At 53.0% G+C, this 57,671-nt stretch carries 53 protein-coding genes, 1 tRNA gene and 1 pseudogene (1 of these 55 running past the window's edge); 8 read left to right on the top strand and 47 right to left on the bottom strand.

Going from position 1 to position 57,671, the window contains the following annotated elements:
- Positions 1-69, top strand: the end of a protein-coding gene (locus HBA93_RS11660; protein ID WP_121994162.1) for a heparinase II/III family protein. Its footprint begins 1,659 nt before the window's first position; 69 of the gene's 1,728 nt are visible here — the last part of the coding sequence; the start codon falls outside the window, past its left edge; it ends in the stop codon at positions 67-69.
- Positions 70-217: 148 nt separating this feature from the next.
- Positions 218-1,831 (top strand): bifunctional phosphoribosylaminoimidazolecarboxamide formyltransferase/IMP cyclohydrolase, encoded by a 1,614-nt coding sequence (purH, locus tag HBA93_RS11655; RefSeq protein ID WP_221723382.1) that lies wholly within the window; start codon positions 218-220, stop codon positions 1,829-1,831.
- 46 nt (positions 1,832-1,877) lie between these two features.
- On the opposite strand, the gene HBA93_RS11650 is transcribed toward purH, so the two are convergent.
- From HBA93_RS11650 to ffh, 8 genes are all read right to left on the bottom strand, one after another.
- Entirely contained in the window at positions 1,878-3,197 is a 1,320-nt protein-coding gene (locus HBA93_RS11650; protein WP_221723438.1) for an MFS transporter, read from the bottom strand.
- Between the two features lie 221 nt (positions 3,198-3,418).
- Positions 3,419-8,227, bottom strand: a complete 4,809-nt coding sequence (locus HBA93_RS11645) for an NAD-glutamate dehydrogenase (RefSeq protein WP_502910096.1) — start codon at positions 8,225-8,227, stop codon at positions 3,419-3,421.
- Positions 8,228-8,425: 198 nt separating this feature from the next.
- Entirely contained in the window at positions 8,426-9,073 is a 648-nt protein-coding gene (locus HBA93_RS11640; protein WP_221723380.1) for a TPM domain-containing protein, read from the bottom strand.
- A gap of 12 nt (positions 9,074-9,085) precedes the next feature.
- Positions 9,086-9,952 (bottom strand): TPM domain-containing protein, encoded by an 867-nt coding sequence (locus HBA93_RS11635; RefSeq protein WP_221723379.1) that lies wholly within the window; start codon positions 9,950-9,952, stop codon positions 9,086-9,088.
- Positions 9,953-10,028: 76 nt separating this feature from the next.
- Complete coding sequence (locus HBA93_RS11630; RefSeq protein WP_122092665.1) at positions 10,029-10,658, bottom strand: LemA family protein; 630 nt, start codon at positions 10,656-10,658, stop codon at positions 10,029-10,031.
- A gap of 208 nt (positions 10,659-10,866) precedes the next feature.
- Positions 10,867-11,286 carry a 30S ribosomal protein S16 gene (gene rpsP, locus HBA93_RS11625; RefSeq protein WP_221723378.1) on the bottom strand — a complete coding sequence of 140 codons (420 nt, stop codon included), beginning with the start codon at positions 11,284-11,286 and terminating at the stop codon, positions 10,867-10,869.
- A gap of 103 nt (positions 11,287-11,389) precedes the next feature.
- Positions 11,390-11,707: a chorismate mutase gene (locus HBA93_RS11620; protein WP_221723377.1), complete on the bottom strand. Its 318-nt coding sequence runs from the start codon at positions 11,705-11,707 to the stop codon at positions 11,390-11,392.
- Positions 11,704-13,263 carry a signal recognition particle protein gene (ffh, locus tag HBA93_RS11615; RefSeq protein ID WP_122092691.1) on the bottom strand — a complete coding sequence of 520 codons (1,560 nt, stop codon included), beginning with the start codon at positions 13,261-13,263 and terminating at the stop codon, positions 11,704-11,706. The genes HBA93_RS11620 and ffh overlap by 4 nt, the downstream gene beginning before the upstream one ends.
- A gap of 521 nt (positions 13,264-13,784) precedes the next feature.
- On the opposite strand from ffh, the gene HBA93_RS11610 reads away from it, so the two are divergent.
- Positions 13,785-14,624 (top strand): lytic murein transglycosylase, encoded by an 840-nt coding sequence (locus HBA93_RS11610; RefSeq protein WP_121994170.1) that lies wholly within the window; start codon positions 13,785-13,787, stop codon positions 14,622-14,624.
- 62 nt (positions 14,625-14,686) lie between these two features.
- Here the strand turns inward: HBA93_RS11610 and HBA93_RS11605 are convergent, their stop codons facing one another.
- The 6 genes from HBA93_RS11605 to HBA93_RS11580 form a co-directional block, all read right to left on the bottom strand.
- Entirely contained in the window at positions 14,687-15,409 is a 723-nt protein-coding gene (locus tag HBA93_RS11605) for a DNA helicase (protein WP_121994171.1), read from the bottom strand.
- 225 nt (positions 15,410-15,634) lie between these two features.
- On the bottom strand, positions 15,635-16,321 hold the full coding sequence (locus HBA93_RS11600; RefSeq protein WP_221723376.1) for a carbonic anhydrase: 687 nt from the start codon (positions 16,319-16,321) through the stop codon (positions 15,635-15,637).
- 264 nt (positions 16,322-16,585) lie between these two features.
- Positions 16,586-17,473 (bottom strand): pyridoxal kinase PdxY, encoded by an 888-nt coding sequence (gene pdxY, locus HBA93_RS11595; RefSeq protein WP_221723375.1) that lies wholly within the window; start codon positions 17,471-17,473, stop codon positions 16,586-16,588.
- 109 nt (positions 17,474-17,582) lie between these two features.
- The gene (locus HBA93_RS11590) at positions 17,583-18,368 is read right to left on the bottom strand and encodes a DUF6065 family protein (RefSeq protein ID WP_221723374.1); all 786 of its coding nucleotides are present in this window, start codon (positions 18,366-18,368) and stop codon (positions 17,583-17,585) included.
- 152 nt (positions 18,369-18,520) lie between these two features.
- Positions 18,521-19,540, bottom strand: coding sequence for an NADPH-dependent curcumin/dihydrocurcumin reductase (gene curA, locus HBA93_RS11585; protein WP_221723373.1), 1,020 nt, complete (start codon positions 19,538-19,540; stop codon positions 18,521-18,523).
- Between the two features lie 346 nt (positions 19,541-19,886).
- Positions 19,887-21,383, bottom strand: coding sequence for a CoA-acylating methylmalonate-semialdehyde dehydrogenase (locus HBA93_RS11580; RefSeq protein ID WP_221723437.1), 1,497 nt, complete (start codon positions 21,381-21,383; stop codon positions 19,887-19,889).
- A gap of 112 nt (positions 21,384-21,495) precedes the next feature.
- On the opposite strand from HBA93_RS11580, the gene HBA93_RS11575 reads away from it, so the two are divergent.
- Positions 21,496-22,377 carry a LysR family transcriptional regulator gene (locus tag HBA93_RS11575; RefSeq protein ID WP_221723372.1) on the top strand — a complete coding sequence of 294 codons (882 nt, stop codon included), beginning with the start codon at positions 21,496-21,498 and terminating at the stop codon, positions 22,375-22,377.
- Positions 22,378-22,386: 9 nt separating this feature from the next.
- Here the strand turns inward: HBA93_RS11575 and HBA93_RS11570 are convergent, their stop codons facing one another.
- Both HBA93_RS11570 and HBA93_RS11565 read right to left on the bottom strand, forming a co-directional pair.
- Positions 22,387-23,046: a YoaK family protein gene (locus HBA93_RS11570; RefSeq protein ID WP_221723371.1), complete on the bottom strand. Its 660-nt coding sequence runs from the start codon at positions 23,044-23,046 to the stop codon at positions 22,387-22,389.
- Positions 23,047-23,130: 84 nt separating this feature from the next.
- A complete protein-coding gene (locus tag HBA93_RS11565; RefSeq protein ID WP_022709794.1) occupies positions 23,131-23,385 on the bottom strand; it encodes a GlsB/YeaQ/YmgE family stress response membrane protein in 255 nt (84 codons plus the stop codon).
- Between the two features lie 338 nt (positions 23,386-23,723).
- On the opposite strand from HBA93_RS11565, the gene HBA93_RS11560 reads away from it, so the two are divergent.
- Complete coding sequence (locus HBA93_RS11560) at positions 23,724-25,634, top strand: sensor histidine kinase (RefSeq protein WP_221723370.1); 1,911 nt, start codon at positions 23,724-23,726, stop codon at positions 25,632-25,634.
- A gap of 99 nt (positions 25,635-25,733) precedes the next feature.
- Here HBA93_RS11560 and HBA93_RS11555 read toward each other — a convergent pair whose 3' ends face one another.
- From HBA93_RS11555 to rplU, 12 genes and pseudogenes are all read right to left on the bottom strand, one after another.
- Positions 25,734-26,246 carry an RNA pyrophosphohydrolase gene (locus HBA93_RS11555; protein WP_286201893.1) on the bottom strand — a complete coding sequence of 171 codons (513 nt, stop codon included), beginning with the start codon at positions 26,244-26,246 and terminating at the stop codon, positions 25,734-25,736.
- A gap of 76 nt (positions 26,247-26,322) precedes the next feature.
- Entirely contained in the window at positions 26,323-27,660 is a 1,338-nt protein-coding gene (locus HBA93_RS11550) for a S41 family peptidase (RefSeq protein ID WP_121994180.1), read from the bottom strand.
- Complete coding sequence (locus HBA93_RS11545; protein ID WP_221723368.1) at positions 27,650-29,020, bottom strand: murein hydrolase activator EnvC family protein; 1,371 nt, start codon at positions 29,018-29,020, stop codon at positions 27,650-27,652. Before HBA93_RS11545 ends, HBA93_RS11550 begins: the two co-directional genes overlap by 11 nt.
- A 202-nt stretch (positions 29,021-29,222) precedes the next feature.
- The gene (gene rlmH / locus HBA93_RS11540; protein ID WP_121994225.1) at positions 29,223-29,705 is read right to left on the bottom strand and encodes a 23S rRNA (pseudouridine(1915)-N(3))-methyltransferase RlmH; all 483 of its coding nucleotides are present in this window, start codon (positions 29,703-29,705) and stop codon (positions 29,223-29,225) included.
- A gap of 95 nt (positions 29,706-29,800) precedes the next feature.
- Positions 29,801-30,226 carry a ribosome silencing factor gene (rsfS, locus tag HBA93_RS11535; RefSeq protein ID WP_286201891.1) on the bottom strand — a complete coding sequence of 142 codons (426 nt, stop codon included), beginning with the start codon at positions 30,224-30,226 and terminating at the stop codon, positions 29,801-29,803.
- Positions 30,227-30,364: 138 nt separating this feature from the next.
- A complete protein-coding gene (locus HBA93_RS11530; protein WP_286201898.1) occupies positions 30,365-30,955 on the bottom strand; it encodes a nicotinate-nucleotide adenylyltransferase in 591 nt (196 codons plus the stop codon).
- A 90-nt stretch (positions 30,956-31,045) separates the two neighbouring features.
- Positions 31,046-32,326 (bottom strand): annotated as a pseudogene (locus tag HBA93_RS11525) (glutamate-5-semialdehyde dehydrogenase).
- Positions 32,316-33,485: a glutamate 5-kinase gene (gene proB / locus HBA93_RS11520; RefSeq protein WP_221723366.1), complete on the bottom strand. Its 1,170-nt coding sequence runs from the start codon at positions 33,483-33,485 to the stop codon at positions 32,316-32,318. The pseudogene HBA93_RS11525 and the gene proB overlap by 11 nt, the downstream one beginning before the upstream one ends.
- A gap of 7 nt (positions 33,486-33,492) precedes the next feature.
- A complete protein-coding gene (gene obgE, locus HBA93_RS11515; RefSeq protein ID WP_122092678.1) occupies positions 33,493-34,551 on the bottom strand; it encodes a GTPase ObgE in 1,059 nt (352 codons plus the stop codon).
- A gap of 358 nt (positions 34,552-34,909) precedes the next feature.
- Positions 34,910-35,581, bottom strand: a complete 672-nt coding sequence (locus HBA93_RS11510; RefSeq protein ID WP_121994187.1) for a GNAT family N-acetyltransferase — start codon at positions 35,579-35,581, stop codon at positions 34,910-34,912.
- Between the two features lie 142 nt (positions 35,582-35,723).
- A complete protein-coding gene (gene rpmA / locus HBA93_RS11505; RefSeq protein WP_022712235.1) occupies positions 35,724-35,993 on the bottom strand; it encodes a 50S ribosomal protein L27 in 270 nt (89 codons plus the stop codon).
- 24 nt (positions 35,994-36,017) lie between these two features.
- On the bottom strand, positions 36,018-36,401 hold the full coding sequence (gene rplU, locus HBA93_RS11500; RefSeq protein WP_022712234.1) for a 50S ribosomal protein L21: 384 nt from the start codon (positions 36,399-36,401) through the stop codon (positions 36,018-36,020).
- A 364-nt stretch (positions 36,402-36,765) separates the two neighbouring features.
- On the opposite strand from rplU, the gene HBA93_RS11495 reads away from it, so the two are divergent.
- Positions 36,766-36,855, top strand: a tRNA-Ser gene (locus HBA93_RS11495).
- A gap of 95 nt (positions 36,856-36,950) precedes the next feature.
- Here the strand turns inward: HBA93_RS11495 and HBA93_RS24520 are convergent.
- The 11 genes from HBA93_RS24520 to HBA93_RS11440 form a co-directional block, all read right to left on the bottom strand.
- A complete protein-coding gene (locus HBA93_RS24520) occupies positions 36,951-37,673 on the bottom strand; it encodes a M48 family metallopeptidase (RefSeq protein WP_221723365.1) in 723 nt (240 codons plus the stop codon).
- Positions 37,670-40,873, bottom strand: a complete 3,204-nt coding sequence (locus HBA93_RS11485; RefSeq protein WP_221723364.1) for a type I restriction endonuclease subunit R — start codon at positions 40,871-40,873, stop codon at positions 37,670-37,672. The genes HBA93_RS24520 and HBA93_RS11485 overlap by 4 nt, the downstream gene beginning before the upstream one ends.
- Positions 40,870-42,525, bottom strand: a complete 1,656-nt coding sequence (locus HBA93_RS11480; protein WP_221723363.1) for a DUF6119 family protein — start codon at positions 42,523-42,525, stop codon at positions 40,870-40,872. Before HBA93_RS11480 ends, HBA93_RS11485 begins: the two co-directional genes overlap by 4 nt.
- Positions 42,522-43,841: a restriction endonuclease subunit S gene (locus HBA93_RS11475; RefSeq protein WP_221723362.1), complete on the bottom strand. Its 1,320-nt coding sequence runs from the start codon at positions 43,839-43,841 to the stop codon at positions 42,522-42,524. The genes HBA93_RS11480 and HBA93_RS11475 overlap by 4 nt, the downstream gene beginning before the upstream one ends.
- A complete protein-coding gene (locus HBA93_RS11470; RefSeq protein WP_221723361.1) occupies positions 43,838-44,800 on the bottom strand; it encodes a DUF4357 domain-containing protein in 963 nt (320 codons plus the stop codon). The genes HBA93_RS11475 and HBA93_RS11470 overlap by 4 nt, the downstream gene beginning before the upstream one ends.
- Positions 44,793-46,361: a type I restriction-modification system subunit M gene (locus tag HBA93_RS11465; protein WP_221723360.1), complete on the bottom strand. Its 1,569-nt coding sequence runs from the start codon at positions 46,359-46,361 to the stop codon at positions 44,793-44,795. The genes HBA93_RS11470 and HBA93_RS11465 overlap by 8 nt, the downstream gene beginning before the upstream one ends.
- Entirely contained in the window at positions 46,358-46,873 is a 516-nt protein-coding gene (locus HBA93_RS11460) for a restriction endonuclease subunit S (protein ID WP_221723359.1), read from the bottom strand. The genes HBA93_RS11465 and HBA93_RS11460 overlap by 4 nt, the downstream gene beginning before the upstream one ends.
- A gap of 310 nt (positions 46,874-47,183) precedes the next feature.
- Positions 47,184-48,167 carry a metallophosphoesterase gene (locus tag HBA93_RS11455; protein ID WP_221723358.1) on the bottom strand — a complete coding sequence of 328 codons (984 nt, stop codon included), beginning with the start codon at positions 48,165-48,167 and terminating at the stop codon, positions 47,184-47,186.
- Positions 48,168-48,173: 6 nt separating this feature from the next.
- On the bottom strand, positions 48,174-48,728 hold the full coding sequence (locus HBA93_RS11450) for a metallophosphoesterase (RefSeq protein WP_221723357.1): 555 nt from the start codon (positions 48,726-48,728) through the stop codon (positions 48,174-48,176).
- A gap of 55 nt (positions 48,729-48,783) precedes the next feature.
- Positions 48,784-49,731, bottom strand: coding sequence for a hypothetical protein (locus tag HBA93_RS11445; RefSeq protein ID WP_221723356.1), 948 nt, complete (start codon positions 49,729-49,731; stop codon positions 48,784-48,786).
- 20 nt (positions 49,732-49,751) lie between these two features.
- The gene (locus HBA93_RS11440; protein WP_221723355.1) at positions 49,752-50,024 is read right to left on the bottom strand and encodes a hypothetical protein; all 273 of its coding nucleotides are present in this window, start codon (positions 50,022-50,024) and stop codon (positions 49,752-49,754) included.
- Positions 50,025-50,131: 107 nt separating this feature from the next.
- Here HBA93_RS11440 and HBA93_RS11435 point away from each other — a divergent pair, with 107 nt between their 5' ends.
- A complete protein-coding gene (locus HBA93_RS11435) occupies positions 50,132-50,380 on the top strand; it encodes a helix-turn-helix domain-containing protein (RefSeq protein ID WP_286201890.1) in 249 nt (82 codons plus the stop codon).
- A 115-nt stretch (positions 50,381-50,495) separates the two neighbouring features.
- Here HBA93_RS11435 and HBA93_RS11430 read toward each other — a convergent pair whose 3' ends face one another.
- The 3 genes from HBA93_RS11430 to HBA93_RS24165 all read right to left on the bottom strand — a co-directional run bounded on the left by HBA93_RS11430 (position 50,496) and on the right by HBA93_RS24165 (position 51,748).
- The gene (locus HBA93_RS11430; protein ID WP_221723354.1) at positions 50,496-50,663 is read right to left on the bottom strand and encodes a hypothetical protein; all 168 of its coding nucleotides are present in this window, start codon (positions 50,661-50,663) and stop codon (positions 50,496-50,498) included.
- A gap of 152 nt (positions 50,664-50,815) precedes the next feature.
- Entirely contained in the window at positions 50,816-51,181 is a 366-nt protein-coding gene (locus tag HBA93_RS24170; RefSeq protein WP_286201889.1) for a hypothetical protein, read from the bottom strand.
- 60 nt (positions 51,182-51,241) lie between these two features.
- Positions 51,242-51,748, bottom strand: coding sequence for a hypothetical protein (locus HBA93_RS24165; protein ID WP_286201888.1), 507 nt, complete (start codon positions 51,746-51,748; stop codon positions 51,242-51,244).
- On the opposite strand from HBA93_RS24165, the gene HBA93_RS24755 reads away from it, so the two are divergent.
- The gene (locus tag HBA93_RS24755; RefSeq protein ID WP_286201887.1) at positions 51,747-52,094 is read left to right on the top strand and encodes a hypothetical protein; all 348 of its coding nucleotides are present in this window, start codon (positions 51,747-51,749) and stop codon (positions 52,092-52,094) included. The genes HBA93_RS24165 and HBA93_RS24755 overlap by 2 nt on opposite strands.
- A 401-nt stretch (positions 52,095-52,495) precedes the next feature.
- On the opposite strand, the gene HBA93_RS24750 is transcribed toward HBA93_RS24755, so the two are convergent.
- The 5 genes from HBA93_RS24750 to HBA93_RS11400 form a co-directional block, all read right to left on the bottom strand.
- Positions 52,496-53,017, bottom strand: a complete 522-nt coding sequence (locus HBA93_RS24750; RefSeq protein WP_221723352.1) for a plasmid mobilization protein — start codon at positions 53,015-53,017, stop codon at positions 52,496-52,498.
- 58 nt (positions 53,018-53,075) lie between these two features.
- Positions 53,076-53,897: a hypothetical protein gene (locus HBA93_RS11415; RefSeq protein WP_221723448.1), complete on the bottom strand. Its 822-nt coding sequence runs from the start codon at positions 53,895-53,897 to the stop codon at positions 53,076-53,078.
- Positions 53,839-53,997, bottom strand: coding sequence for a helix-turn-helix transcriptional regulator (locus tag HBA93_RS11410; protein WP_286201897.1), 159 nt, complete (start codon positions 53,995-53,997; stop codon positions 53,839-53,841). Before HBA93_RS11410 ends, HBA93_RS11415 begins: the two co-directional genes overlap by 59 nt.
- Before the next feature lie 788 nt (positions 53,998-54,785).
- Positions 54,786-56,060: a tyrosine-type recombinase/integrase gene (locus tag HBA93_RS11405; RefSeq protein ID WP_221723351.1), complete on the bottom strand. Its 1,275-nt coding sequence runs from the start codon at positions 56,058-56,060 to the stop codon at positions 54,786-54,788.
- Positions 56,061-56,371: 311 nt separating this feature from the next.
- Complete coding sequence (locus HBA93_RS11400; protein WP_286201896.1) at positions 56,372-57,565, bottom strand: pyridoxal phosphate-dependent decarboxylase family protein; 1,194 nt, start codon at positions 57,563-57,565, stop codon at positions 56,372-56,374.
- Positions 57,566-57,671 lie beyond the last annotated feature (106 nt).

Raw genomic sequence — 57,671 nt, 5'->3', positions numbered from 1 at the left:
TTCTCTGCCATGGAAGCAGATCATATCAGCTGGCGCTTTACCCGCACCGGCCTTGGTCAATATGTGTGACAGGCGTTCAAATCCGCTGTTTTAGAGTAGGATTCCAATAGAAGCTGTGATACGCCCCAATCGTCCCACTTTACCGGATTGATGTATGTGACGGGTAATCAGATCCGTCCTGATGCATTGTCCCGACATAAAGCACAAAGAGACCGTCATGGCTGTCAGCTCCAAACATATTCCCGCTCCTGATCTTTTCCCTGTGCGCCGCGCACTGCTCTCCGTATCGGATAAAACCGGTCTGGTAGACTTTGCCCGCGCATTGCACGCAAAGGGCGTTGAGCTTCTGTCCACCGGCGGTACCGCCAAATCCATCGCAGCAGCGGGTATTCCTGTGCGCGACGTTTCGGAAATCACCAATTTCCCTGAAATCATGGATGGCCGCGTCAAGACATTGCATCCGAGCGTTCACGGCGGCCTGCTCGCTGTGCGTAATGATCCGGAACATGTGGCAGCGATGGAAGCCCACAATATTACCGGCATTGATCTGGTTGTGATCAATCTCTATCCGTTTGAAGAAGTGCGCTATCAGGGCGGTGACTACGATACCACCGTTGAGAATATCGATATCGGCGGCCCTGCAATGATCCGCGCTTCGGCCAAAAACCATGCTTATGTGACCATCGTCACCGATCCTAACGATTATGACAGCGTAGTTGCCGAGCTGGAAACCGGCAATGGTTCCCTGCCTTATGCTTTTCGTCAGCGCATGGCCGGTAAAGCCTTTGCCCGTACCGCTGCTTATGATGCCGCAATTTCCGGCTGGTTTGCTGAAACCACAAAGGAAGAAGCACCACTGCACCGCGCACTGGCCGGTAAACTGCATTCCGTGATGCGCTATGGTGAAAACCCGCATCAGCAGGCCGGTTTCTACCTGACCGGTGAAACCCGCGCCGGTGTGGCCACCGCCACCCAGCTTCAGGGCAAGCAGCTGTCCTACAACAACATCAATGATACAGATGCAGCTTATGAATTGGTGGCAGAATTTGATCCGGCGAAGGTCGCAGCCGTTGCCATCATCAAACATGCCAATCCGTGCGGTGTGGCTGAAGGTACATCGCTGAAAGAGGCTTATCTCAAGGCCTATGCCTGCGATACAGTTTCAGCCTTTGGTGGTATTGTCGCTCTCAACCGTACACTGGATGCGGAAGCTGCTGAGGAAATCGTCAAGATTTTCACTGAAGTGATTATCGCACCGGATGCAACACCGGAAGCACAGGCCATTGTCGCCGCCAAGAAAAACCTGCGTCTGCTGGTCACCGGCGGTCTGCCGGATGTCCGCGCACCGGGCATTGCCGCTAAAACCGTTGCCGGCGGCCTGCTGATCCAGAACCGTGACAATGGCAATGTTGATGATCTCGACCTTAAAGTCGTTACCAAGCGTGCACCAACCGAACAGGAAATGATCGACCTGAAATTTGCTTTCCGTGTTGCCAAACACGTTAAGTCCAATGCGATTGTCTATGTTAAAGACGGCGCAACTGTTGGTGTCGGCGCAGGCCAGATGAGCCGCATTGACTCTTCCCGTATTGCAGCACGCAAGGCAGAAGATGCAGCAGCAGTAGCTGGCGGCGAGCCGCTTACCAAAGGCTCAGTCGTTGCCTCCGATGCTTTCTTCCCGTTTGCTGATGGCCTGATCTCGGCAGTTGAAGCCGGTGCCACAGCGGTTATTCAGCCAGGCGGTTCAATGCGCGATGATGAAGTGATTGCAGCGGCTGATGCATCAGGCATTGCCATGGTCTTTACCGGCATGCGCCACTTCCGCCACTAACAGGCATACTCAAATAAAAAAGGCGGCTTTTCAGCCGCCTTTTTTATTATTCGGATTTTGCCGGATAAGGCGTTCTGACCGCCAGATATAAACCAGCCACGAAAAACAGTACCAGCACGGCAATGCCAAGGCGCGGGGAACCACTTGCTGCCGTCATGCTCGCCACCAAAAACGGAGCCAGAAAGCTGGTTGCGCGTCCGGCCAGCGCATAAATACCGAAATAGCGTCCTGCTTCATGCGGTTCGACACTGCGGGCAAACCACGAGCGGGAAGACGCCTGCACAGGTCCGAAGGCAATGCCAATCAGCATACCGAAAGCCAGATAGGCTTTTTCCCCGCCGGAGGAAAACAGTCCTGTATTACTATCCGGCGGAAAATGCACCAGACCATAAAGCGTGTAATCCGGTCCCGTAGAAACAATACCCAATGTGGCGATCAGCAACAGCACCAATGAGACCACAACCACCCATTTTGAGCCGAACCAGCTATCGACATAGCTGGCAAACCAGCAGCCGAAAATCGCCACGACATTGAGGATGATACCAAACAGACCGATCTCGGTGATCGACCAGCCGAACATGGCCGCAGCAAAACCGCCACCCAGCGCCAGCAGAGCATTGACGCCATCCTGATAGATCATCCGTGCGATCAGAAAACGGAACAGAGCCGCTTTTTTGCGCACTTCATGCAGGGTTTCTTTCAGCTCTGCCAGACCTTCGCCAATGGCTGCCTTCAGCCCCATGCCTTTTTCCTGATCCGGCGTGAAGATAAACATCGGCAGAATGAAAATCAGATACCACAGCGCTGCAATCGGCCCTGTGATACGGGCATCCTCACCTCTCAAAGCATCCAGATGCCAGAGCGGCTCAATCCCGATCAGCGTTTTTCCGGTTTCCGGCGAGGCTGCCAGGCAGGTAACCACAAAGATCAGAACAATCATACCGGCGAGATAACCAAGCCCCCATGCAAAATTCGACACCCGCCCGATATGTGAGGCAGGGATTAGTCTCGGCATCATGGAATCGTTGAAAACGATAGAAAACTCTGCGGCAACGGAGGCGCAGATGAAGGCCAGCAGAACCCAGACATAGCTTGATCCCGGCTCGGCATACCATAGCAAAGACAGGCTGATGATTTTGATAATGGCAAAGAAACCGATCCACGGTTTTCTTGCACCGGTTTTATCCGCAATAGAACCCAGTGCCGGAGACAGGATTGCGATGACGATACCCGCAAAAGCCACGCCATAGCCCCATGCCGCCTGCCCTGCGACCGGATCATCCGACATACGCGAGATGAAATAAGGGCCGAAAATGAAAGTGGTTACGACGGTAAAAAACGGCTGAGCCGCCCAGTCGAAAAACATCCAGCCCCAGATGCCTTTGTTCCACACGCTGTCATGCGCCGGTCGTTCTGCAGACGGATGTGTGATGCTCAAATCACTGCCCCCAAAATCATTCAAGCGTATCCCGAAAAGTGTGAAGCGGTTTTCGGATAAGATACGCGCAATAAAAAAGATAGCTTATTTAAAACAAAAGGGCCGGTTTAACACCAGCCCTTTCTGTTATGTCGTCAATCAAGCGATGATCAGCCCGCAAGATCAGCCATGAAACCGGCTGCCACGGCCAGACGGGAAACACTCAGATCTCCGCCTTCTGTCAGCGCAATCATACGCTGACGCACACCGTCAATCCGCTCGGCATCGCGGGTCAGCCAGCTCTGTACCGGATCGGCCTCACCTTTGAATTTGGTGAGCGCTTCCATCGTCACAGCACGGGTTGCCTGTGTGATTGTGTCTGTCGCACGCGACAATGCCAGACCATCATAATAATCCGTCACCGGTACGACAGATGCAGCTTTTTCAATATTGGCAATACGGAAAGCATCAACAATTTTGAAATAAGCAGTTGCAGCCGTCATCAGCTCTGCCTTGCCCTGATAGGCAATCAGCGCAATATCCGCCATCAGCTTAGCCGACTGCAGTCGGGCAAGTTTGCGCGCCAGCGCTTCACCGGCACCTTTAGCGATATATTTTGCCGTATCTGCTGTAATCAGATCAGCAATGAAGTCAGGCATCAGCTCTTCGAGCTTCGGCTCCAGCGCCATGCGTGTCCGCTTCACCGCGCTGACCATTTCACTCAAAGTTGCATCAAAGCGGTTATTGCGCAGCACCCATGCGGTGGTTGAGAACAGCATTTCCCCGACCAGCGCATAGAATTCATTCTGCACTTTGCCCGGAATCTTATTATCCAGCGCATTGATCGCCTGATAGAGCTGTTCGGTTTCAAAACCATCAGCCACAGCCACATAAGACCGCAGAATTTCTGCCGGTGCCTCAGCAGTCAAATCATTCAAACGACTGATAAATGTCGGACCACAACGATTAATCGCATCATTGGACAGAAGTGTTGCAATGATTTCGCGATGCAGACGGTGATGGGTAATATCCTTGGCAAAACGCTCCTGCATTTCCTGCGGGAAATAGCCGAACAGGCGTGAGTGCAAATAGGTATCATCCGGCAGATTGCTGGCGATCAGATCATCGGACAGTACCATTTTACCATAGGCCAGAAGTACGGCCAATTCCGGACGGGTCAGCGCCTCACCGCGTTTCTGGCGGTCTGCCAGCACCTGATCATCCGGCAGATATTCCACCTTGCGATCCAGCAGTTTGCGGCGTTCCAGAGACGACATCATCCGCATCAGATATGGCAGTTCGGATGCACCGCGTTTTTCAACAAGGGACAGAGCCAGCGGCTGCTCATAATTATTATGCAGCACCAATGCTGCCACTTCGTCAGTCATCTGTGCCAGCAGCACATCGCGTGCTTCACGGGTCAGACGGCCATCCTGCAGGCTTGGCGTCAGAGCAATCTTGATATTGACCTCAACGTCCGACGAATTCACACCAGCCGAATTGTCAATCGCATCCGTATTACAACGACCGCCATTGAGGCTGTATTCGATACGGCCACGCTGGGTGGCACCCAGATTAGCGCCCTCACCAATCACCTTGGCGCGAACCTCACGACCGGTGATACGGATCGCATCATTAGCACGGTCACCAACCTGCGCATCATTTTCCTCATTCGCACGAATATAAGTGCCGATACCACCAAACCACAGCAGATCAACCTGCGCGCGCAGGATAGCACCGATTACTTCATTCGGACTTGCAGTCAGTTTGCCCAGACCAATCGCCTCGGCTGCCGCTTCAGACAGCGTAATAACCTTCTGCGAGCGGCTGAATACACCACCACCGGCAGAGATTTTTGAACGGTCATAATCCTGCCAGCTGGAGCGCGGCACATTGAACAGACGCTGACGTTCCGCAAAACCGATATCGGTATCCGGCATCGGATCAATAAAGATGTCACGATGATCAAATGCGGCCACCAGTTTGATTTTCGGCGACAGCAACATGCCGTTACCGAACACATCACCGGACATATCGCCCACACCGGCAACGGTGAATGGTGTAGTCTGGATATCAATATCCATTTCGCGGAAATGGCGCTTTACCGCTTCCCATGCACCACGGGCAGTAATGGCCATTTTCTTATGATCATAACCGGCAGAACCACCGGAAGCAAAAGCATCATCCAGCCAGAAATGCTGTGCCTGACTGATCGCATTGGCCGTATCAGAGAAAGTGGCTGTGCCCTTATCTGCCGCGACCACGAAATACGGATCATCGCTATCCTGACGGATAACATCAACCGGCGGCACAATCTTGCCTTCAATAATATTATCGGTGATCGAAACCATGGTCGAAATGAAAGTAATGTAAGCAGCGCGTCCGGCTTCAAACACCGCATTGCGATCGCCGCCAACCGGCAGACGCTTCGGATAGAAGCCGCCCTTGGCACCACCCGGTACAATCACCGCATTCTTCACCTGTTGTGCCTTCACCAGACCCAGCACTTCTGTGCGGTAATCCTGTGCACGGTCAGACCAGCGCAGACCACCGCGCGCCACAGCACCAAAGCGCAGATGAACACCTTCCACTTCAGGGCCGTAAACGAAGATTTCACGGTAAGGGCGTGGTTCCGGCAAGCCTTCAACAGCACGCGGATTAAGCTTCACCGCCAAAGTCACCGGCGCATTGCCTTCGCTGTCATGCATATAGGCATTGGTGCGCAGAGAGGCTTCAACCAGATTGCGGTAACGACGCAAAATCTGATCATCATCAATGCTCGGTACTGCCTGCAAAGCCGTTTCAATGGCTTCAACAACAGCACGCTCTTTCGCTTTTGTATCCGCCTGTTTGGCCAGTGCCGGATTAAAGCGCAGATCAAACAATGTGTAGAGATGGGTGGCAATGTCCGGATAACGGTTGAGCGCCGCAGCAATGAAATCCTGCGAATAGGTAATACCGGCCTGCTGCAGATAACGCCCGTACATACGCAGGATCATAATCTGACGCGCTGTCAGACGTCCGCTTTGTGCAAGGCCATTATAACCGTCATTATCCGCCTGTCCGCTCCATACAGTGCGGAACACATCATCAAGCAGATCACCGTCATCGCTGAGATCAACGGCTTTGTCCGATGCGCTGACAATCAGCATATCATGGACATGCACCATGTTCTTACCACCGGCTGCAGTCTGCACCGGAAGAGCGAAGGTCTGTTCGCTGATGACACGGAAACCCATATTTTCCAGCAGTGGCACGCGCTGTGACAAAGCCAGAGCTTCACCGAAATGATAGAGTTTCAGGAAAGCCGCTTGCGGTTCCTGCGTGTCATAACGGTAGAAATCGACATAAAGCGGATTTTCTTCAGTCAGCGCCTCAATGCGAACGGCATCAACAAGCGCTTCGGATTCGTTAAAGGTCTCGCGATAGGATTCCGGAAAGCCGGAAGCCAGACTGATCACACGCGGTGCGAAAGTCTGTGAGCTTTCCTCTGCCGCATCACGCACACCATCTTCCCATGTGCGAACGAAAGTGCGGATCTGCTTTTCCAGAGTCTCGCGAGCCATCTCGCTCACGCTGCCGTCATGGCGGCGGATGATGAACTGAACGCGGGTCACACCTTTATCAAGGAACACCGGATGGAATTCCACGGATTCCCCGTGATAGACATCCATCAGATAATTACTGATCGCCTCACGCACGACTGAATCGTAACGGTCGCGCGGCAGATAGACCAGCACACTGACAAAACGGCTGAAACGATCAATGCGCGGCAATACGCGGACACGCGGACGTTCATCCAGCGCTACGATCAGTTCGGCATGATCGGTCAGGGCATCCACATCAATCTGGAACATATCATCACGCGGATAATCTTCCAGCACACGTACCAGCGCCTTACCGGAATGGTCTGCGGCATTGAAGCCGAGGCGGCCAATCACAGCTTCCGCTTTACCGCGCAGATAAGGAATTGTGCTCAGAAATGACGTATAGGCAGTCGAAGTAAACAGTCCGACCAGACGCATTTCACCGGTTACTTTTCCGTCTGCATCAAACAGCTTGATACCGATATAGTCGATATATTCGCGGCGATGGACGAGCGAACGGCTGTTACCCTTGGTAATCAGCAGGCTTTCAGAACCTTTGAGAAAGTCCTGCAGTTCCTGTGTGATCGAAGCATTATCCTGCCCCTGACGCAAAACGCGGACAGCTTCATTACGCAGAATACCCAGTGAAGGTGCATCAGCCTGAATAAGGGTGCCCTGAGCCGCATCGTAACGAAACTCACGCATACCCAGAAATGTGAAATTACCATCGCGCAGCCATTTGAGCAGTGCAATGGCTTCACGGCCTTCCGCTGTTTCCGGCAGGCCTTTGACGGCGCTGTAAGAGGCAATCACCTCATCAAGACGTGCCAGCATCGGCTTCCAGTCGCTGACAGCAGCATAGACCTGTCCCAGCACCATTCCGAGCGCCTGTTCCAGAGTTGCTCTTGCGCTTTCATCCAGTTGTGGCAGATGCAGCTGAATAACACTGACCTGCTCCGTACCTTCAACGGATTTACCGGAGGTTGCTTCGCCGTGAACCTCATAGCTGCTGCCGTTAAACGCAACATTAAGCACCGGATGCACAACCATATAGATCATGCCGGAGCGTTCGAGAATTTCCGCCATCGTCGAATCAAGCAGAAACGGCATATTGCGATTGATAAGGGTTACAACGGTCAGCGGACGGCCGCGACGGCGCAGAATACTGTCATTATCAACACTGATGACAGGCTTATCGGCCTGATAACCGCCAAGAGCTTTCAAAGCGAGCTTTGCAGCTTCTTCCATATCACCGGCATCATAGGCGGCAATATCTTCCGCCGGTGCCCATTCAAACAACAGCTTAGCGAACTGAGAAGCTACAGGCTCAGAGATATTCTGATAATCGACAACGAATTTGGTCTGAGCGGTATGGTCTGTATCGGCACTCACTGTAAAACTCCTCATTATACAGACCGCCTCTGCCTAAATTACCTTCGGCCTGCTCATTCTCTCAAATAACAAGCAAATTGTGACAAAAGAACCGTTTTTTTTCGATTTTTCACCCGTGAACAAGCAAAAGTGAAATTAAATCGTTCTTAAAAATCATAAACCCGTCGCAAAAATAAAAATCAGCAGTGGATAAAATTCTTACAGCTCCACCAGATGGTCTTCCAGCTCGTTTTTATCGCCGGCCTCTTTAGGAAAATGCTGCGCCAGCAGGTCACCGGCCTTACCAATCGACTCAATAAACCCCTCCGCAACACTTCCCTGTGCTGCATGGCGGCTGAGTGTGGCGACAATGGCATTCCATTCCTGCTGATCAACCCTCTCATTGATCCCCGCATCAGCCACCACTTCCGCATAGCGTTCAGCAAGAGAGACGAATAGCAGGATACCCGTGCGCTTATTAGTCAGATGCACATTACGGGCGATAAACTGCTGCAATGCATTCAGATGTGCCCGTCGGTAGCGCACGCGATGCGGTACCAGCACCATGCGCAATGCGGGTACAAAAGCCAGCAGTGCAACCAGACAAATAAAGGCCGCCAGAATAGCCAGTGCGAATTTCGGCAATGACAGATCAAACCAATAATAATGCGCCGCAAAAGCAGCAATCACTGCAGTTATGATCATACCACAACAGGCAATAAAACCCGCCACATAAAAATAATCATCACTGCGCTGCGCCAGAACAGCATAGATTTCGCCGCCCGTTTGTGCTTCCGCATCACGGATGGCAGAGGCAATACGCTGGCGGTCTTCCTGAGAAATATGATTACGCTGAGAATGTGTCATAGCCTTGCCCCTTTACCAGCTGCCCGATGCGCCGCCGCCACCCGATGAACCGCCGCCACCGGAAAAGCCGCCACCGCCGGATGAACCGCCGCCAAAGCCACCACCGAAACCGCCGCCGTAGCCGCCACGCCCTGAAGAACCTCCGCCGCCACCGCCCAATGCAATCGTCACGCCCAGCCATTCATAACGGCCGGGGCCGATTTTTCTGCCGAAAACCGGAGCCAGCAAAGTAAAACCGAAACCGCCGAAGAAAATACTGATCCAGAAAATCAGAAAAATAACTTCAATCCAATCCGTCTGGTCAGCCGCCTCTTTCTGATTGCGTTTTGCACGTGCCTGTAATTCAGCACCCTCGCCGCGCAATACTTGCAAAATATCGTCGGTACCCTTGATAATACCGGCACCATAATCGCCATTGCGAAATTCAGGGATGATCGCATTCTGGATAATAATCGCCGACAGCGCATCGGTTACGGTACCCTCCAGCCCGTAGCCGACCTCAATACGCACTTTGCGCTCATTGGGTGCAACCAGCAGCAAAATACCGTTATTTTCACTCTTCTGGCCGATGCCCCATGCACGGTAGAGCCGGTTGGCATAGGTCTCAATATCCATTCCGTTCAGACTGGGAACCGTTGCAACCACAATCTGGTCGGATGACTCTTTTTCGTAGGCGCCGAGCTTCGCAATCAGTTCCTGCTGCTGTGCAAAAGACAGCACTCCCGCTGCATCAACCACACGATCGGTTAAAGCAATGGCCGGTTTATCCGTGCTTTGCGCATATGCAAGATTTGCAAATGCCAGCAGCACCACCGCAAGAAGCATTTTCAGCGCAAACCGGAAAGCAGCTTGTTCCGGAAGAATACGGACAAGATTCATACCACTATCCTGAGTTTTCCCATTTCCTGAACTTTACTGAAAACAGAACGGGCAGGATTTTTCCTGCCCGCCGTCATCAGTTGAACTGTACTTTAGGAGCGGCTTGAGAAGCCGGATCAATAGTGAAAGTCGGCATCGGCTCATTGTTCCAGAACCACAATGTCTTCCACAGCATGGTCGGCATGGTCTTCAGACCGGTATTATAAACACGTACCGCTTCAATATAATCGCGGCGCGCGACAGCAATCCGGTTTTCCGTGCCTTCAAGCTGCGATTGCAGCGCCAGAAAGTTCTGATTGGCCTTCAGATCAGGATATTTCTCGACCACGACCATCAAACGGGACAAAGCACTGCTCAGATTGGCCTGATTATCCTGAAACTGTTTGAACAATTCCGGATTATTCAGCATTTCAGGAGAAATCTGTGTCTGCGTTGCCTTGGAACGGGCTTCAATCACCGCAGTCAGGGTTTCCTGTTCATGCGCAGCATAGCCTTTAACGGTTTCCACCAGATTGGGAATAAGATCGGTGCGGCGCTGATACTGATTCAGTACCTCACTCCATGCCGCCTTTGCTTTTTCCTCATTGGTCGGAATAGTGTTGAAACCACAGGCCGCCAGAAGCGGCACGAACATCAACACAACAAGCGTTAGCAGCGAGCGCAGTTTCAGCGGAAATGTTGTTACAGCAGAAGTCTGACCGGTCATGGATATCTCCTCATCCTGCACAAGTTTCGCGCAGATCATTTGTTATAAATAAACCGCAAAATCCCATTTGAAAATACACACTTAATAAATGTGAAAAATACAAATAATGCGCAGCTTTTCAAACCGGTATTTCAAAACAAAAAAATACCGTGCCGCTTTACAAAGGCACGGTATTTTTAATCACGTATAAAAAGCTATCGCTTCAGAATTATTCTGCAACCGGAGCTTCTTCGGCAGGCGCAGCAGCGGCAGCAGCTGCTGCTTCAGCGGCTTCTGCAGCCTTTGCAGCGGCTTCTTCTTCAGCCTGCTTAGCCATTGCCAGACGTTCCTGGGCTTTTTTGCCTGGTACGCCTTTGGTTGGGTTGTTGCCGGCTTCACGCTTGGCAATACCAGCCTGATCGAGGAAGCGCAGAACGCGGTCTGTTGGCTGTGCGCCATGACCGATCCAATACTGAATGCGTTCTGCATTAACAACAACGCGCTCTTCTTTATTAGCAAGAGTTGCATTCCACGAACCCAGCTTTTCAATGAAGCGGCCGTCGCGTGGTGCGCGAACGTCTGCAACAACGATGTGGTAGTAAGGGCGCTTCTTGGAGCCGGCACGTGCCAGACGGATTTTCAGGGACATAGTGTTTTCCTTAAAGTTTATGTCGCGTTACTGAAACAGTAACAATTTCTGAAATACGACCGTTAAAACAGCCATACTTGTTTTTTACACCGCAAAACAAACATTACTGTCCGATATGGTTTGCGGCGGTATGCTCATGATGCCGGATCACTTCTTTCACAATGAAGTTCAGAAATTTCTCAGCAAAATCGGGATCGAGACTGGCATCCAGTGCCAGATTACGCAGGCGCTCGACTTGACGTTTTTCACGTGCCGGATCAGCAGCAGCCAGACCGCGCTCGGCTTTCAGAACACCGACAGCTTTGGTGCAGCGAAAACGCTCCGCAAGCATATGGATCAGCGCCGCATCAATATTATCGATCGATCCGCGCAGGGCGATAAGTTCAGCAGGAATTGTCTGTTCTTCGCTCATTATGCTCACTTTTTCTTAGGCAGGCCAGGCAGACCGCCGCCAAGACCAGGAAGTTTCGGGCCACCAAGGCCAGGTAAACCACCGCCGAGCCCCGGAAGGCCGCCGCTTTTACCAAAACCGGCTGCTTCAGCCTGTTTCTGCAGAGCTTCCAGCTGTTTCGGATCCATGCTCGACAGGTCGGGCATTCCACCCCCGAGGCCGCCGAGACCGCCAAGTCCCATCTTACCGGCAAGGCCACCCATCATCTGTTTCATCATGCCGCCTTTGCCCTTGCCCATAGCTTTCATCATGTCAGCCATTTGCATGTGCATTTTCAGCAGCTTGTTAATATCAGCGGCATTGGTACCGGAACCTTTAGCAATACGCTGCTTACGGCTGTGCTTCAGCACAGCAGGATTAGCGCGCTCAGCCTTGGTCATAGAACCGATGATTGCGAGCTGACGATCGAATAATTTATCGTCCAGACCGGCAGCGGCAGCTTTGTCTTTCATGCCTGCCATGCCCGGCATCATCCCCATGATACCGCCCATACCACCCAGCTTTTTCATCTGTTTCAGCTGGTCAGCCAGATCGTTCATATCGAACTTGCCGGCCTGCATTTTCTTGGCCATTGCCGCTGCTTTTTCAGCATCAATGGTTTCAGCCGCTTTTTCGACGAGCGAAACAATATCGCCCATGCCGAGAATACGGTCTGCGATACGCTTTGGATAAAACTCCTCCAGCGCATCCATTTTTTCGCCGGTAGCGATTGCTTTAATCGGCTTGCCGGTAACAGCGCGCATCGAAAGTGCTGCACCGCCACGACCGTCACCGTCCATACGGGTCAGCACGATACCGGTAATACCAACGCGCTCATCAAAGTTACGCGCCAGATTAACAGCATCCTGACCGGTCAGGCTGTCAGCAACCAGCAGAATTTCATGCGGATTGGCGGCCTTACGGATATCCGCCATTTCCACCATCAGCGGCTCGTCAATATGTGTACGACCCGCAGTATCGAGAATCACAACATCATGACCGCCGAGCTTGGCCGCCTGTACGGCGCGCGCGGCAATCTCTACCGGCGACTGACCGGCAATAATCGGCAATGTATCAACGCTGACCTGCGTTCCGAGCTGGCGCAGCTGTTCCTGCGCGGCAGGACGGCGCGTATCCAGCGATGCCATCAGAACTTTTTTCTTCTGGCGATCAGTCAGGCGCTTGGCCAGCTTACCGGTGGTGGTGGTTTTACCCGAGCCCTGCAAACCGACCATCATAATGACAACCGGTGCCGGTGCATTCAGATCAATGGACACGCCTTCGGTGCCAAGCATTTCCACCAGTTCGTCATGGACGATCTTAACGACCATCTGACCAGGCTTGATGCTTTTCAGAATTTCTGCACCAACCGCCTTTTCACGTACGCGGTCAGTAAATGAGCGAACCACTTCCAGCGACACATCCGCTTCAATCAGCGCACGGCGCACTTCTCGCAACGCGCCCGCAACATCGGACTCTGAGAGAGCTCCGCGTCCGGTCAGACCGTTCAGAATAGAGCCAAGACGCTCCTGAAGTGATTCAAACATCCAAATTTCCCAATCTCTGTTCAGACCGGTCATGCGCCGGATCTGAGTGCAGGTTCATCCCGAAATCATATATGACAGACGGTTTATAAACCGGAGCTGCATCCAAAGCAAAACAGCACCCGAGGGCGCATAGCGCTGTCGGATGTTGACCTCCGGGATCTCTTTATACCATACGGGTCCCGGTCGGCTGCCTGAGAACATATACTCATAGCGGAATTATCGCGCGTTCTTTACATGATCTGCGGTTTATGAGTCAAGCTTTTGCTGCGTCTCTCCCGGATGAAGCAATCATCCGGCACACCAGTAAGCATAATACCCTCCCGTGCTTTTTAAACTGTGACCTAAAAAACGCGATCAGTCTCAAACAGGACTGTACAAAAGTATTGCGCCTCATTCAGACCACATTCAACAGACATCGCCGTCATTCTTATATATACAGGTCAGAATTATATTTTCCGTAAAACCCTGTTAACCATATAAATCTATAAAGCATCCGAGCAAAGTTCTAACGAGGCAGCTTCATGCAGTCAAAGACTATCAAATCCTCCCTCCGTCAGTTGACAGTTCGTGTAATTGGCGGATCAATCGCTGTGCTGGCCGTTTCCGGTGCTGCACAGGCAGCCCAGTGTGGTAATACAGGCGCAGGCTTTCCTGCATGGGTGCAGGGCTTCAAACAGGAAGCAGCAGCACGCGGCATCAAAGGCAATGCACTGTCCGCGCTGGACAATGTAAAATACGCAACAGCAACCATCAATGCTGACCGCAACCAGAAAAGCTTCAAGCTGTCACTCGACGACTTCATGAAGAAGCGCGGTTCAACCACAATCATCAATCGTGGTAAAACCCTGAAAAAGCAGAATGCAGCCCTGTTCGCCAAGATTGAACAGCGTTACGGCGTTCCTGCCGGCCCGCTGCTGGCCATCTGGGGTATGGAAACCGGCTTCGGTAATTATATGGGCAAACAGCACACGCTTTCAGCTGTTGCGACACTGGCCTATGATTGCCGCCGTTCGGAATTCTTCACCAATGAGCTTTATGCAGCCCTCCAGCTGATTCAGCGCGGTGATCTCAGCCCGAATGCTGTGGGCGCAATGCATGGCGAAATCGGCCAGACACAATTCCTGCCATCCAGCGTCATTAAATTTGGTGCAGACGGCGACGGCAACGGCCATATCGATATGGTCGGTTCGCGTGCCGATGCGCTGGCATCAACTGCCAACTTCCTGAAAGCTCACGGCTGGCGCGCCGGTGCAGGTTATCAGCAGGGGCAGCCAAACTATGCTGCGATTCAGGGCTGGAACGCTGCAACCGTTTACCAGCAGGCAATTGCCATTATGGGTCAGGCAATCGACGGTAAATAACCACTGCTCAATGACAATAAAAAAACCGGCTTCTCAGCCGGTTTTTTTATCACTTACATACACTACCCGCTCTGACCAAAGCGGCTCAACCGGATTTTATCGCCCTGAACAAAGCACATCTTGTTAAAAAATGTCAGCTCCAGAGGATTAGGTAAACGTATATCATGCATATCCGGACAGGGCTTTTTTACCGGATCATAAAACCGGTCAATCTGCGAAATGAATATAAGGATAAAATCTTTTTGCTGTGCAAAGGATTTTAAAGCGGCCACCTGCTCTGCCAAATCCGGCTTATCCCGCCTCTGATCCAGTATTTGCAAGTAATCTATGACAATATATGCACCATGCGGAGCAGCAGCCATTCTGGCAATAATATAATCCGCGCTAATCGCATCCGAACCGTCAAAGACAAACAAGTCATTACTGCTTTGCCATTCAGGGCGAAGCTTTTTTAAACGCTGCAAGACATCTTGCTCTGTATATTCAAGCGTAAAAAATACACCTTGCTTCCCGCTTTCCACGGCGCTGATCAACAATTCAAGGCTTAGCAAAGTTTTACCCTGCCCCGGGCGTGCGCCCAGTAAAACCATATCCCCCGGCCTCAATTGCCTGAACAAACCATCAGCCGACAAAGTCTCGGCCTGTTTCATAACGAGCAGGCTCCAGTCATTATACCCCTCTTCAACTGCAATCATATTAAGCGCCTGATGAAGCGGAATATTACGCTTTCGGGATAAAAGTCTGGCTCTGCGTTTTAAAAGATAAAGCGGCGCTGAAAGCATCATGCGTATAACCTCCTGTTATGAGCAATATCAGCATTCCCTCCTTATGCATGATGCCCGAACAGACGGTTCAGCTTTTAACGCCCTGCATGAATAATACTTTCCCGTACGGAGGGGGGAGGCATGGGCTATGCCTGAAACAGAGTTTATACCGGATTTCAGAAACAGGAAATCTCCGGATATAAAAAAACCGGCATGAAAGCCGGTTTTTATTATCTGAGTTCAGGTTCAGGCAGCCGGTGTTTCATTGCTTTCAGACTGCGCCGGCATTTCATCCGTATCCGGACGAATAAAATCACCGGTCTGGGAATCCATCACCCACAATTCACCGGTCGAAATATCGAACCATGCACCATGCAGGGAGAGCCGGCCCTTCTTCTCCAGAATATCAACGCACGGGAAACTACGCAGATTATTCAGGGAAAAGCGGATTGAAATGCGCTCAAGCGCAGTCTGTCGCTCTGTCTGTGTCATCAGCGTGTTGGATGTAATATTCTCTGCGGCCGGTGCCAGCAGGCTCATCCATTTGCCGATAAAGTCGCCCGGAGACAGCGGGCTGCTATCCGTATCAAGCGCCGCTTTAATGCCACCGCAGCGCCCGTGGCCAAGCACAACAATGTGCTTAACCTTGAGGCTCTGCACAGCGAATTCCAATGCCGCAGAAGCAGCATGATATTCGCCATCCGGTTCATAGGGCGGGATGAGATTCGCGACATTGCGCAAAACAAAGATTTCACCCGGACGGGTATTGAAAATGATTTCCGGCGCAGCGCGGGAATCACAGCAAGCAATGACCATCGTTTCCGGTGTCTGCCCCTGATCTGCGAGTTCCTTATAGCGCATTCTTTCATCGGCAAAATCCGATGCCATGAAGTTGCGGTAACCGGCGAGGAGTGTGTCTGGAAGATCTACCATGATTTTTCGATAAACCCATATTTTGCCAAGATCAATCAAAGATTAGCCTGAATTTCACTCTGCACAGGCATAGAACAGGAACTGCTCCGCTCAGTTTTCCCTGCATTTTCCGGCTCAAACCAGTATAATCAGCCCGTTTTCACTCAAAATCAGGCTGATTTTCGTTCTTTTTCTCCGCATTAAACAATCTATCAAAAAATATTTTATCTACAAAAATTTTCACACTTTTATAGCGCCAAAACAAAAAGAGCGCCTTTCAGGCGCTCATCCCGCGCTTTGGTCATGATTTGGATGAACCAGACGACGCAGTTGCACCATGGCCATCGGCCGCTCCAAACTCGCGGCATCAGCTTCCAGCATCAATTCATCCGCCCCGCGTTTTGCTGCACGGGCAAGAATTTCAAACACGGCAGCTGTGGTCAGTTGCAATGATTTCTCTTCATTCATGCCGCTCATTTTACGGGCAAGGAACAAAGCGGAGGTCAGATCCCCCATACCATTGCCGGGTCCGTGAACAATCCGGTGCTCCGCCATCAAAGCCTGTGTCCGCGTAACCAGAATATTGCTGATACTATCCCGCATCAGCGCAAAGGCAGAGGTTACCAGCATAGTCTCCGGGCCAGCACGCAATGCAGCTTCCATCAACTGCTGATTATCAGTTGGTTCCGTTGCCGTCAGCCATCCCAGCTCGTAACGGTTCGGTGTGGCAATATCGGCAAGCGGCAGCAGCAAATCGCGAATGGCAACTGCTGTGCTTTCCGCAACATAAAGTCCCTTCATATCTCCAATCACAGGATCGCAAATATATTGCAACTTCGGATTTCTGGCTTTCATAGCGGTGATGAGATGTGCGACAGCTTCAACCTGAGCAGCATTACTCATAAAACCGGTCAGTACAGCACTCACCTCACCCAGCCATGGTGCACGCTCCAGATCACCGATCAAGGATGAAAACTGCGCGGCATCCGGAATAATCCGCCCTGCTGGTCCGTGCCCCGGATGCCATGGCAGAATAACGGTCGGGACAGCCCACACCGGATAGCCAAGCCGCTCCAGTGCAAAAACTGCTGCTCTGTTGCCGATAGAACCACGCACCACATGGCTGGAAATAACAATTACGGCATTGGTGCTGGTCGGCGCAGAAACGGTCATGGAAGATATCCGGCATGAATATAAAATATGTCGCTATAGAACCCCCGCCGGCTTCTATAGTAAAGTCAATTTTATAAGAAACAGGCCCGAAGAGACGATAATCTGTCTCTCAGGCATCAGCCACTTGCTCTGCCGGTATCCCGACAGGCGGCTGATCTGCCATTTCAGGCATATGCAAACGTCGCTTATTCACATGCCCTTCCGCCTGCCCGTCGCCTTCAGAACCCGGCTTTTCGCCTTTGAAGTAAAATTTCTGCCATGCCTGTTTAACAGTCTGCGCATCACCATTCATGAGGTTCTGATTAAATTCCCGCCTTACCTTTGACCACGTCTCATATTCCTGCTGCAAAACCGGCGCATCCTCAATTCTGCGGATCACCGGTTTTACCTCATCCATTTTATGATGTTCAGTCAGCTGGATAAAACAGAACGGCTCTCCTTTTTTGAAACGGACAATGCCCGGGCGGGTCATAATCCAGTTCATTGTGAAGGGAAAAGGCAGCCAATCTGTCTCAACCAGACCGGTCAGAGGCTGAATACCGTCTTTAACATGATTGGGTGCACCACCTGCCAGTAATGCGCATTGCGGCGGTGTGCGAAACAGATAACCGGTATGGAAAGTCACAACACCGTGGCTGAAATGCGATTCCACAAAATGTGAAAATTCACGGTCGCGGCAAGATATAGTAACATCTGTCTTATCTTTACCGCCATTCCAGCAAATACGGATATCGGTCGGACAGAGGATTTCCCAGCCCGTTGTATTGGCCATAGTCAATGGCAGGCAACGGTAGGGAAAACGGATGTGAAAACTGTCCATCCAGTCCCGCTCGGCACGACCGGAAATAATCTGCGGCGCATGATCCATGACGCTGAAACATTCCAAATATGTCATACTCACCTCCGGAAAACACTATGTTTGCCGTCAGTAAATATGCACCTGATACGCTTCCAGATTCTGACGGCATCACACAAGATGCATAATCCCGTCAGCCTTGTTCACTGATGTTTTTGTCAGCCTTCATCGTTAGACAGATGCAATCACCGTCAGTGCAAACGAACGATCAGCTTGCCGAAATTACGTCCTTCAAGCAGGCCGATAAAAGCCTCGGGTGCCTGCTCCAACCCCTGAACAATATCCTCGCGATAGCGCACTTTATCCTGTGCAATCCAGTTTACCATCTCCTGATAAAAGGCAGGGCGCTGCTCACTGAAATCACGCTGGATAAAGCCGCGAATTGTCAGACTTTTCGACAAAACATCCCGCATCAGAAGCGGCAGACGATCCGGTCCTTCAAAATCACCGGTGCTGTTATACTGCGCCACCAACCCGCAAACAGGTACACGGGCGAACTGGTTCAGCAACGGGAAAACAGCCTCAAACACCTTACCGCCGACATTCTCAAAATAAACATCAATGCCTGAAGGACAGGCTTCACGCAGGGCTTGTGCAAAATCCGGCCGGTAATGATCAATAGCCACATCAAAGCCGAATTCCTCAATCAGTGCACGACATTTATCCGCACCACCGGCAATCCCCACAGAACGTGCACCTTTCAGCCGTGCAATCTGGCCAACGGCAGACCCCACGGGCCCGCTTGCCGCAGCCACCACCACGGTTTCTCCGGCCTTGGGCTGGCCGATCGTCAGCAATCCCGCATAAGCTGTAAAACCCGGCATTCCCAGAACACCGAGAGCGGTGGTTACCGGAGCAGCCTGCGGATCAAGCTTGCGCAGGGTTGCACCGTCAGCCAGCGCATAGGTCTGCCAACCGGAATGCGATAAAACAATATCACCAACGGCAAAATCCTGATGCTTGCTGGTAATCACTTCACCAACTGTACCACCTTCCATCACCCCGCCGATTGCAACGGGCGCAGCATAGGATTTAGCATCGCTCATCCGGCCGCGCATATAGGGATCAAGTGACAGATAAAGCAGCTTGAGCAGTACTTGCCCGTCTGCCGGTTCAGCAAGGGGAGCCGTTTCAAGGCGAAAATTCTCGGCTGTCGGGCGGCCTTGCGGGCGCGAGGCGAGCACAATGCGTTTTGTCGTGATTTCAGCCATGAGACCTGTTCCTTTAACCGGATAATTTGGCATCAGACAATACACGGCGCATTTCATCCGGCAAAACAACAAGCTGTGCTTTTAGCAAAGAGAATGAAATAATTTTTGCTCTGTTCAATATTTAAAGAAACAAAAACCCCGCCTTAAAGGCGGGGTTGATGCCAACATAATTGGCCGCAAAACTAAGCGGGAATCGATTTTGATTATGACGTGCCAATTGCAGCCCGTCAGAGCCAAAATAATCAACTCATTGTCGGGATGACGAACTCAGCTCCGTCCTTTACACCCTGCCGCATGCCCGCAGCCACGAAATGGTGAGGACATGCAAACAATTAAAAGTCGGGCGTTAGCTCATTGTCGGAATGACAAACTCTGCACCGTCTTTAACACCCGACGGCCAGCGTGAAGTCACGGTTTTGGTCTTGGTATAAAAGCGGAAAGCATCTGGGCCGTGCTGGTTGAGATCGCCGAAACCGGAGCCTTTCCAGCCGCCAAAAGTGTAATAGGCAATCGGCACAGGGATCGGCACATTCACACCGACCATCCCAACCTGAACACGGGAGGCAAAGTCGCGGGCGGCATCACCGTCACGGGTGAAAATTGCGACACCATTGCCATATTCATGATCATTCGGCAGGGATAATGCTTCCTCATAGGTCTTGGCGCGGACAACACTAAGCACAGGACCGAAAATCTCTTCCTTGTAAATGCGCATATCTCTGGTGACATGATCGAAGAGACAACCGCCGAGATAAAAGCCATTTTCATAGCCCTGCATTTTGAAATTGCGGCCGTCAACAACCAGCTTGGCACCTTCCTCGACACCAAGATCAACATAACCGCGTACACGATCCAGCGCCTGTTTTGTCACCAGCGGGCCGTAATCCGCAGATACATCCGTTGACGGACCGACCTTCAGCGCTTCGACACGCGGGATAAGCTTATCCATCAGACGCTCTGCGGTGTCATGACCGACAGGAATAGCAACCGATATTGCCATACAACGCTCGCCTGCAGAGCCGTAACCGGCACCGATCAGTGCATCAACCGTCTGATCCATATCCGCATCCGGCATAATGATCATGTGGTTTTTGGCACCGCCAAAACACTGAACACGTTTGCCATTAGCGCAGCCGCGGGCATAAATATATTGCGCAATCGGGGTGGAGCCGACAAAGCCGATTGCCTTGACATCCGGATCATCCAGCAATGCATCAACCGCATCTTTATCGCCGTTGACCACATTGAAAATACCGGCAGGCAAACCGGCTTCCATAAACAATTCCGCAAAACGCATCGGCACGCCCGGATCGCGTTCGGAAGGTTTGAGAATAAACGCATTACCGCAGGCAATCGCAGGTCCGGCCTTCCACAACGGAATCATCGCCGGAAAGTTGAATGGGGTAATACCCGCCACAACACCGAGCGGCTGGCGCATGGAATAAACATCAATGCCGGTACCGGCAGCATCGGTGAACTCACCTTTCAGCAGGTGCGGCGCACCAAGGCAGAATTCAATCACTTCCAGACCGCGCTGAATATCACCTTTGGCGTCCGGAATCGTTTTACCGTGTTCACGCGCCAGCAATTCCGCAAGGCTGTCATATTCGGCTTCAACCAGTTCCAGAAATTTGCGCAGCACACGCGCGCGGCGCTGCGGGTTGGTCGCTGCCCAGGCAGGCTGCGCCACCCTGGCATTTTCAACCACTGCACGCACTTCGTCTTTGCTTGCTAAAGCGACCTGCCCCAGCACAGCACCATCCATTGGCTGATAAAATTCAGTCGTCCGGCCGCTTGCGCCTGCCACATGCTTGCCACCGATAAAATGCCCGACCTGTCTCATCACAACTCTCTCCCGAATTTAAAATCTCTGTCTCATCATCACCCTGCAAAAAATAGTTTTCAAGTAGGCGAAAAGCGTATCCGTTGTGCAAAAATATATATAAGCTTTAGTCATGAACTGGGATGATATTCGTATATTTCTGGCTGTTGCACGCTCCGGACAAATTCTCGGCGCAGCAAAGAAGCTCGGCCTTAATCATACAACCGTCTCACGCAGGCTCACAGCACTTGAAGGCAGCCTGAAAACAACATTGCTCAACAGGCGCACCAATGGCTCTGAGCTCACGCAGGCCGGTGAAGAATTTCTGCTCTCCGCAGAAAAAATGGAAGCAGAAATGCTCAGCGCCCATGCCCATCTGGCCAATGCGGATATTACTGTGGCCGGTACAATCAGGATCGGCGCACCGGACGGTTTCGGTGTGAACTTTCTCAGTCCCAGACTGGCGCGTTTCTCAGCACTTTATCCCGATCTGACCATTCAGCTCGTGCCTGTTCCCCGCTCTTTCTCACTCTCACGACGCGAAGTTGATATTGCCATCAGTGTCGAGCGACCGGAGACCGGCAGACTGATCGCCCGCAAACTCACCGGCTATAATCTTGGTCTTTATGCACACAAAGAATATCTTGAGCGCTACGGCACACCGCATACTGTTGAGGATTTAAATCATCACCGGCTGATCGGCTATGTGGAGGATCTGGTTGCCACGCCGACACTGGATTATGCACGGGAAATCAGCCGCGACTGGCAGCCTGCATTTGAGGTTTCCAGTGCTTTGGGACAGGTTGAAGCTGTCAAAGCCGCAGCAGGCATCGGTATTTTACATGGCTTCATTGCCCGCGAATATTCCGATCTGACCGAAATATTGCCCCATAAACGTATCAAGCGCTCCTACTGGCTGTCCTATCATGAAACAGCCCGTACCCTGCGCCGCATCCATATTGTTGCCGATTACATTTCCGGTCTGGTCGAGCAGGAACGCCATTTATTTATTTAGGCGCAATCCTCACTTCTCTTTGAGCCGGTAAAAAACCAGCATCAGTGTCAGAACCGCGACGGGCAGCAAAAGCGACCAGATACCTGTGCCGGTATATAAAACAGCCCCGCAGGCTGCACCAAACACCAGCGAAAGCCACACATAGATATGCTGCAGCCAGCGGTACCGCGGAGCCTGTCCGCGTAAACTATGCGCCAGATCATTGGCTGCGTTAAAAATCGTTCCGGTCACAAAAGTTGTACCAAGCCGTGCTGCCCCATGCGGTTTAAACACAGCATTTTGCGCACCCATTGCCGCCGCCAGCAAAATGACCGGCATTGATGCCAGTCCTTGGATCTGACCAAGCAGCATGGTGCTTAAAAGAAGCGTGATAACCAGCAGCATAACCCGTGCTGAATACCAGTGTTGCTCACGGGCACTGATAAAAGACGCAAGAAACGCCCCGCTGAAAAACAGCGCGATCAACAGCAGAGGCATAAACAGGCTTTGTCCGCGCAGCAATTGCAGTGCACGGCCATCCGGCCCGCTCATTGCCAGCCCGAGCTGAGTCGTATTCCCGCTCATGAAAGAAGCAAAATAACCGCCCAGCTCAATAAAAGCGAGCGCATCAACAAAACCGGCAACGGCAGTGAGAACCAGACCAGTCAGCAAACGGGCGGGAGGCGTCATCACAACTCACTAAAGCTAGCGTCAGAACAAATGAAAGCCCGCCGGAGTCTGTTCCGGCAGGCTTCAATAGTGAATTTTAAAAGATCACGCTCGTTTTACAAGTCTCAGTATGACCAGCAAGATAACAGCACCGATAAATGCATTCACAATCGCGGCAATGACACCGCCGCCGATCGCAAAACCAAGACGCGGCAACAACCAGCCAGCCAGAAACGCACCGATCACACCAACGACAAGATTTCCGAGAAGACCGAAACCACCGCCGCGCACGACCTGTCCCGCCAGCCAGCCGGCAACCAGACCTACAATAAGAAAGACCAGTAAACTTTCTGCACCCATTATTATCTCCGATATTAATTGCTGCTTGTTTCAGAATTTACTGCATCCCGCTCATTATTCCGACAATAATGACCGGTCGCATCATCAGGATAACGCATTAAAGACCACATGGCTGCATAATATAATCAATAAATATAACAGGCTTAGAGCAGTGCCTGTGAACCCGGGAGTTATTTTCTCATAGAGAGAAGGCATAGACGATACAAAGCCCGATATTGCAAATTAACACTATTTTAAGAATCGCCTTATTTTCATCCTCAAAATCAGAGATACTGCCCGCAAAACATTCCGCTTGTTAAAATCGTGTAAATTTATACATTTGCTGAATACAAGCTCGCATGGGGGATACGCAGGTGGAAGCCAGATGGGATACCTCAGTCAGTAGCCTTTTCGGATTATCAGAAGCATCTTCATTATTTCAGGCTGTTTTACCGCGCTTTACAATCATGAACGGGCATAATGATCCGGTTCTTGATAATCTGGTTGCGCTGACGGCCAGACTTTGCGACGTACCTGTCGCGGCTATTAATCTCATTTCACAAGAGCAGCAGATCTTTAAGGCTGTTTATGGCCTGACGCTGAATGCCCCTCCTCCCGGACATAATTTTTGCCGCCAGACATTACTGGCTGATGATATTTTTATTGTCAGTGATGCAAGCATAACGCCGCTCTTTGCCGGTGAACCGTTTGTAACCGGTGCCTCACCTTACAGTTTTTATGCCGGGCTGAAGCTGACCGGCCATGACGGCACAATTTTCGGCACAATGCTAATCCTCGACAAAAAGCCGCGTCATTTATCTTCCGAGCAGCTCAAGGATTTTCGCAGGCTGGCGCAGATCGCCGGTTCACATATGGAGATGCAGGCACTCCATCACCGTCAGCAACAAAAAGAACAACTGAACCAGCTTATTATCGATAATGCTCTGGACTATGCGATTATCACCACGACCCTGAGCGGTCAGGTCACCAGCTGGAATGCGGGCGCGCGCAGATTATTCGGCTGGACAGAAGAGGAAGTGCTGAAATCTTCAGTCGATATCCTGTTCACACCGGAAGAGCGTGAAAAAAATGTACCGGAAATGCGCCGCGTCAGCGCCTTGCATCACAAACAGGATGCAGTGGAGCGCTGGCATATGCGCAAGGATGGCAGCCGGTTCTGGGCAAGCGGCCAGCTTTTACCACTCTACGATCAGGACGGGCATATGCAGGGTTTTCTCAAAATCCTCATGGACCGCACATTTGTTCGCGAGCAGCAGGAGCGCCTGCGCGAACAGGAGGAAATGCTCCGTCTTTCTCAGGAAGCCGGCGGAATCGGTTCTTTCGATATAGATTTGATCAGCCGCACCATCACCGTCACCAACCAGATCCGGCAAATTTACGGCATTGCGCCTGACACCAATATCACGATCGAGCTGTTTGAAAAACTGATGTCACCCCGCAGCGGTCGCGAACAGACAACCGATACGGCAAAATCCGGTTCTCTGCCTTTACCCCGCTCCGGCAATAGCGAATATCTTATTCACCGGCTGGATAATAATGAGCAACGCTGGGTTGCTCTTTCAACGGAACTCATCAACGATGATCAGGGCACTGTGGTGCGTATGCGCGGTATCGTACAGGATATTACAAACCGCAAAAACGCAGAAGAACAGCAGGCGATGCTGACCGCAGAACTGGCCCATCGCAGTAAAAATATTCTCGCGGTTATTCAGGGCATTGCCAATCAGACATTACGCAGCACAACCAGCGCTGAAGATGCAAGAGCTGCATTCGAAGCCCGTATTATGGCGCTGAGCAAAGCACAGGATGTGCTGACGCAAGGTGCAAAATCCGTCAGTGCCGAACTTGCGGATATTGTGACTAACAGCCTGTCCGTACATGCCGGCGCCGGTGCAGAACGGATCAGTATCAGCGGCATTCCTGTTACGCTCGGTTCACGGCAGGCTTTATCCATGGTCATGGCTCTGCATGAGCTTGGCACCAATGCCGTCAAATATGGTGCGCTCTCAACACCTGACGGGCATATCGAAATCAGCTGGCGGGTGGAAAACGGCCGCTTCCGGTTTTACTGGACAGAAAAGGACGGCCCGCAAGTGGAAGAGCCGGAGCGGCGCGGCTTCGGTTCCCGCCTGATTGAACGCACCCTTGCAGCCAGTCTCGGCGGCTCAGCCGAGCTGCATTATTTACAGCAGGGGCTGGAATTCCGGCTCGATGCTCCTGCCAATAATATGCGCTTCGATCCGGCGTAAAAACACCGCTCTAAAGCATATCCCGAAAAGGGCGAAACGGTTTTCGGGATATGCATCAAAACAAATAATTAGAGCGGCGTTTTTGTAAGTGGTAAAATCTCAGGCCAGATGCCTGAAAGCCTGAATGACTTCGTCATAAACAGGGCGCTTGAACGGAACGATCAGTTCCGGCAATTCCATCATCGGCTTCCATGCCCACATATCAAATTCGGCATCATGTCCGCCCGGTGGCGGGTTGATTGCAATCTCGCTTTCGTCGCCTTCAAAACGATAAGCGAACCAGCGCTGTGTCTGACCGCGATATTTGCCATTTAAGGCAATACCGATCAGATGTTCCGGCAGATCATAATTAATCCAGTTTGGCGCTTCTGCCAAAAGACTGACGCTGCGCATACCCGTTTCTTCATAGAGCTCACGCAGCGATGCGGTTACCGGATCTTCACCGGCATCAATACCACCCTGCGGCATCTGCCAAAGCTGTGTCGCACCTTCCATCTCGCCATTTGGCTCAATAATACGACGCCCTGCCCAGACTTTGCCCTCATTGTTCAAAATCATAATGCCCACACACGGGCGATAAGGAAGCGATGCGGGATCACGCTTTTCAGTCATTCTTTTCATTCCGTTTATTTAACACCAGAGACAAAAAACGCGGGGACTGCCCCGCGTTTTTCTGAAGTGTACAAGCTTATTGTTTATCAGGCTTTGGCAGATCTTTTTTAGGATCCGGCGGGAATGCCGCATTGGCCATTTCACCACGCAGCAGCTTCAGAGCTTCGCCCAGCTGAATGTCGTCCTTTGGCTCCAGCGGTACATAGGCGGATGAACCGGAACCGGTATCATCCTCATCCGCACCTTTGATATGGCCTTTCAGTCCGGCCTCACCCTTGGTCGTTACATCACGACCCTTCAGCTCATCCGGCAGCGGCTGTTCCACCTTAATATCCGGTGTAATGCCCTTGCCCTGAATCGACTTGCCCGATGGTGTGTAATAGAGCGCTGTCGTCAGACGCAGCGAGCCGTTTTCTCCAAGCGGGATAATGGTCTGCACAGAACCTTTACCGAAGGACTGCGTCCCCAGAACAGTCGCACGACGATGATCCTGCAGCGCACCGGCCACAATTTCAGACGCGCTGGCAGACCCGCCATTGATCAGCACGATAACAGGTTTGCCTTTTGTCAGGTCGCCTGCACGGGCATCAAAGCGGGTAACATCCTGCGGATCGCGGCCACGGGTCGAAACAACCTCGCCCTTATCAAGGAAGGCATCTGACACGGCAACAGCCTGATCAAGCAGACCACCCGGATTGAGACGCAGATCGAGCACAAAGCCTTTGAGCTTATTCTCAGGAATCTGTGACTGAATATCTTTGATCGCCTTGGTCAGATCGTCAGAGGTTTTCTCTGTGAAGGAAATCACACGCAGATAACCGACATCATTCTCAACGCGGTAACGGACTGCTTTGACCTTGATGATAGCGCGTTTGATCGACAGTTTGATCGGCTTGTCCGCACCCTGACGGATCAAAGTCAGCTCAATCGCCTCATCAACCGGACCACGCATCTTGTCGACAGCGTCATTCAGCGACAAGCCGCGCACTTCCGAACCATTGATCTGCGTAATCAGGTCACCGGCGAGAACGCCGGCTTTCGATGCCGGTGTATCATCAATCGGTGCAATGACCTTGACCAGATCATTTTCCATGGTCACTTCGATACCAAGACCACCGAACTCACCCTTGGTCTGCACGCGCATATCCTGCGCGGCCTCAGGATTGAGATAGGAAGAATGCGGATCAAGCGAGGTCAGCATACCGTTGATCGCGGTTTCGATCAGCTTTTTATCTTCCGGCGGCGTCACATATTGCTGGCGCACGCGTTCAAAAATATCGCCGAAAATTGCGAGTTCTTTATAGGTATCATTATTGGCAGCATTTGCACTTGAAGCCGGAGCCCCCTGTACAGCAACCATCGCCGAAGCCCCCATCAAGGCACCTGCGAAAAGAAGCGACAGTTTACGTATCATCTTGTGTCCTTCCGGAATGCCTGTCGGTCCACCACGGGGTCGGATCGACGGATTTCCCATCTTTTCGAAATTCTATGTAAAGCATCGGTGAAGAATTACCACTCCCCAGTGAAGCAACACTGGTTAAAAGCTTATCTCCCATGGTTCCGACCGGCTCACCCGCCAGCACAAACCGGCCCTGCGCAACATTGATTCTGCTTAATCCTGCCATCACGATATGATATCCGCTGCCAACATCAAGGATTAAGAGTTGTCCGTAGGAACGAAAGGGCCCCGCATAAAGCACAACGCCATCAGAAGGTGACGTAATCGTGGCATTTTGTGGTGTTTGCAGCATTTCTCCTGCACGCGGGCGGCCAAAATCGTCTTTCTGACCGAATTTTTGTATGATCTTACCGCTGGCCGGTAGCACAAGCTGCCCGCGCAGGGACGCAAAATTCGCACGGGACACCAACGAATTTTCACCAGGCTGTGCTGCACGCTCTTGTCCGTCTGCCAATCGCTGCTGCTCGGCATCACGCGCGGCATCGGCAGCCGTGCGGACTTTATCCATTCGCTCCTGCAACGAGGCAATCAAATCTTTCAGACTGGTCGCCTTTTTCGCCAGTTCTGCGGCATGGGCACGTTCGGTCAGCAATTCTTCTTCTGACTGGCTGTAAAGCTTTTGCTTTTCTTCCAGCAGCAATTCCTGTTTCTGGCGCTCTTCAAGCTGCGCTGTGCGGCTGGCAATCAATCGCTCCTGCTCATCTTTGATCGAGGCCTGCAAGCGCTGCATCTCTTTCAGATCAGCCATCAGTTCCAGCGTCTGCGCCCGCATTTCCGGTACTACCGCACCCAGCAGCACTGCAGAACGTACAGAGGACAGCGCATCATCAGGACGCACGAGAATGGCCGGCGGCGGGTTCAGCCCCATGCGCTGCAAGGCTGCCAGCACTTCCGCCAGCACTTTACGGCGGGAACGCAATGACAGCCGGATACCGTCTTCCTGTTCGCTGAGCGCAGTCAGTTTCTGCCCTGCAGCCTCAATGTCTTCCGAGAGTTTCTTGTCTGTCTTGGCAGACTGGATCAATGCGGCGGTGATTGTTGCCTGATCTTTTTTCAGTTCTGAAACACTTGTTTCCAGCTGCTCCAGCTTTTCTTTTGAAAGCGCAATCTCGCTGTTAATTGCATCCAGACTGCCTGAAACTTTTTGATGCTGTTCTTCCAGCGGCACCGGCGGAGGAGCGGATGGAGCTGTCTCCTGCGCAATAGCCGGAACCGGCAACATCATCAGCAAACCGGCAGAAAACACGCATCTGGCCTGTCCGGCACAAATGCGGCTCATCTTAAAAAGCCGGAAGGAAATGCTGCTGTTATTCATCAAAATTCGAATACTGATCCGTTGCGATCACTCAGTTATAGCGGTGAATCTATAACAAAGATTATCCGTGTCACAATCCGTCTGTAAATGCTCTATTTATTGTCATTACGCGTATCTTATCCGATCGGAGCGGGATACGAAATCAGTCCGGTGAACTGATTTCCCTGCGTAGACGCTTCACACTTTTCAGGATACGCTCAAATTACACCCGATGATACGGATGTCCGGAAAGAATAGTTACCGCACGGTATAATTGCTCGGCAATCAGAATACGAGCCAGCTGGTGCGGCCATGTCATTTTGCCCATTGCCAGCACCAGATCAGCCCGTGCCCGCAATTGCGGATCATGACCGTCAGGCCCGCCAAGAGCTAAAATCAACTGTCTTTTGCCGCCATCACGGATTTTGCCCATCTGCTCGGCAAAAGCCTCAGAGCCAAGCTCTTTACCGCGCTCGTCCAGCAGGATCAGAGCAGCGCCATTATCCAGCGCTTCATAGACACGCGCAGCCTCATCAGCCTTGCGCTGATCCGCATTACCGCCACGGCTTTCGGTAATCTCACTGACACCGGTAAACTCAAATCCCAAAGCCGTTCCGGATTTGGAAAAACGGTCAAAGTATCGCTCAGCCAATTCCCGCTCGGGACCGGCTTTCATTTTTCCGACCGCATAAACTGTAACACGCATAATCAAAAAACCTCTGCCTGCCATAATCTGTCAGGCAGTTTGAACAGCATGCCGTCACAATCCGGCATGCCTGATCTTACAAATCATCGTGCAAATTAATGCACTGACTTTTTACGCGGATTAAATTCATCCGCTTCCGGTGTGAGCCAGATTTTTTCAATATTATAGAACTCACGGATTTCCGGATGGAAAATATGAACGATAATATCGCCCGTATCGACCAGAACCCAGTCTGCTGATTCAAGACCTTCGATCTGAACATCACGCACACCGATTTCTTTCAGCGCACGCAACATATGATCGGCCACAGCACCGACATGGCGCTGGGAGCGACCGGAAGCGATCACCATATAATCGCCCAATGCGGATTTACCGCGCAGATCAATGGAAATGATATCTTCTGCCTTGGAGTCATCAAGGCTTGCAAGCAGAACCTCTAAAGCATGAGACACAGTGGCTTCGCCGCTGACCTCAGCTGGTGAAGGCGTGGTAACACCCTTCTTTTCAATTGCTGTTCTCAATGAGTACCTTTCCGTAAAGAACAACGCCACACGGCAACTACTCCCCGTGTAACTATAAAAGTGGCAGAGTCCTGTGTCTGTTTCAAGACACGGGCTCATGGAAATTTGACAGGAAAAATAACCTGCTGATTTTGCGTCTTATTCTCTCATCTCTTGCCGGCGCAATTGCGTGGATGAAAGATCAGACTGCGGCCCGTGGATAAAAACCCATACCGGAGCCGGCTGTGTTGCAAGTTTTGCAGCCTCTGTTTCAGGCAGGCGTGCCGCCCCGAACTGCTGCGCCATCACGGAATCTTCCGCCGCCATATTCGAACCCGGCCGGTTGATGACAGCAATCGGATAGGTACGGGCAATTTCATCCCATTCCTGCCAGTGATGGAAATTCATCAGATTATCCGCGCCCATAATCCAGACCAGATGCTTGTCCGGATTATGTTTGCGCACCAGCGCCAGCGTATCTGCCGTATAACGCACCTGATAACTGGCTTCAAATGCCGTAACATGAATTCTCTTATCAGTGATAAGCTCTTCACTCAGCGCGATCCGTTTGGACAGCGGTGCCAGTTCGTTCACATCTTTCAGCGGATTGCCGGGTGTCACCACCCACCAGACCTGATCCAGCCCCAGCCGTTCCAGTGCCAGTTCTGCCACCAGAACATGGCCTGCATGAGGCGGGTTGAAAGAACCACCGAACAGGCCAATTTTAGCGCCTTTCGGCGCAACAGGCATGTGCAGATATTGTTTTGCAACATCCTGAAACGCTTGCGGTAAACCGGTTTTGTCTGATTGATCTTTCACGGATTTGGACATGAGTGCAGTTTAAACCCGTGTCTGTCCGGTACCGCGGACGCGATATTTGAACGAAGTGAGCTGTTCCACACCAACCGGTCCGCGCGCATGCATTTTGCCTGTTGCGATACCTATTTCCGCACCCATACCGAACTCTCCGCCATCAGCAAATTGTGTCGAAGCATTGTGCAGCAAAATGGCTGAATCAATCTCGTTGAAAAAGCGCTCAACGACAGTTGCATCTTCCGCAATCACAGCCTCGGTATGATGGGATGAATAGCGGTTGATATGCGCCAGTGCGCCGTCAATTCCGTCAACCAGCGCCACGGAAATGATCGCATCCAGATATTCCGTTTACCAGTCTTCCGCAGTCGCCGGTTCAGCCTGAGAATATAGCGCGCATACTTCTGCATCACCACGAATGACACAACCGGCTTTTGCCAGTTCATCCAACACAGGCACCAGATGAGTTTCCGCCACATTGCGATCAACCAGCAAAGTCTCTGCTGCACCGCAAATACCTGTACGGCGCATTTTGGCATTGAGAACGATCTTCTTTGCCATTTCCAGATCAGCGCTGCTATCAATATAAACATGGCACAGGCCTTCGAGATGAGCGAAAACCGGCACCCGCGCCTCTTCCTGCACACGGGCAACAAGGCTTTTACCGCCACGCGGTACAATCACATCAATCGCACCATTCAGACCTTTGAGCATTTCACCAACGGCAGCACGATCTGTCACCGGCACCATCTGGATAGCGGTTTCCGGCAGACCCGCAGCTTTCAGACCTTCGGCCAAAGCTGCATGAATTTCACGGGATGAATGAGCTGAGTCTGACCCGCCGCGCAGGATCACCGCGTTACCGGCTTTCAGGCACAGCGCACCGGCATCGGCGGTCACATTAGGACGGCTTTCATAAATCACACCGATCACACCAAGCGGCGTACGGACACGCTCAATATGCAAACCATTCGGGCGATCCCATTCGGTCATCACTTCACCGACCGGATCTCTCAAGGCCGCAATCGCGCGAATACCGTCAGCCATAGCACGGATACGTGCTTCATCCAGTTTCAGACGGTCAATGAAAGATACGGCAGTGCCTGCGGCTTCCGCCGCAGCAACATCCAGCACATTCGCATTGAGGATCAGATCTTTGCGTCGCAACAAGGCATCGGCCATAGCAATCAGGGCGGCATGTTTGCGCTCGGCGCTGGCAATCGCCAGCGGGCCTGCAGCAGCACGCGCTTTGCGGCCAAGCTCTGCCATCAGTTCAGCAACGGCCAGATTATCCTGCTTATCCTGCATCGCACATTTCCCCCTCAGCACTCGCAGCACCTTGCGTGCGGCTGCCACGGATCACCAGATCATTGCGGTGCACCATCGAGGAGCGCGCGAAATAGCCCAGTATCTCTTCAATCTCACCGCTCTTATGGCCGGCAATCTTCACTGCATCAGCCGCATCATATCCGGCGAGACCACGGGCAACCTCACGGCCTTCCGAGTTCAGAATGGAAACCGTATCGCCACGCTGGAAATCACCGCGCACTTCACGCACACCGGCAGGCAACAGCGACTTACCGGATTTCAGCGCTTTCAAAGCACCATCATCAATCACCAATTGCCCTGCGGCATCGAGATGACCGGAAATCCAGACCTTCCATGCATTGACCGGCGCATCGGACGCTTTGAACAGTGTTGACCGCTCGCCCCGATCAATCGCCGCCAGCGGGTTCATACGCGTGCCGGAGGTGATGATCATCGCAGTTCCGGCCGCATTGGCAATCTTACCGGCATCCAGCTTGGTTTTCATACCACCACGCGACAATTCAGAAGCGGCAGCACCGGCCATCGCTTCAATATCCGGCGTGATTGCTTCCACTACCGGCAGAAACTGCGCATTCGGGTCTTTATGCGGCGGCGCGGTATAAAGGCCATCAATATCAGACAGCAGAATGAGCAGATCAGCACCGATCATAGTAGCAACACGGGCAGCTAAGCGGTCATTATCGCCATAACGGATTTCGTTGGTCGCAACCGTATCATTTTCATTGATAACCGGCACGGCCTTGAGTTTCAGCAGCGTTTCAATCGTCGCGCGGGCATTGAGATAGCGGCGGCGCTCTTCCGTATCAGACAATGTGAGCAGCACCTGCCCTGCCATAATCTGATGGGCGCCCAGCACATCGGCATAGGCTTTCGCCAGTGCAATCTGTCCTGCGGCGGCTGATGCCTGACTTTCCTCAAGCTTAAGCGTGCCGGACGGCAGCCCCAGAACCGTGCGTCCCAGTGCAACCGCGCCAGAGGACACCACCAGCACTTCCACACCTTGTGCCTGCAAAGCCGCAATATCGGCTGCAAGGCTGACCAGCCAGTTCTGCTTCAGCCCCTGAGCACGATCAACCAGAAGCGCCGAGCCGATTTTGATAACAATACGACGATAATTCTTCAGCGCCCCGATCGTCATGATCTGCTCACTTACCTTTGTAATCCGATTTGGCTTTACCGTCCGCTTTCGCAGCTTCCTGATCTGCCTCTTCCGCACGGCTCTGATCAATAATACGTGCCAGTTCGCGCAATGTTGTCTCAATACCTTCACGGCTCACAGCCGACAGCAACAACGGTTCACGACCACACGCTTTTTTCAGCGCCTTCATCTTGTCTTTGCGCGCATCGGGATCAAGCGTATCTGCCTGTGACAGTGCGACAATCTCAATCTTATCGGTCAGACCATGACCATAAGCTTCCAGCTCGCCGCGAATAACCTTATAGGCCTTCGCCACATCTTCTTCCTGTGCCGAAACCAGATGCAGCAGCACACGGGTACGCTCCACATGACCGAGGAAACGGTCACCGAGACCAATGCCTTCGCTTGCACCTTCAATCAGTCCTGGGATATCCGCGATCACAAACTCACGCGCATCCACACGGGCAACACCAAGATTTGGATGCAGCGTGGTGAAAGGATAGTCAGCGATCTTCGGCTTGGCAGCAGTCACACTGGCAAGGAAAGTCGATTTACCGGCATTTGGCAGACCAACGAGACCGGCATCCGCAATCAGCTTCAAACGCAGCCACAAGGTGCGCTCAATACCTTCCAGACCCGGATTGGCACGGCGCGGCGCCTGATTGGTCGAGGTTTTAAAATGCAGGTTACCGAAACCGCCATTACCGCCTTTTGCAAGACGGTAGCGCTGGCCAACAGTGGTCAGATCGCAGATCAGAGTTTCATTGTCTTCTTCAAAAATCTGTGTGCCAACCGGCACTTTGAGAATGACGTCATCGCCCTTACCGCCGGTCATATTACGACCCATGCCGTGCATACCGGTTTTCGCCCGGAAATGCTGCTGATAACGATAGTCGATCAGCGTATTCAGACCATCCACGACCACAGCCCAGACATCACCGCCGCGACCACCGTCACCGCCGTCAGGGCCGCCGAATTCCAGAAATTTTTCGCGACGGAACGAAACCGCGCCAGCACCGCCATTTCCGGAACGGATATAAATTTTTGTCTGGTCGAGGAATTTCATGTGCTTGCCTTTTCCGGCGCAGGCCGGCTGTCGGATAGTCCGATATTAAGAGGTAATAAATTGCAGAGATATGCGACCGCAATTTTAACTGAGATATTTAAACTGAGCCAATACAGCAAAAAACCGGACTTGAAAACCGCCGCCTAAAGCATGTCGCAGCTAAATATATTCATTTGAGCTACCGCGAGCATGCGACAATTAAAAGAATCTAGAGCAAGCGCAGTGGATACGATTAAACGCAACACGCTCTAGAGCGGTTTACGTTCATGTTGGATCGCAGTGCCCGCTCTAGTTTCTTTTGTTTGTCACATTATCCCGACGTCAAACAGCCCTCATAAAACTGGAGCAGTACAGAGCCTTATTGCCCTGCACCACGCATTTCCAGCCATTGCTGGCGGGTCATGATATAGCATTCAACCGGTACATCACCGTCAGTAACGGAATGCCCGACGGCAGAGCCGGTATGTCTGAAACCGCATTTTTCAATCACACGTTTTGAGCCTTCATTGCGACTCTGGGCGCTGATATAAATCTGCTCCAGCGACAATTCACGAAATGATAAATCAATCAATGCGGTTGCGGCTTCTGTGGCATAGCCTTTGCCCCAATAGGGTTCACCCAGCCAATAACCGATTTCATAGCCCGAACCATATTTATGATCGTGCAAAGTAATGCTGCCGATAAATTCACCGGTCTCGGCTAAGGTAATCGCATAGGCGAACTGGCCAATAGCGCCCGATGCCGCGAGTTTGATAAAATCAACCGCATGCTCGCGGGAATAGGGATAAGGCAAACGCGCCAGCATGCGCGCCACTTTCACATTGTCAGCCAGAACAGCAAGGGCGTCGATATCCTCTTCATGCGGCAACCGTAACACGAGGCGCTCGGTGAGCTGCACGGGAGAATCCCGCAAGACAACATCTGCGCCATAATCACCTGTCAGGCCTGCACCTCTGAGATCATCATCGGCCACTGTTGCGGCCTGCTTACTGTCACTGTTTAGTTCTGTTCCGCTCTGCAATTTTGTCATTGTTGCTTTCAGGCCTGCCGGCCATCCTCCGGGAAAAATAAAAAGGGGAGACGGTTTCCCGTCTCCCCTTCAATATTTTGTCCGTAAAGCGGCTTCATATATCGGGTTCGACAGGAACACCGGTATATGAATGGAGCACCGGTTACTCCGCAGCTTCAGCCATCGGGTTCACGGATACAAAGGTTCGGCCGTTTGCTTTTGTCTTGAAAGACACAACGCCGTCAGCCTTTGCGAACAGGGTATGATCTTTACCCATGCCGACATTTGCACCCGGATGCCACTGTGTACCGCGCTGGCGAACAATGATGTTGCCTGCGATAACAGCTTCGCTACCGAATTTTTTCACGCCAAGGCGTTTCGACTCTGAATCGCGACCGTTACGCGATGAACCGCCAGCTTTCTTATGTGCCATCGGTATTCTCCTTTAATTCGTTGATTACTCAGCAGCTTCAGCTTTTGGCGCAGCCTTTTTCGGCGCGGCCTTAGCTTTAGCGGATGGCTTTGCACCACCGGTGAGGATTTCCGAAATGCGGATTGTCGTCAGTTCCTGACGATGACCGCGTGTACGCTTGGAGTTCTGGCGGCGACGCTTCTTGAACGCGATAACTTTTTTCGCACGGCCCTGTTCAACAACTTCTGCAGTTACAACAGCACCTTCAACGCGCGGAGCACCAACAGTGGCGTTTTCACCTTCGCCAACGATCAGAACTTCTGCAAATTCTACAACATCACCGGCTTCACCGGCAACTTTTTCAACTTTAAGCACATCATTGGCGGCAACGCGATACTGCTTACCACCTGTCTTAATGACTGCGAACATTTGTTTTCCTTTCGGGTCGTTCGTTTCCGGTTCTCCCGCAAGGCAGGGACCGTCTTCTTGTCAGTCGTGACAGTTTGATTATTTATCTTAACAAAAACATCAGTTTAAGGGTTGATAAACACACAACAAAAGTCAAAGGGGATTCTCATCCTCCTGCGACGTGGCCGCATATAGTGGCAAAAACGCCGCCGCGTCAAGGTTTTTCAGACCACAAAGCACATTATCTGCCAAATTATGCTGTTTTATGAACGATTAGGTCTTGTCTAAATCCGCTGTCCGCGTTATGAGCGCGACACATTCAGCAAATCGCATGATTTGATATGAATACAGACTTTTAGCTTTGTACTTCATATTACGATACAGCGGAGAGGTGGCTGAGTGGTTGAAAGTACCGCACTCGAAATGCGGCGTGGGGGCAACTCCATCGTGGGTTCGAATCCCACCCTCTCCGCCATTTGTCTTATTAAGCATTTGTTTTTATTTTGAAATTTCAAAGATTGATATTACTACCATCATTTTTACCCACAAATAGCTGTAGCCAGTGATAAATTAATATAGCAGTTCTTCGAGTCGCATCTTTCGGCTTTTCCAGTCAGGCATGACGGCCTCCAAAAAGCGTTGCCATTCATCACCGTGATTCGGATGAAAGGCATGACAAAGTTCGTGGCAGATGACGTAGTCGATCAACATTGAGTTGGCTCTCACCAGATCGACATTGAGAAGTATCCGCCCTTTAGCCGTATAGCTTCCCCAGCGTTTTGACATACTACGAACAATAAGGGCCGGTCGGCGCAACCCTTTCCTTGCAAAGGGAGGCATAATCTCATCAAGCCTATCCCGGAAGACCGTCCGCGCTGTGAGTGTATAAAAGGCAGTCAGAAGGCGGCGACAATGCGCTGGATCAGCTGCATCACGTGCTCGAATGTGGATTCTAGAACCGTCGACCTTAACATGAGGGCTGTCACATTGCTCAATGGACAACCTGTATTGCTTACCGAGAAGCAGATGTGTTTCGCCAGAAACGAAGCGCCTGTCAGGTGTAGCGACCGGCCTAGCCGAAATCCGATCTAGTTCACGAAATATCCACGCACCCTTCCGTTTCAACCGGTCACGTATGGCGTCAACTGGCTCACCTGATGGAGCAAAGACAACTACCGTCCCCGAGGGTTGAACCTCTATGCGGAATACTCGTCTCTGAGTACGCCTCAAATGTGCTAAGGCGCGCCGTTCGCCCCAGCCAATCTCAATCTGCTCGTGGCCCGATGATCTCATTGAGCCAATCTCACACGCGCCGACACGAGGACGTCATCAATGACAGCATCAAGAATCGCAGGATCGATTAATAGGCCGCGCCGACCTCGTAGCTCTTCGAAGAAAAAGTCATCGATGTCGTTGCGTATCAGATTTTCAACGTCGCGGTCATTTTGCCACCCGATCTTGCGGCGGCTTTGAACGATCTTGCTTACTTCGAGAGCTATGTCAGCTGCGATTTCGACGTCGCCAAATCCAGCCTTCTCCAGGTTGCGTTTTGCAAGCCCCCAGAAAGCCTGAGCGTGGCTGTCATCACGGAGACGGGCAGGCGTCGGATCGGCTTCATCCTGCCGGTGTTGGACCTTCTCCCGAAGCTGTTTGACCTTGGTTAGGTAGGTCAGTTCGTTGATCCGACCCTTATGAAAGTCGGCAATAGTGTCGCTGACAAGCTTCGAGAACTTTTCGAAGAAAATAGGGTCTTCATCCCATTTCTCTTCGATAGACCGCGTCAGTTGATGCGCAATGGTATCAGCAATCGAGGCATCCGTTTCCGTCTGTTCGGTCCTACGGGCCTCAATGGCGATATCATCAAAAATGTTAAGTGGCTCTACCAGTGTTACGACGTCGCGTGCGATCACATGCCTGTCGAGCAGCTGACGAACGCGCTTTTCGTAATCCCGCCAATCGACCCTGTCAGCATAACGAAGGCTAACGGAGGCGCGCAGCGACGTGAAGCGGCCGAGATCGTCCTTCCACCTCTTCAAAAGCTCTGGCTTTGTATTTTCTACGAACGCCGGGGACGCGAGCGCTACCGTGAAAGTCCGTGAGAACTCCGACAGGCGCCGATAGAATTCCTCGCGCGTCTCTTCGTCGGCCAACAAGCGGGCATAGGCTTCGGCATCATATGTGTTTGATACAGACCTGAAGATATCGAGGAGCGCCGCATACGCCCCCGGCACTTTGTTCGCCTCGTCACGTATCGCTACGATGCTCTGGGCGATATCCTCGGCGCTGAAGCCCTGAAGAGCATCGTAGCTTGCCAGCGCATCACCAAGGTTCTTCAGGACTCCGGTATAGTCGATGATGAAGCCGAAGAGCTTTTCAGGGGCACCCTCTTCGTCATAGACACGATTCACGCGAGCTATTGCTTGCAGAAGGCCATGTTCCTTCAGCTTGCGAGCAACATAGAGCACCGTGTTTCGTGGTGCATCGAAACCCGTCAGCAGCTTGTCGACAACGATGATGATGTCGGGATCGGACGGACCCTGGAATTGCTCAACAATGGTCTTGTTGTAGGCTTCCTCGCCCCCATACCGCTCCATCATTCTGCGCCAGAAGGAGCGAACGAGATCGTCGTCAGACTCATCAACTTCGTCTTCGCTTTCGCGCATTTCGGGGGCAGAGATGACGACTTCAGTGCTAACCACGCCGAACGTGTCAAATAGCTTCTTGAGCTGAATGGCAGCGCGCTTCGAAGAGGCCGCGAGTTGCCCCTTCAGCCCGGCACCCTTGAAGTTGGTAGCGAAATGCTGCCCGACATCAAATGCGATTGATTGGAGCCGGGACTCGATCCCTTCGATTTCCCGCGCACGGCTCATCTTCCGTTTCAGGTCGGCGCGCTGCTCGTCGGATAAACCGCGTGTGTGAACTTCAAACCAACGGTCAATTTGGCCTTCATCAACGTCGGTGACGACCTCTCGCCCTTCGTAGAGTAGCGGCACCACTGCTTTGTCGGTGACCGCGTCCCGCATCGAGTACGACGGCTGCACCAGTTCACCGAACTTGGCGAAGGTGCTCTTTTCTTTCTTGGCAATGGGGGTTCCGGTGAAGGCGATGAAGCATGCGTTGGGCAGTACCTCGCGCATCCGAGTGTGAAGGCTGTCCAGATTGCCATACTGGCTTCGGTGGCTCTCATCCACCAGTACGAAGATGTCAGAGGACTGGTCAACAACTCTTCGCTTGTTGAGGCCCGCCCTAAATTTGTGGATCAGGGTCGTGATGACCGGCGTCTTATCCTCGATCAGCGCAAGAAGGTTCTCGCCGGTTGCAGCGCGTTTAGGCTCCTGCCCGGTTGCCCGAAAGGTCTTTGAAATCTGATCGTCCAGATCGGTTCTGTCGGTAACGATTACGATCCGGGCGAATGGATTGGTCATCACGATGGCCTTGGCGAGCATCACCATCGTCAAGCTTTTACCGGAGCCTTGTGTATGCCAGACCACGCCGCCACGCCGCCTGCCGTTCGAGTCTCGCTCGTCGATACGTTTCAGCAGTGTCTCGATGGTCGCGACCTGCTGATAGCGGGCAACCTTCTTGTGGGGACCATCAAACAGCATGTAGCGCCGGACAAGACGCATGAACCGCTCAGGGCGGAACAGTCCAACAAGCGTTTCATCCAGCGGGGTGACGAAGCGATGATCCTCCATCAGCCCGTTGTGACGTTTCATGTACGGGGCGAAATCCAGCGCCACCCGCTTCCCCTCGACCGTGTCGAGAGGGCGATTCACGACTTGCACAGCGAAGTCGGCAGGGTCCTCCCGCTCTTTCCATACGCTCCAAAGCTTGCGCGGCGTGCTGACTGTACCGTAGCGCGGATCGTGACTGTTGGCCGAAAGAAGCAATTGCGCCGAGTAGAATAGCGCGGGTACACCTTCACCAGCCTTCTGGTTGCGGATTTGCTGACCGACGCCCTGATCCGATGAGACGTGAGAGGCCTTAACCTCGATCACCCCAAGCGGGATGCCGTTAACGAACAATACTAGATCAACTCGGATCGTCGGCCCGCCCGCTTCGCTGACCGTATATTCGGCGGCGACCTGAAATGTGTTCGAGCGCCAGTCAGACCAGTCGATGAACTTGAACGGCCATTCTCGGGATGTCGCACCAATGGCTTGCGGCAGCGCAATGCCGAGAAACAAGTCATCCGTCATGCGCTCATTGGCGCGCACGACCCCTTCGGGAATCCGGTCGGTCAGGCGACGAATGGCGGCATCGATGTTGGCTTCCGAGAACAGGTGCGCCCGACCGTCAAGCTGTATGCGATTAATCCGCGCAAGATCGGCTCGCGTCTGCGTCTCTAGAAACGGCAGCGTTCGCCGGCCATCGCGCCATTGATCGGCCTCCGCCTTGGTGACATAGCGCCAGCCACAATTGATCAGCGTGTTGAGCGCCTGAAGCTGCGCGCCACCTGCCTCGGATGTGGTGAACTCAGGAGACTTGGTCATGGCGCTGCCCCGGCGGCAGCCTTCGGCTTCCGCTTCGCCTTGGTGGTCGTCGGCGCGGGTTTGGCGATCCAGGCAAATGCGCACTTATAGCCAAGTGCCCTCAATTCGTTTGCCGCTTGCCGGAACGTCACAAGGCTAAAGAATGGCAATCGGTTTGCGCCGGTACCTGTCCCGCTGCACAACACCGCATAGACGATGAGATGTGCTGCTTCGCTATACGGACCAACGGAGTCAGCAACTAGGGCCTGATACCCTGTCAGTCCAAGCGTGGCTTCTTGCGAGGCGATTTGCGCGCGCAGCAAGTCACGGAATGCTCCATCCATTTTCATGACGCGGGCAGACACAGTGCCCTGATTGAACAGATGGCTGAGACGCGAGGACGAGGTCTGATCCTTCACATGGATCATCGCACCGCCATTGCTAAGGAAATCGCACGCCTCAATCGCGTATGAAGCGCCTGTAGGCTTTACAAGTTTACGGTCGAGGCAAAGCATACTATGGCCGCCGGTCGCGATGCGATTGTTGTATTTCTCCTCGTTCTCATCGGCCAAAGCCGCTGGCATGACGTGTGCTGTAACGGCTGCAAAGAAGTTCGCTACTTCAGTAGCTAGGTTGGTATCGATCCTATACCAGCGGTCCGCCGAGAGAACGTACTTCTCGCCGTTCAAGTCGGTCTCGAAAACGAGGCATTCCTTGATGCGCCAGCTTTGCCCGTCATCTTTACCGAGATCATTGCATTCGTGGACCTTATGTCCAGACAGATGCTCAGGAAGATAGGCAGCAACCGCTTTCTCCTTGAGGTCCGCAACATAGCCCCCGATTTCAAGGTCGGTGTGAACGTTCGTGCTGCTGAAGCCCTTATAGCGGATATGCCGCGCCTTTTCGGGATCGTAGATCACGGGATATGCGAGATGCAGCGTGTCCGGAATTGCAGCCGTTAGGCAAGTGTTCAAAGCAGCGACTAATGCGGTGTCGAGCTGGTCGATGGTTGCCTTGTCGCGGACATGCTTGATCTGGTCGATCCACGCGAAATTGGTTTTGTAGTCACTCTTGCCGAAAGCTACGAAGGCATCGGCGCATACCTGCGGCAAGTCGGCAACGTCCATTTCTTTGGTCAGCGTCAGGCCGTCGCTTCCGGCTACGCGCGTAGCGAAGCTTGCATCTTTCGGCTCTCCGGCAAGCCCGCGCACGATGTCGCGTTCAATATCTATGCTGAAGGCGGTCTGGTCAGATCGCCGAGCCGTTTGAGTTCGGCGGGACGTGGTGTTTTCATCGGGAGTGCGGATATCTGCGCTGCGCAGCTTGTCGGGATCAACCGTGTTCAAGACCACCCGTAAGCCGAAGTCCTGCTCAAAGGCATCTGGATCGAGCTTCACATGCCCAAGCCCGAAGGAAACAGCAAACCAGCGACCTGATGCGTGAACGAAGACTAGCCCGTAAGCGGTGGAGTTGTTGAGCTTGGTCTTTTCCGCGTCGGTTAGGTCAAGAAACTTCGCCCATTTCGGCGCGCCGCCGCCAATAGTATCGAGTGCGATTTGCGCGCCCTCGAGCTTGTCCCACGCGGAAAGATCGACACCGGCGCGAACACTATCAGCGGGCTGTTTGCCGTCCCGCAGCAGGCGGATAGAGACCGTATGGGTCTTCTTGGTCATGCGGTACCTCTTGAAGCTGTTTGCACTGCCGTAGCAAAGTCATCGAATCGCCCATCCAGTTGCCGTTCACCGGTCAGCAGCTTCTGCATCAGGCCACGACGTTGGCTTAGCAGCTTTGCCTGCGAAGTTTCTAACAGTTGAATTGATGTCTCCAGCGTGGAAGCAAACTGAGAAATTTTGATTTGGTCTTGCAGTGCCGGAACAACAATTCTCTCTTCTTTTACAATGCCTGCGCTCAAGTTTGGCTGACCGGACCCTTGAACCTTTCTCATCAGAGAAGGGATGGCGTTCATGACCGAGTGGTACAAGTATTCGGGGGTCACCAGTTCGGTGCGAGGGACTACCGCAAGTATGGCCTGATTGGTTGTGGCATCCACACCGAGCCTGCCAACCTGACCGGCGTTGGCTCCATACATTGCTACTAATGTGCTGCCAGCAGGCACCCATTTTGCACTTGAGGTTGCCAAGCCTCTGTCGCTGAGGGTTTCCTCGGTGGCGATGATGTTGGATGATGCGACTTCACCCGACTTGACCCATGGAATACCACCCCCGAAAGATCCGGCGTCACCCCGATCAGGTGTCCCTCCAGAATAGCAATCGGAAATTTCACCCAATGGAGCCTGGTGATACGGCGTTCCTTCCGACCTCCCGAACAAGCGGCCAGCGAAGAGATGCTCTAAAAGTACTGATCGACGATCTGACTCGGCAGCGATTAGACGTTCGGTTTGGTCAATGGCCCGATCCCAGGAATTGAGAACCGATACGATGCGCTTCTGCTCCTGAAGAGACGGTATATCGAACTCCCAGCGCATCCAGTCGTCCAGTCGGAAAACCAGCTTCTCGACATGGACACCGATGCTCGAATGGAAGCACGTCTGTTGAAAATATATCGAATGAGACAGCGCATTGAGGAATGCTGGATCGAGCACATCAGCCGTGTGAAATGCTGTGTATTCATTCGACACGACTGCTCGGTTCAGGCTTTCAGGCACAATCCCGCATGCACCATGCGATATTTGCCGGTTCGAGATCAGAAAGTCACCTGCCTCGATATAGAACTGTGTTTTCGTCCTAATCTGATCCCCACGCAGAACCTCGCGCGCCACGACGCCGCCCCGGTTCCGCTTAGCGGTTACAAGCTGATAGGTTTCAGAATCGACCAGCTCTGCGGGCCGCTCAACCTTGTGCAGCAGATCGCCAAGGCGATAGCGGGTCCAGCCTTTTGGCGTGTCGCCAAGCTTGGGTATTCCTGCCTGAATGCTAGGCGGGTAGGCGCTAGGGTTTTCTGCTTCGAGTTCTTCGAGGGCCTCGCTCATGCCGCGCCCTCTGCGCCGATGCGCTGCTTACGCCACTCGCCGTAGGTCTGGCCAGTTGTCGCGTGCTTCCAGCACCGTGGGCCGCTGACGTTGCCGCCGTAAACGACACGGGCAGCGCCCGACGGCGTGTCGAACGGGGTATCGGTGGTGAAACGAAGGAACCGGTCGTCGTCACCCGGCACCAGAACGCCTTCCGCAATAAGCTGTTGCCTCCGGCGCTTCAGGCCATCGTCGCAACTTGGCACCTCCTGCCGTTTTGCTATGGACCCGGCCAAAACGACAAACTCGTCGCCCGCCTCACGCGATTTCGCCGCTGCTCCAGCTTCGGAGAATGTGAACAGCGCTTCGTCGCCTACCGGGGGTGCATATGGGGTTGTTTCAGTCGTGGGTGCTCTGTCCTGTGCGCCTGCCTCGTGACCCGCCGGGCGCAAAACGTCGAACCCCAAAACCGGCAGCAAGATTTCAATCTCGTCAAGAACCCGCTCCATATCCGCGATTTCCGGCTCGGGTAGCCCGCGGAACGGTGGCTCCGTGCCGTTGACGAGTTTTGCCCGACCCGCATTGCGGATAGCGGCGATGATCCGGCTTTCCAAATAGCGGCCATGCGCTTTCGTGAGGTTTTCGTCTTTCGAGACGATCAGCACCGCGCGGGTAAAGAACTCCTTTCCCTCATCTGCATCGTGATAGGCAAGGCGCGTGCGCACCTGATAGCCTTCGCCGACATAGACAAGCTGACGGCCCGGCAAATCTGGGTCCGGCCCAACGAGCAAATAGACACCTGTACGGGTCGCTTCTTCTCTGCGGATAAGCTCGGGTAAAGCCGTACGCGAGGCCACAGCCGCCCGCACCGACGAAACGCCAAGTTCCGCGGTGATCACGCCCGATGGCGTGTCATCAACGAGATAGAGCTTGAGCGTGCGGCCTCGGCGGGCAGCGGAACGGGAGGGAGCCTCAGACATCAATGCCAAGCTCCTTCAGATAGAAGTTCATTTTCTCACGCGTCTGCGCAAGCTGGTTTTCGAGATCGCGGATTTCGTTCTGAACGGCCTGGAGGTCGACTTCAGGCTCAGGCTCAAACGTATCGACATAGCGAGGAATGTTGAGGTTGAAGCCGTTTGCCTCAATCTCCTCAAATGTCGCCCTATGGGAGTAGCGCTCGCGCTCAGTACGATTGCGGTAGGTGTCGATGATTTTGGAGACATCCTGGTCCCGGAGACGGTTCTGTTTCTTGCCTGGCTCGAAGTCGCGGCTAGCATCAATGAAAAGAATGTCGCGCTCATGTGCCCGCAAGCCATTCGCCTCCCGCGAACGGTCGAAGACCATGATGCAGACCGGAATACCCGTTGTCGGGAAGAGTTGGCCGGGAAGGCCGATGACCGCATCAAGGCTGTTGTCGCGGATCAGCCTCTCGCGGATTTTCCCTTCCGTGCCCGAGCGGAACAGGACACCATGTGGTGCAACCACGGCCATACGGCCGACGTCCGGGCGCGTGATAGCCAGCATGTGAAGAATGAAGGCGTAGTCGCCCCGGCTCTTGGGCGGCATATGTGGCGTGAACCGCTTGTAGGGGTCCGGCAGCGGCTTGCCTTCGGAATCATTGTTGCCCCACCACTTGTCGAGGCTGAAGGGCGGGTTGGCGACCACCACGTCAAAACGCATCAGGTGGTCGCTCTCGATCAGCGTCGGTGAATTGAGAGTGTCGCACCAGTCGATCCGCGCACCATCCTGCTTGTGCAACAGCATGTTTAGCCGGGCCAAAGAGCGGGTTTGGCCGTTTGATTCCTGACCGAAGAGTTGAAAATTACTGTCGCTAACTTCCTCGCCGGCACGCAGCAGCAGCGAGCCTGAACCGCAAGCCGGATCGCAGATGCGTTCACCGGATTTGGGGTTCGCAAGCTTGGCGACCACTTCGGAAACCTTGCGCGGTGTGAAGAACTCACCGGCCTTCTTGCCAGCGTCCGATGCGAAGCGTTCAATCAGGAAAATATAGGCATCGCCGAGAATGTCTTCGGAGGTATCCGAGAGATCGAGACCGGGCTTTGCGAAGTCTTCCAAGAGCGTTTTCAGCCTGCGATTGCGATCTTTCGTCTGGCCAAGGTTCGTCTCGGAATTGAAGTCGATGGCGCGAAACAACCCCCCGAGTTTGCCTTCGTTCGCTTTCTCCATCGCATCGAGGACGATGTTGATCAACTCACCAATGTTGTCACGCGCGCGGCGCTCGTAAAGGCCGTAGAAATCTCCAAGGAAGCTCTCCTCGACTTCGTTCGTCTTCGTGTTCTTCAGTTCCACCGTAGGCAGCTTGAAGCGTTCGCGATCAAGGCGGCGCTGAATGCGCAGCTCGTCACTGCCATATTCACGGCGAAACTCTTCGACATGCTTGCGGCGCACGTCGCTGATGTATTTCAGGAACAAGGCGGTAAGGATGTAGTCCTTGTAACCTGACGCATCGATTGCCCCGCGAAAGGTGTCGCAGGCACGCCATACCGCTGCGAGAATGTCATCTTGCCGAAGGGCAGTCATTGGGCACTCCTTGAAAAATTACGTCCTGTGTCCGCCGCTCGAATCGCGCGGGTGACCACTTCACGGCCTAAAATCGTGTTGAGTTCGGCAAGCCGTTTGAGCAGCCGCCCCTCCTGTTCAAACGACCCCGCAAGTCCTGCGATTAAGTGCTGCTGTTCCAGCGAAGGCAGCGGAATTTCGGTTTTCTCCAGCGCCTCCTTTGCGAGGCGAGCGAGACCAGTGCCTTGCTTGCCACCGGATAGAACGGCCTGCGTCATAGGCAGCTCGAGAAACGCAGCAAGATACTGCGGGTCCACCAAGGCCCGGTTGGGCCGGACCAAATACATATCCAAAGAGATATACGCACCGAACACCGGACCTCTGGCTACGCAGATATCTGTGGACTCGCCGCGCGCTCCGACGATTAGATCGCCTTCTTGGATCGTTAGCGCCCGCGCTACAACAGGAGGCTCACCTGAGACAAGATTGGGGGATCCGCCAGCCTTGATATCAGACAGATCAGCGAGCCGCATAAATCGTGCAGCTCCGCCTCCGGACTCGCGGACCGAAACCCCAGATAGAATATTCGCTATTTCTCTTAGCTCGAGCATGCCTCAAGCTACAAAAACCTGAAAGAATAGTCAAATTCTAATTAGAGACACCCTCTAATTTATATTTTATCGGGAAAATGTGCCGATAGGCCGACAAGTGCGAAGCGGCGGCCACTGTATTCACGTTTTTGGAGTGCAATTTATCAGCTCACGTCTCACGCGGCGCGTTAGTTAGAAAAAGCTTGTCAAATCGCTCAGCCACGTCATTGACAGTCATGCCAAGATGATTCGCCTAACGCTGGTTGTCAGTACCATGACGTAGCGTTGAATAATAATGCTCCACCCAAGCACTTGCGGCCGCCAATTCCATAGTTGTAGGTTCCGAGCCAACACCTTTCACAATCTCGTAGAAGCGGTCCAAGCTAATCGCCTTACGAGAGGGCCGCAGCGTCGGCGCAGGCCTATCTTCGTTGTATGCATCCAATGCGATGACCAGATTTTCTTCGAAGCTTTCGCTCTCACCGGGATAACCGCGGGGATTCGAGACCACCCGGCAGTGGCCAATCTCGTAATCGGCCGATTCATGAACGTGACCATGAATCCACAGGTCCGGATGGCCCGACAGTATCAAGCTCGATAGGTCTGACGCATAACAGGCCGACAAAAGATCGTTCTGCCGGCGCACCGGTATCGAATATCGATGCGGCGCATGATGTGTCACAACGACAGTTGGTCCGTCGAATGGCTGGGCGAGTTCGGTCTGAATGAATGCAGCACTCACGTTGTGCCGGAGGCCAGCATGCCGTGGTGAGAAATAGACTTTCCCACTGTGGTGACGAGGACCTGTCCGATCGATTTCGTCCGGCCCGACTTCTATCATCTGGAAGTCGTTCATGTATTTGATGGCTTCCCGCTGGCATTGCCATGAAAGGAGTTCGCCCAGGAGCTCGAAATCCATCCAGAGAGTCGCACCGATGAATCGCGTTCCACCGATCACGACAGTTTCATTCTCCAGATAGAAGAGGTTCTCGATGGTGCTGGCTCTCTGCCGGGCATCGGCAAGCTGCCGATCAAGGTTCTGGCCGTAGAACTCATGATTGCCAGCCACCATGATGATGGGCTTGTCCGAAAGCGTCTTGGCATATTCGATGGCTTTGGCGCAGGTGACATCAATATCGCCGGCGAGAACCAGCACATCATGATCAGGCGTCTTCTCCGGTCGCCAGCGCAACTCGGAAAACTCCTGATGTAGATCGGATATGATCCATATGCGCATTTGTTCTCAAAGCTCCGGGCCACGCTCGACCTGCGACCAGTAGACGTTCTCAGCCTGAGTTTTCGCGCGTTTGATAATATCGCCAAGACGAATCGGCTGAAAATCCCATACGTCGACCCCAACATTCACGCTGTTGCGAGTTCCGCACCACCTTTCATGTACATGGCCGAAGAGTTGGATCGCTCCTTTGCGAGCGCCCTCCCACGTGATCATCGGATAGTGGCAAAGCGTCAGGCGTTGATCGCCATCCTTGATGACGGCCATGTCCTGCACCGTTTCCCATGGCAGCGCCTTGACCTGCTCATCGTCATGATTGCCGACAATCAGATGCTTACGACCCGGGATCGAATGAAAGATGCTCTCCAGATAGCCGTCATTCCCGGCCGAGCGTCCGAAGCCAAAATCGCCCACGACCCATAAATCGTCGTCCGCCTGCACACGGGAAGCGAAATTGGAAACAATGGTGGTATTCATCTCGCCGACTGAGCGAAACGGTCGATTGCAGAATCTGATGATGTTGTCGTGGCCGAAATGTGTATCGGCAGTATACCAATGGGCCATATCTTGTTTGTTGGAACGGTCTTAGCAGCCGTTAACCTTCCTATGCTTCTTGCTCCTATCGGCAACGCGGAAGAGTCATTTTGTAGTCTTGAAACTCCATGGCGACGTCGGGGTTTATTCTGACATGCTGGAATCGGGCAACGAGTTTCCCCGACTTGAGCGTCATGGTTACCAGACGTTGCCCGTCGTCTCCATCATCCAGGCCGCCTTCTTCTGAGCATTGTGCAAGCGCAACGATCTCCCTGGATGACGGTTGGCGAGCCTGTTTAAGTTCGCATGAGATACCAAAATCTCCAAACGACTTTCGCCCGACCTTAAAGGCAAGATGATCAGATATCGTCCCAGTTCGGGATGCGATGCAGGCTTTCGGCTGTCCCCACATACCGCGAAATGCTTTGGGAAGGTTGGCCACCTGCTTGCCTGTCTTGGGAAGGGAATTTTCCTTGCCTTGCCGGCGATCAGCCTGATTTTCAGACGAACTGATTTTCTGAGCCAGAGCTTCGACCTTTGAGCGATAACCGCTAAGACACAGAACTGCGAATTGTCCGGTAACACCAGCAGCATTGCTGGCGCTATTGCCGTCCAGTATCTCGCCAGCATCAGAACGCCACAAAGCGTTCTCCACGCCGGTTCGATCTGGATCGTAGCCAACGAGCTGATACGTCGCGCCCCATGACGTTGAGATACGCCGGGCAGGACAATCGGCTTTCGCGACATAGGGTTTTGAATAGGTGCCATTCTGCAAGGTCGCCTCGACGCACTCCCGGATTCTAGCCGGATCAGGACTGCCAAATGCCGCGCAGTTTTCGCGGATCGCATCTTCGGTCACGATGGCGTGGATTTCAGCCCGTGCCGTGCCAAGGCCTTTCTCGGTCGTGATCGTTGTTTTCGGTCCTTTGCTGCCAGTGGCCGGAAGCCAGTCGAGAGGTTGCTCGGCTCGAGCCACCGCCCCGGTAGGCAGTAGAATCAGGACGATGACGAAGACTCGGACGAATGTTGCCATTCTCATTGGTGAAAACGACCTCACTCAAATAGTGGCCCCAGAGCCGCGATGATAAAAACGACGCCAACCAGTAAAGCAATGCCGACACCCACGCCCAGTCTATAGAGTGCGCCGATCTTGGCTTCTTCAACCTCGAAGCGCCGTGCTTCCTCGTAATTCTCGAATTCGAGAACGCCATGAGCGTTCGTGCGTTCAAAGCGGTCTTTCCGGAATGTTTTGTCACGAACAGTCAGATGACGAAAATACCAGATCGAGAATGCGACCAGCATCAAGCCTATAAGAGCGGTTCCCATTACACCTCACCTCGTCAATAGTTCGATCATTACAAATCGTCTGGAGGGGCCAGTGCCACCTTCAGGCGTCAATGTAGCCATAAACTCTGTCGCTATAAAGAGTGAATATGTCGAAACTGCCGCTCGTGAAACGAGAGCGGCCATCTCCCTTGCGACAGACGCTTGCGCGCAATATCCGAGCGCAACGGGAACGCTTGGGCATCAGCCAGGACGAGCTTGCTTTCCGCGCTGACATGCATCGCACCAATGTCTCGGCCATTGAGCGCGGGCTGCGGAACGTGAGTCTCGACAATCTGTATTTTCTTGCAACTGCCTTGGAAACGGAACCGCACCTTCTGGTCGCTGAGGCGAAATGATTATTAGGCCGGAAATTATTGAGAATGGCGAGAATCCCGGCCGTTACGGTCACGCGTCATAGCGCTTGATACAGTTTCAAATCTGGCGAAAGATGAAGCTTTTACCGGGTGTTGGCTATTTGCGCGGCGTCAAAGTGCTGTAGTCGATCATCGTGATCTCTCCTCCCTCGGGATCGAGACCGGCCCGGTTCATGAGATAGATGATGACTTCAGCGCTGGTCAGGCGATGGTTTTCCTTGAATCGCCGTAACCGGAGAGCTTGGTCACCTGGCAGATTCGCCACGAATGAAAACTTGCCTCTTATGATCATATCCAACCTCTATCGCCCCAATGTTATTGCATTTCGCTACGGGTGGAAAATTGAGGCGGCGCGTAATGGCCGGATCGATTGCTCGGCAGCCTCGTCGGTCAAATGTACAGTAGCGGCAGTTTGAGCTATTCCGGCAAGCTGCGCCTCAACAGATCTTCTGCGCTCATCAGCGCTCTCTTGCTCGCGTGCAAACTCTGCTGCGCGCTCTCGGTATCGCCCGATGCTTGTATGGAGCCACTCAACGCCTCGACCAATAATGTCTGCGAAGCGATCAGCGATCTCACGCCATCTTCGAGCGCTTTCTGTCGAGTTCCGATGATGGCGGTCGACCGTCTCTCCAAGCTTGTGAACTGCGCTGCCGAGGCTTCGCAGACTTGTGTCAACCGTTCGACGTAACCGAGCAATTCGCGCTCCAGCGCCGACAGCAAAGGCGGTTCCCGGCGAACCTCTGGCCGATCCTCGGTTCTCGCATGCGTTGGATCGCCTGCCATCTTCCGTGCTCCCTTGATTCCGTCCTGCCAGATATTCCGTATGTCGTTGCTCGATTTGCACTACTTTATGCCCGCATTCTTCGTGATCAGGCATGGAACGATCTGTTTCCCATTGCTGCATTCGCTCAACGATAATTTGGACTGATCCCAGCTGATCACCAGGCCATTCTGCGTGAAATGCGTTGCCAGGCCGATCTGCTGATAATTGGCGGTCATAGCCTCCCGGATCATCGAACGCCCCCACCAGTAGGTCGTGGCGAAGACAATTCCGATCGACAAGATCAGGAAGCCAATCAACACCCAGGGACCAAATTGGGTCATGCGCTGGATCATCTGAAGGTCGGTCGCGATTGCCTCGGTATTTTCCGAGATCACGTGGCTCATCGTCGCGCTGGCGGCGGCTATATCGTGCTCTATTGTATCGCGCGCGCTTTTCGATATGGCCGCACAATCGCTCCTGAAGGTCTGCAAGTGGGATTCGAGCCAGACGGCTGCCTGACTGGTCTCTGTTTCCAGCTTTTCGGCCAAGCGCTCGCTCAATGGCTGCCGTTCGCGACCAATTTTCATGAAAGATATCTCCTCTCAACCGGAACCGTTCGCCAGTCTCAGGATCGCGCAGGGTGAGATAATTCTTGCCGGTGCGGGGAACATCGAAGCCCTCGGCAATCAGGCGTTCGATCATGCTAGACCGGTTTTCGATCTCGTCATTCGCGATCCGATCCAACAACCAGTCGTGAATTTTCTCCCTGGCCGCACCACGCCGGAGATCTTCGATGATCGGCGTGACATCGCGAGCACGATCTGGGTCCATTGGATCAGCCCAGCCATGTTCTTTGTTCAGACAATCGCGAAGGGCATCATACGAATCAGTCGATCCGGGCGGCGCAATGTTGAACGAGCGCCCCGTGTCTAGTTCCATTCTCGGCACCAGGAAGTGCAATTCAACTCGGCCCTCATGGGTATGGCGCACCCACAGGATATCTCGCTGGTTCGCTTCAAGGCCTGCGAAAGCGAGCGCTTCGAACTCGTCCCGAGCCCTACGTTGCTGATCATCGTCGGGCTGATCATCACGTTCGAACGCCAACACGCCAGAGGTATAGCGCCAGCGATGTCGACATCCGTCGATCAATTGCCGTGTTCGCTCCGGATCACCGGATAGAACCTCCGGCAAAGGCATGCGGTGGGTTCGCAACGGTCTCCCACTCGCATCGCGAATGATGTCGCGATTATCGTCACGGGTGGCAACTTCCTGGGCTATAAGGTAGTCCACGGGTGCTGTTCCGCCACCGCGCCCATGCTTGAAGAAGCGGATCATCATGGCCACACCGTCGATCCGTCAACCACACCGTTTTCGTCGCCGATCTGGTTGAAAACGCTGCTGTCAGCATTGGCTTCAGAGCAAGCCAATGTGCGAGGAGTGGCAAGAAGGCTCAAAGCCCTTTCAATAGCGACGAGCCTGATTGCCACGACAAGCGCATCAATCTCCCGCGCCTTACCTGCCGCGACTGCGCCATTCAACCATCGCGCGACCTGGTTCAAATTACCGCCAATACGCGCCAGCTCAAGCACCAGCGCCGGATCGGCTCGTGGCATCGGCCTACGACGCTTGGCTTCAGTCAAGCCAAGCGTTTCTCGCATGAGGGTCGACATGCTGACGCCAGCGGCCTGCGCCTTGCAGAGAAGCCGCAACTTTTCAGCATCCGAACAGCGGAAGATGACTAGCTCCGTGCGATTGGATTTCTCTTCGGTTGGGGTTGAAAGGGGAGGCTTGCCGCCCCTTCCAAGGCCCGTGTATGACACGGGTAGCCTTGCTCTTTTCGGAGCACTTACAGACATGACCAACGGATTCCTTGAAGTATCGGTGAACACCAACATTGACATTTCGGGAGGCCGATCATGCTGGCCCAACTTTCCGGCAGAAGCCTCGAAAGGTTTTCTCAATTCTTGCCGCATCAAGCGCGATGCCGGTCGATATGCACCATCGACGAAAGTTCGCAGCCACAAAGTCGATATCGGGCATGGCGCGACCGTGATGGCGCAATTCTTCTCGCGCAATCTCCCCCCAACGTGACCACATAATCGTCCCATCAACTGGAAAGGGCTGCTCCCGTTTGTTTTCTTTCTGCTCTTTGTGAAGTTCTGTTCTTTTGTTGTCGTGGCCCATTCGTCGGTCGGGACTGCCGACAGACGGCGTAGCCAACGGACGGCTTTCTGGGCGGACGGTAGGAAAGATTAGGATGTGGTTTGCTGGCCGCTCGCCGAAGGAATATGGCGCAGTCGCCAGAACCCAATATTGTCCTCTCAATCGTCCCTTCTCGTCGCGCACTGCAAAGCGTCCCGCATGGCCTGCACGCGCCAACTCGCTTAGAATTCGTCGAACCTTTTCCCGGCCGATCCCATGATGTAGTTGGAGCATCTTTATGGATACGCTCCAATTGGGTGGGCGGGACAAAAGATGAGCTCCGACACCGATTGCTTCGGGGCTCAATAATTCGCCCCGCGCCTGTAAGAACTCGTTCAACAAGACGGTGAATGGTTCCTGTGCTGGTGACCGGAAGATGCGGGTTTCCGGCATGGATGAAGGTTCTACCGAATGGGTGTTGCGTAAAGTTGCGAGGTTTCGTGCCTTACGCCGGCCATTCGAAGGAGGTGGCACTTCAGGCTGCATCAGCATCACGCTCTGCGATACGAGCCTGCTGCCATCTGGCAACGTCATCTTCGAGCCACGCCACCGTGCGCGCCGAAATCTTGATCGGTCTGGGAAACTGACCTCGTTCCATTAATTCGTAGAGAGTGCTGGTCGGAAGCCCGCACATAGACTGAACGTCGGAACGTCGAAGGAAACGTTGCATGATCATTCTCCCCGTTGGTCTCCGAAACGCTCGGAAACGTCAGGAAGCAAGAATGAACACTTCGCTTACGATTAAAAGCTGCATATGGTGCAAAAGTCCCGACCTACTTCTGCGCTGTCAACATTTCTCGAATAGCCCGAAGCAAGGTAGCTTTGTGGACAGGGGCTATGTCACGCTTCGCTAGCCACTCATTCACATAAGCTAACTGTGATTCCCTTTTTATTTTCTCATACTCGCCCTCGGGAAAGAGGTCTTGGATCGCCAAGATGACGTTGTCACGTATCGTCCTTGGTCGATGGGCCGGTCGAGTTGCCTTATGGCTGTCCATTGTTTCTCGACCTACATCGAGAGGAGGCCATCGTCGCAACATCTGTCTCCCGTTCAGTTGAAGATCAGAAATGTCGTCCCCGTCCGCAGTAAGCAGGCGGTAGCCCATTCCCAGAGTTCGCCTTCGAGGGCCCATGCCGAGACATCTTGTAGTGGGAAATTCCTCCGCATCGATCCACTCAAAAACACCGATTGCGCGATAGTTGCCACCCACCCAACCGCTGGCTGCTACCTCGCCAGCCTTGAGAGCTTCGATTAGCAACTTCTCTGCGTGAAGCTGCTCACTTTTCTCATCGATTTCGTAGTACAGGGGAAGGTCTTTGGGTGTTTACGCATCGACTGTTTCAGCACTGCGGTAAAAGTCGCGATGAATGATCCATGCGCAAGCCATTCCCCATGACCATTTTAGCTTTGCTAGAAAATCGTCAGGACTCGTCATCAGCGGCGCTCTGCTTTGCAACGACATGATCATTGCTTGTCCGCTTGGCGGTGCAATACCTCTCCCAAGCCAACATAAGCCGACGCCGCCTTTCCAGCGCATCGCCCCGGCGATACGCCGCCTCCGTCTTGTCGGCGAGAACGTGCGCCAAGGCCACCTCAGCCAAATCGCGCGGGAAATTTGTTTTCTCGCCAGCCCAATCGCGGAATGACGAACGGAACCCATGAACGGTAACGCTCTCCTCGACGCCTTTGAGCAATTCTAGCATAGCCATATTGGAAAGGCCCTTGCCCTTCCGCGCCCCCGGAAACACAAAGCTGTCTCCGTACCCTTCGCTCGGCATCATCTGGATGATCTCGATTGCCCTGTCGGTCAGCGGAACGCGATGCTCCCGACCGCTTTTCATCCGCTCAGGTGGAATCGTCCATATCTTGGCCGACATATCAATCTCTGAGCGGCGCGCACCTATCGTCTCGCCTGTTCTCGCCGCCGTCAGGATTGTGAACTCCAACGCTCGAGCAGATATGCTGTCCATATTGCGCAAGCGCTTCATGAAATCTGGAAGCGCCGTATAAGACAGAGCCGGCTGGTGTTTTACTTTTGCGACTTTTGACCGCGCTGGTAGCAGCTTATCAAGGTGTCCACGCCAACGCGCAGGATTCTCACCCTTCCTGAACCCCCTCACCGTCGCCCAATCGAGAATAGACTCAATCCGCCCTCGCAGACGACTCGCAGTCTCCGCTTTTATTGTCCAAATGGGTTCCAGCACCTTAATGATATGGCCAATTTCGACATCCTCAACACGGAGATCACCGATCACCCGCGCAGCATAGGTATCGATGGTGCTCTGCCATTGGACGGCATGCTTTTCGTTCTTCCAGCCCGCCCGATGAGCCGCAATGTATTTCTTGGCCGCCTCTGAGAAGGTGACACGTTTGGCTTTATCGGCTTGGATTTCAGCCTTCTTTGCCCGACGCGCTTCAACCGGATCAATACCGTCAGCCACGAGCTGACGGGCACGACGTGCCCTCTCCCGAGCTTCGCTCAGGCTGAACGTGTTCAAATTGCCGAGTCCCATGTAACGGGCTTTGCCCAAAAGCATGTAGCGAAACAACCAGGACTTGTTGACGTACCCCTCCTTGGCAGTCTTGGCGGTGCTTTTTGTTACCTGAAGCCACAATCCCCCGCCGTCGCCATAGAGACCAGGGCTTGTCTCTTTCGCTACCTTGGCTGCACTGAGCTTGTTGATTGTCCTCGTCATATCCAGCAATCATACCCACAATTAATAGCTGGAATATATCAGAACGTTTTGGAAAACTCTAGAATAGAAATTTTCTTATATATATGTTTTTAAATCGCTTTATGGAGTTCACCGGAACACTTCAGAACCTAGGCGGAAGGACACCCTCTCCGCCATTTTACCCTATTAAATTAATATTTTAAATTGAGCATAGCTTACTCAGGTATCTCTCCCTGCGCGGTCCATCGCTCGTGTCCAGTCAAGAGCCACGCTCAAGGCACAACCTCGATTATCGAGTAAGCCAGAGGTCATACACAAACAGAGGCGTGCAGTTAGCACCTGGAAGCCCCTAACTGCGATGCTGCAACCAATACATCTGCAAGGCGAACGACATCTTCGTGTTGAGTGCGCCATGACGACAAACTGACCCGAAACGCAGGACGCCCTTGCCAGACCGTATTGCCGAACCAACCTGCACCTGTGTCAAGAACGGTTTGTCGAACCCGGGCAGTTCTCTCATCATCACCACAGCGCACCAGCACTTGATTAAGCACAACACGATTGAGAACATCGAGACCACCTTCATGCAGGCGTTGCGATAACCACATGGCTTCATCACAATGACGGTCGACCAAATTCGCAACGCCTGCGCGACCAAGCGTTCTAAGCGCGGCCCAAATAGGAATTCCGCGAGCGCGGCGAGAAAACTCCAGTGTAAGGTTTTTTTGCGAGTCGGCAGAAGCAACCGCATAAACTGCATCGGCATTCATGGTTTGAGCAAATGCCTCTGCGTGGCGGCAGATGGCGACCGCGCCATCATAAGGCGTGTTCAACCATTTATGACCATCCATCGTCCAGCTATCAGCTGCCTCGACCCCATCCGTGAGTGCTTTTCGTGACGAAGCCCGCGCCCACAGACCGAATGCGCCGTCAACATGAACCCAAGCATTTGCCATTCTGGCCGTTTTGATAAGAGGAACAAATGGATCGAACTCGCCGGTATTTACCTCTCCTGCCTGAAGGCAAAGAATGGTTTTGTCATCAAGCGCAGGCAATTGTTCGGGATCAATCCGACCGAAGCCATCAGTCAGCGCAATAATCAAACGCGCAGTTCCAAATCCCAAAAGTCTAAGCGCTTTTTTAACAGTAATATGGACGGTTTCAGAAACAACGACCTTGATTTCAGGAGCGCCGATCAAACCATCTCTATCGAAGTTCCAACCTTGTCGCGCTAGCAGCGATCGGCGTGCCGTCGAAAGACAAGAAAGCGTGCATGCTGTTGCGCTGGTTCCAAATCCCACTGCGCTCTCACGAGGCAGATCAAGGATATCAAGAAGCCATTGCCCCGCTACTTTCTCTATCGTCGCTGCAACTGGTGAATTATCATCGGATGAGGCGCATTGATCCCATGCCAGCATCAGCCGTTCGGCAGCAGCAGCTGCTGGCAGAGCTGCGCCAACTACAAAACCGAAATAGCGGGGGCCATTCGAAGCCGTGGTTGCTGGTGAGCCATATGTGTCGAGCATACGCAAAGTTTCGATAGCATCCAGACCATATGTCCGACATCAGCGCCCTTGAGACAAAACAGTGTTAATTGAGAAGAGAGGATTTTCGGCTCATGATAGCTCTATC

Origin of the sequence: Ochrobactrum sp. SFR4 (genome assembly GCF_019730395.1) — a bacterium.
Taxonomy (GTDB): domain Bacteria; phylum Pseudomonadota; class Alphaproteobacteria; order Rhizobiales; family Rhizobiaceae; genus Pseudochrobactrum.
Note: the sequence above shows the minus strand (reverse complement) of the source record. Positions and strands in the feature narration are given on the sequence as shown.

Excerpts from the sequence above, each read along its gene's own strand:
- purH (WP_221723382.1), top strand. The coding sequence starts at position 218 with ATGGCTGTCAGCTCCAAACATATTCCCGCTCCTGATCTTTTCCCTGTG.
- HBA93_RS11650 (WP_221723438.1), bottom strand. The coding sequence starts at position 3,197 with ATGTTTTTCGACTGGGCGGCTCAGCCGTTTTTTACCGTCGTAACCACT.
- HBA93_RS11640 (WP_221723380.1), bottom strand. The coding sequence starts at position 9,073 with ATGACACATTCTCAGCGTAATCATATTTCTCAGGAAGACCGCCAGCGT.
- HBA93_RS11635 (WP_221723379.1), bottom strand. The coding sequence starts at position 9,952 with ATGAATCTTGTCCGTATTCTTCCGGAACAAGCTGCTTTCCGGTTTGCG.
- HBA93_RS11630 (WP_122092665.1), bottom strand. The coding sequence starts at position 10,658 with ATGACCGGTCAGACTTCTGCTGTAACAACATTTCCGCTGAAACTGCGC.
- rpsP (WP_221723378.1), bottom strand. The coding sequence starts at position 11,286 with ATGTCCCTGAAAATCCGTCTGGCACGTGCCGGCTCCAAGAAGCGCCCT.
- ffh (WP_122092691.1), bottom strand. The coding sequence starts at position 13,263 with ATGTTTGAATCACTTCAGGAGCGTCTTGGCTCTATTCTGAACGGTCTG.
- HBA93_RS11610 (WP_121994170.1), top strand. The coding sequence starts at position 13,785 with ATGCAGTCAAAGACTATCAAATCCTCCCTCCGTCAGTTGACAGTTCGT.
- HBA93_RS11605 (WP_121994171.1), bottom strand. The coding sequence starts at position 15,409 with ATGATGCTTTCAGCGCCGCTTTATCTTTTAAAACGCAGAGCCAGACTT.
- HBA93_RS11600 (WP_221723376.1), bottom strand. The coding sequence starts at position 16,321 with ATGGTAGATCTTCCAGACACACTCCTCGCCGGTTACCGCAACTTCATG.
- pdxY (WP_221723375.1), bottom strand. The coding sequence starts at position 17,473 with ATGACCGTTTCTGCGCCGACCAGCACCAATGCCGTAATTGTTATTTCC.
- HBA93_RS11590 (WP_221723374.1), bottom strand. The coding sequence starts at position 18,368 with ATGACATATTTGGAATGTTTCAGCGTCATGGATCATGCGCCGCAGATT.
- curA (WP_221723373.1), bottom strand. The coding sequence starts at position 19,540 with ATGGCTGAAATCACGACAAAACGCATTGTGCTCGCCTCGCGCCCGCAA.
- HBA93_RS11580 (WP_221723437.1), bottom strand. The coding sequence starts at position 21,383 with ATGAGACAGGTCGGGCATTTTATCGGTGGCAAGCATGTGGCAGGCGCA.
- HBA93_RS11575 (WP_221723372.1), top strand. The coding sequence starts at position 21,496 with ATGAACTGGGATGATATTCGTATATTTCTGGCTGTTGCACGCTCCGGA.
- HBA93_RS11570 (WP_221723371.1), bottom strand. The coding sequence starts at position 23,046 with ATGACGCCTCCCGCCCGTTTGCTGACTGGTCTGGTTCTCACTGCCGTT.
- HBA93_RS11565 (WP_022709794.1), bottom strand. The coding sequence starts at position 23,385 with ATGGGTGCAGAAAGTTTACTGGTCTTTCTTATTGTAGGTCTGGTTGCC.
- HBA93_RS11560 (WP_221723370.1), top strand. The coding sequence starts at position 23,724 with ATGGGGGATACGCAGGTGGAAGCCAGATGGGATACCTCAGTCAGTAGC.
- HBA93_RS11555 (WP_286201893.1), bottom strand. The coding sequence starts at position 26,246 with ATGACTGAAAAGCGTGATCCCGCATCGCTTCCTTATCGCCCGTGTGTG.
- HBA93_RS11550 (WP_121994180.1), bottom strand. The coding sequence starts at position 27,660 with ATGATACGTAAACTGTCGCTTCTTTTCGCAGGTGCCTTGATGGGGGCT.
- HBA93_RS11545 (WP_221723368.1), bottom strand. The coding sequence starts at position 29,020 with ATGAATAACAGCAGCATTTCCTTCCGGCTTTTTAAGATGAGCCGCATT.
- rlmH (WP_121994225.1), bottom strand. The coding sequence starts at position 29,705 with ATGCGTGTTACAGTTTATGCGGTCGGAAAAATGAAAGCCGGTCCCGAG.
- HBA93_RS11530 (WP_286201898.1), bottom strand. The coding sequence starts at position 30,955 with ATGCCTGTTGCGCCGAAAGGCGCTAAAATTGGCCTGTTCGGTGGTTCT.
- proB (WP_221723366.1), bottom strand. The coding sequence starts at position 33,485 with ATGACGATCGGGGCGCTGAAGAATTATCGTCGTATTGTTATCAAAATC.
- obgE (WP_122092678.1), bottom strand. The coding sequence starts at position 34,551 with ATGAAATTCCTCGACCAGACAAAAATTTATATCCGTTCCGGAAATGGC.
- HBA93_RS11510 (WP_121994187.1), bottom strand. The coding sequence starts at position 35,581 with ATGACAAAATTGCAGAGCGGAACAGAACTAAACAGTGACAGTAAGCAG.
- rpmA (WP_022712235.1), bottom strand. The coding sequence starts at position 35,993 with ATGGCACATAAGAAAGCTGGCGGTTCATCGCGTAACGGTCGCGATTCA.
- rplU (WP_022712234.1), bottom strand. The coding sequence starts at position 36,401 with ATGTTCGCAGTCATTAAGACAGGTGGTAAGCAGTATCGCGTTGCCGCC.
- HBA93_RS24520 (WP_221723365.1), bottom strand. The coding sequence starts at position 37,673 with ATGAGATCATCGGGCCACGAGCAGATTGAGATTGGCTGGGGCGAACGG.
- HBA93_RS11485 (WP_221723364.1), bottom strand. The coding sequence starts at position 40,873 with ATGACCAAGTCTCCTGAGTTCACCACATCCGAGGCAGGTGGCGCGCAG.
- HBA93_RS11480 (WP_221723363.1), bottom strand. The coding sequence starts at position 42,525 with ATGACCAAGAAGACCCATACGGTCTCTATCCGCCTGCTGCGGGACGGC.
- HBA93_RS11475 (WP_221723362.1), bottom strand. The coding sequence starts at position 43,841 with ATGAGCGAGGCCCTCGAAGAACTCGAAGCAGAAAACCCTAGCGCCTAC.
- HBA93_RS11470 (WP_221723361.1), bottom strand. The coding sequence starts at position 44,800 with ATGTCTGAGGCTCCCTCCCGTTCCGCTGCCCGCCGAGGCCGCACGCTC.
- HBA93_RS11465 (WP_221723360.1), bottom strand. The coding sequence starts at position 46,361 with ATGACTGCCCTTCGGCAAGATGACATTCTCGCAGCGGTATGGCGTGCC.
- HBA93_RS11460 (WP_221723359.1), bottom strand. The coding sequence starts at position 46,873 with ATGCGGCTCGCTGATCTGTCTGATATCAAGGCTGGCGGATCCCCCAAT.
- HBA93_RS11455 (WP_221723358.1), bottom strand. The coding sequence starts at position 48,167 with ATGCGCATATGGATCATATCCGATCTACATCAGGAGTTTTCCGAGTTG.
- HBA93_RS11450 (WP_221723357.1), bottom strand. The coding sequence starts at position 48,728 with ATGGCCCATTGGTATACTGCCGATACACATTTCGGCCACGACAACATC.
- HBA93_RS11445 (WP_221723356.1), bottom strand. The coding sequence starts at position 49,731 with ATGGCAACATTCGTCCGAGTCTTCGTCATCGTCCTGATTCTACTGCCT.
- HBA93_RS11440 (WP_221723355.1), bottom strand. The coding sequence starts at position 50,024 with ATGGGAACCGCTCTTATAGGCTTGATGCTGGTCGCATTCTCGATCTGG.
- HBA93_RS11435 (WP_286201890.1), top strand. The coding sequence starts at position 50,132 with ATGTCGAAACTGCCGCTCGTGAAACGAGAGCGGCCATCTCCCTTGCGA.
- HBA93_RS24170 (WP_286201889.1), bottom strand. The coding sequence starts at position 51,181 with ATGGCAGGCGATCCAACGCATGCGAGAACCGAGGATCGGCCAGAGGTT.
- HBA93_RS24755 (WP_286201887.1), top strand. The coding sequence starts at position 51,747 with ATGAAAGATATCTCCTCTCAACCGGAACCGTTCGCCAGTCTCAGGATC.
- HBA93_RS24165 (WP_286201888.1), bottom strand. The coding sequence starts at position 51,748 with ATGAAAATTGGTCGCGAACGGCAGCCATTGAGCGAGCGCTTGGCCGAA.
- HBA93_RS24750 (WP_221723352.1), bottom strand. The coding sequence starts at position 53,017 with ATGTCTGTAAGTGCTCCGAAAAGAGCAAGGCTACCCGTGTCATACACG.
- HBA93_RS11415 (WP_221723448.1), bottom strand. The coding sequence starts at position 53,897 with ATGACGTTGCCAGATGGCAGCAGGCTCGTATCGCAGAGCGTGATGCTG.
- HBA93_RS11410 (WP_286201897.1), bottom strand. The coding sequence starts at position 53,997 with ATGTGCGGGCTTCCGACCAGCACTCTCTACGAATTAATGGAACGAGGT.
- HBA93_RS11405 (WP_221723351.1), bottom strand. The coding sequence starts at position 56,060 with ATGACGAGGACAATCAACAAGCTCAGTGCAGCCAAGGTAGCGAAAGAG.
- HBA93_RS11400 (WP_286201896.1), bottom strand. The coding sequence starts at position 57,565 with ATGCTCGACACATATGGCTCACCAGCAACCACGGCTTCGAATGGCCCC.